This window comes from Corynebacterium doosanense CAU 212 = DSM 45436, from assembly GCF_000767055.1.
GTDB lineage: Bacteria > Actinomycetota > Actinomycetes > Mycobacteriales > Mycobacteriaceae > Corynebacterium > Corynebacterium doosanense.
The window spans coordinates 1292949-1348763 of the sequence record NZ_CP006764.1 but is presented as its reverse complement, the minus strand read 5'-3'; the positions used below and the strand labels follow the sequence as shown (position 1 = coordinate 1348763).

The 55815-nt window shown below is 67.4% G+C and carries 55 protein-coding genes, 1 tRNA gene and 1 riboswitch; of the genes, 26 read left to right on the top strand and 30 right to left on the bottom strand.

Translation table 11 applies throughout. The annotated features are described in order from the left end of the window. Positions 1–114: 114 nt before the first annotated feature. On the top strand, positions 115–2079 hold the full coding sequence (locus CDOO_RS06640) for a DUF2339 domain-containing protein (protein ID WP_038573353.1): 1965 nt from the start codon (positions 115–117) through the stop codon (positions 2077–2079). Here the strand turns inward: CDOO_RS06640 and uvrA are convergent. Further along, positions 2027–4879, bottom strand: a complete 2853-nt coding sequence (gene uvrA / locus CDOO_RS06635) for an excinuclease ABC subunit UvrA (RefSeq protein ID WP_018022479.1) — start codon at positions 4877–4879, stop codon at positions 2027–2029. The genes CDOO_RS06640 and uvrA overlap by 53 nt on opposite strands. Positions 4880–5000: 121 nt before the next feature. Between uvrA and CDOO_RS06630 the strand changes: the two genes are divergently transcribed. The 3 genes from CDOO_RS06630 (at position 5001) to CDOO_RS06620 (ending at position 8993) form a co-directional block, all read left to right on the top strand. Continuing rightward, positions 5001–5609 carry an MBL fold metallo-hydrolase gene (locus CDOO_RS06630; RefSeq protein ID WP_018022480.1) on the top strand — a complete coding sequence of 203 codons (609 nt, stop codon included), beginning with the start codon at positions 5001–5003 and terminating at the stop codon, positions 5607–5609. A 122-nt stretch (positions 5610–5731) separates the two neighbouring features. Continuing rightward, positions 5732–6688, top strand: coding sequence for a DoxX family protein (locus tag CDOO_RS06625; protein WP_020384654.1), 957 nt, complete (start codon positions 5732–5734; stop codon positions 6686–6688). A gap of 130 nt (positions 6689–6818) precedes the next feature. Then, a complete protein-coding gene (locus tag CDOO_RS06620; protein ID WP_018022482.1) occupies positions 6819–8993 on the top strand; it encodes a HelD family protein in 2175 nt (724 codons plus the stop codon). On the opposite strand, the gene CDOO_RS06615 is transcribed toward CDOO_RS06620, so the two are convergent. Genes CDOO_RS06615 through uvrB form a run of 3 tightly spaced genes read right to left on the bottom strand, consistent with a single transcriptional unit; the run spans position 8986 to position 12035 of the window. Then, a complete protein-coding gene (locus tag CDOO_RS06615; protein WP_018022483.1) occupies positions 8986–9429 on the bottom strand; it encodes a universal stress protein in 444 nt (147 codons plus the stop codon). The genes CDOO_RS06620 and CDOO_RS06615 overlap by 8 nt on opposite strands. Positions 9430–9457: 28 nt before the next feature. Next, positions 9458–9913, bottom strand: coding sequence for a universal stress protein (locus tag CDOO_RS06610; RefSeq protein WP_018022484.1), 456 nt, complete (start codon positions 9911–9913; stop codon positions 9458–9460). 28 nt (positions 9914–9941) lie between these two features. Further along, positions 9942–12035: an excinuclease ABC subunit UvrB gene (uvrB, locus tag CDOO_RS06605; protein WP_018022485.1), complete on the bottom strand. Its 2094-nt coding sequence runs from the start codon at positions 12033–12035 to the stop codon at positions 9942–9944. Positions 12036–12160: 125 nt separating this feature from the next. Between uvrB and CDOO_RS06600 the strand changes: the two genes are divergently transcribed. Both CDOO_RS06600 and CDOO_RS13605 read left to right on the top strand, forming a co-directional pair. Next, positions 12161–12490 carry a hypothetical protein gene (locus CDOO_RS06600; protein ID WP_018022486.1) on the top strand — a complete coding sequence of 110 codons (330 nt, stop codon included), beginning with the start codon at positions 12161–12163 and terminating at the stop codon, positions 12488–12490. Positions 12491–12505: 15 nt separating this feature from the next. Continuing rightward, entirely contained in the window at positions 12506–13093 is a 588-nt protein-coding gene (locus CDOO_RS13605) for an LppP/LprE family lipoprotein (protein ID WP_018022487.1), read from the top strand. Here CDOO_RS13605 and coaE read toward each other — a convergent pair. From coaE to rpsA, 3 genes are all read right to left on the bottom strand, one after another. Then, positions 13065–13676, bottom strand: coding sequence for a dephospho-CoA kinase (gene coaE / locus CDOO_RS06590; protein WP_018022488.1), 612 nt, complete (start codon positions 13674–13676; stop codon positions 13065–13067). The genes CDOO_RS13605 and coaE overlap by 29 nt on opposite strands. A 10-nt stretch (positions 13677–13686) precedes the next feature. Beyond that, complete coding sequence (locus tag CDOO_RS06585; protein ID WP_018022489.1) at positions 13687–15720, bottom strand: glucose PTS transporter subunit IIA; 2034 nt, start codon at positions 15718–15720, stop codon at positions 13687–13689. Between the two features lie 628 nt (positions 15721–16348). Beyond that, the gene (gene rpsA / locus CDOO_RS06575) at positions 16349–17821 is read right to left on the bottom strand and encodes a 30S ribosomal protein S1 (protein ID WP_018022491.1); all 1473 of its coding nucleotides are present in this window, start codon (positions 17819–17821) and stop codon (positions 16349–16351) included. Between the two features lie 235 nt (positions 17822–18056). Here rpsA and CDOO_RS06570 point away from each other — a divergent pair, with 235 nt between their 5' ends. After that, positions 18057–18803: a class I SAM-dependent methyltransferase gene (locus tag CDOO_RS06570; protein WP_018022492.1), complete on the top strand. Its 747-nt coding sequence runs from the start codon at positions 18057–18059 to the stop codon at positions 18801–18803. Here the strand turns inward: CDOO_RS06570 and CDOO_RS06565 are convergent. Further along, a complete protein-coding gene (locus CDOO_RS06565) occupies positions 18800–19495 on the bottom strand; it encodes a DUF2786 domain-containing protein (protein WP_018022493.1) in 696 nt (231 codons plus the stop codon). The two genes, CDOO_RS06570 and CDOO_RS06565, sit on opposite strands and share 4 nt — an antisense overlap. A gap of 181 nt (positions 19496–19676) precedes the next feature. Between CDOO_RS06565 and CDOO_RS06560 the strand changes: the two genes are divergently transcribed. After that, on the top strand, positions 19677–20027 hold the full coding sequence (locus CDOO_RS06560) for a hypothetical protein (RefSeq protein ID WP_020384657.1): 351 nt from the start codon (positions 19677–19679) through the stop codon (positions 20025–20027). On the opposite strand, the gene polA is transcribed toward CDOO_RS06560, so the two are convergent. Beyond that, on the bottom strand, positions 20024–22672 hold the full coding sequence (gene polA, locus CDOO_RS06555; RefSeq protein WP_018022495.1) for a DNA polymerase I: 2649 nt from the start codon (positions 22670–22672) through the stop codon (positions 20024–20026). The genes CDOO_RS06560 and polA overlap by 4 nt on opposite strands. Positions 22673–22745: 73 nt before the next feature. Between polA and CDOO_RS06550 the strand changes: the two genes are divergently transcribed. The 5 genes from CDOO_RS06550 (at position 22746) to CDOO_RS06530 (ending at position 25871) form a co-directional block, all read left to right on the top strand. Continuing rightward, positions 22746–22822, top strand: a tRNA-Leu gene (locus CDOO_RS06550). A gap of 23 nt (positions 22823–22845) precedes the next feature. Next, positions 22846–23202 carry a hypothetical protein gene (locus tag CDOO_RS06545; protein WP_018022496.1) on the top strand — a complete coding sequence of 119 codons (357 nt, stop codon included), beginning with the start codon at positions 22846–22848 and terminating at the stop codon, positions 23200–23202. Positions 23203–23237: 35 nt separating this feature from the next. Further along, on the top strand, positions 23238–24134 hold the full coding sequence (locus CDOO_RS06540; protein ID WP_026159439.1) for an ABC transporter substrate-binding protein: 897 nt from the start codon (positions 23238–23240) through the stop codon (positions 24132–24134). Continuing rightward, complete coding sequence (locus CDOO_RS06535; RefSeq protein WP_018022498.1) at positions 24135–25097, top strand: amino acid ABC transporter permease; 963 nt, start codon at positions 24135–24137, stop codon at positions 25095–25097. Between the two features lie 3 nt (positions 25098–25100). Further along, entirely contained in the window at positions 25101–25871 is a 771-nt protein-coding gene (locus CDOO_RS06530; protein ID WP_018022499.1) for an amino acid ABC transporter ATP-binding protein, read from the top strand. Positions 25872–25901: 30 nt separating this feature from the next. On the opposite strand, the gene CDOO_RS06525 is transcribed toward CDOO_RS06530, so the two are convergent. The 9 genes from CDOO_RS06525 to CDOO_RS06485 all read right to left on the bottom strand — a co-directional run bounded on the left by CDOO_RS06525 (position 25902) and on the right by CDOO_RS06485 (position 34580). Beyond that, complete coding sequence (locus CDOO_RS06525; RefSeq protein ID WP_018022500.1) at positions 25902–27170, bottom strand: HNH endonuclease signature motif containing protein; 1269 nt, start codon at positions 27168–27170, stop codon at positions 25902–25904. Between the two features lie 83 nt (positions 27171–27253). Then, positions 27254–27997, bottom strand: a complete 744-nt coding sequence (locus CDOO_RS06520; protein ID WP_018022501.1) for a sulfite exporter TauE/SafE family protein — start codon at positions 27995–27997, stop codon at positions 27254–27256. Next, positions 27994–28485, bottom strand: a complete 492-nt coding sequence (gene coaD / locus CDOO_RS06515; protein WP_038573348.1) for a pantetheine-phosphate adenylyltransferase — start codon at positions 28483–28485, stop codon at positions 27994–27996. Before coaD ends, CDOO_RS06520 begins: the two co-directional genes overlap by 4 nt. Next, entirely contained in the window at positions 28478–29056 is a 579-nt protein-coding gene (gene rsmD, locus CDOO_RS06510; protein WP_018022503.1) for a 16S rRNA (guanine(966)-N(2))-methyltransferase RsmD, read from the bottom strand. Before rsmD ends, coaD begins: the two co-directional genes overlap by 8 nt. Continuing rightward, a complete protein-coding gene (locus tag CDOO_RS06505; RefSeq protein WP_018022504.1) occupies positions 29053–29262 on the bottom strand; it encodes a biotin/lipoyl-containing protein in 210 nt (69 codons plus the stop codon). The genes rsmD and CDOO_RS06505 overlap by 4 nt, the downstream gene beginning before the upstream one ends. Positions 29263–29283: 21 nt before the next feature. Beyond that, a complete protein-coding gene (locus tag CDOO_RS06500) occupies positions 29284–31395 on the bottom strand; it encodes an ATP-dependent DNA helicase RecG (RefSeq protein WP_018022505.1) in 2112 nt (703 codons plus the stop codon). A gap of 3 nt (positions 31396–31398) precedes the next feature. Further along, entirely contained in the window at positions 31399–32955 is a 1557-nt protein-coding gene (locus CDOO_RS06495) for a DAK2 domain-containing protein (RefSeq protein ID WP_018022506.1), read from the bottom strand. Positions 32956–32961: 6 nt separating this feature from the next. Then, entirely contained in the window at positions 32962–33612 is a 651-nt protein-coding gene (locus CDOO_RS06490; RefSeq protein ID WP_018022507.1) for a uracil-DNA glycosylase, read from the bottom strand. After that, complete coding sequence (locus CDOO_RS06485; RefSeq protein ID WP_018022508.1) at positions 33612–34580, bottom strand: thiamine-phosphate kinase; 969 nt, start codon at positions 34578–34580, stop codon at positions 33612–33614. The genes CDOO_RS06490 and CDOO_RS06485 overlap by 1 nt, the downstream gene beginning before the upstream one ends. A 32-nt stretch (positions 34581–34612) precedes the next feature. On the opposite strand from CDOO_RS06485, the gene CDOO_RS06480 reads away from it, so the two are divergent. Continuing rightward, a complete protein-coding gene (locus CDOO_RS06480; RefSeq protein WP_051064087.1) occupies positions 34613–35560 on the top strand; it encodes a DUF3515 domain-containing protein in 948 nt (315 codons plus the stop codon). Here CDOO_RS06480 and CDOO_RS06475 read toward each other — a convergent pair. Further along, on the bottom strand, positions 35517–36611 hold the full coding sequence (locus CDOO_RS06475; protein WP_018022510.1) for a D-alanine--D-alanine ligase family protein: 1095 nt from the start codon (positions 36609–36611) through the stop codon (positions 35517–35519). The two genes, CDOO_RS06480 and CDOO_RS06475, sit on opposite strands and share 44 nt — an antisense overlap. 21 nt (positions 36612–36632) lie before the next feature. Then, on the bottom strand, positions 36633–37631 hold the full coding sequence (locus CDOO_RS06470) for an NAD(P)H-dependent glycerol-3-phosphate dehydrogenase (protein WP_018022511.1): 999 nt from the start codon (positions 37629–37631) through the stop codon (positions 36633–36635). Positions 37632–37755: 124 nt separating this feature from the next. On the opposite strand from CDOO_RS06470, the gene CDOO_RS06465 reads away from it, so the two are divergent. Next, the gene (locus CDOO_RS06465) at positions 37756–38769 is read left to right on the top strand and encodes an NUDIX hydrolase (protein WP_018022512.1); all 1014 of its coding nucleotides are present in this window, start codon (positions 37756–37758) and stop codon (positions 38767–38769) included. Positions 38770–38771: 2 nt separating this feature from the next. Here the strand turns inward: CDOO_RS06465 and leuD are convergent, their stop codons facing one another. Together leuD and leuC are read right to left on the bottom strand one after the other, a co-directional pair. Continuing rightward, positions 38772–39362, bottom strand: coding sequence for a 3-isopropylmalate dehydratase small subunit (gene leuD / locus CDOO_RS06460; RefSeq protein ID WP_018022513.1), 591 nt, complete (start codon positions 39360–39362; stop codon positions 38772–38774). 17 nt (positions 39363–39379) lie between these two features. Beyond that, positions 39380–40807, bottom strand: a complete 1428-nt coding sequence (leuC, locus tag CDOO_RS06455; RefSeq protein ID WP_018022514.1) for a 3-isopropylmalate dehydratase large subunit — start codon at positions 40805–40807, stop codon at positions 39380–39382. A 58-nt stretch (positions 40808–40865) separates the two neighbouring features. Here leuC and CDOO_RS06450 point away from each other — a divergent pair, with 58 nt between their 5' ends. The 4 genes from CDOO_RS06450 (at position 40866) to phnE (ending at position 45297) form a co-directional block, all read left to right on the top strand. Continuing rightward, a complete protein-coding gene (locus CDOO_RS06450; RefSeq protein ID WP_018022515.1) occupies positions 40866–41564 on the top strand; it encodes an IclR family transcriptional regulator in 699 nt (232 codons plus the stop codon). Between the two features lie 216 nt (positions 41565–41780). Next, positions 41781–42743 (top strand): phosphate/phosphite/phosphonate ABC transporter substrate-binding protein, encoded by a 963-nt coding sequence (locus CDOO_RS06445; protein WP_018022516.1) that lies wholly within the window; start codon positions 41781–41783, stop codon positions 42741–42743. 26 nt (positions 42744–42769) lie between these two features. Then, a complete protein-coding gene (gene phnC, locus CDOO_RS06440; protein ID WP_018022517.1) occupies positions 42770–43597 on the top strand; it encodes a phosphonate ABC transporter ATP-binding protein in 828 nt (275 codons plus the stop codon). Next, entirely contained in the window at positions 43597–45297 is a 1701-nt protein-coding gene (phnE, locus tag CDOO_RS06435) for a phosphonate ABC transporter, permease protein PhnE (RefSeq protein ID WP_018022518.1), read from the top strand. The genes phnC and phnE overlap by 1 nt, the downstream gene beginning before the upstream one ends. A 61-nt stretch (positions 45298–45358) precedes the next feature. Here the strand turns inward: phnE and CDOO_RS14305 are convergent, their stop codons facing one another. The 6 genes from CDOO_RS14305 to CDOO_RS06415 are packed head-to-tail and all read right to left on the bottom strand — an operon-like array spanning position 45359 to position 48393. Next, on the bottom strand, positions 45359–45898 hold the full coding sequence (locus tag CDOO_RS14305) for an inositol monophosphatase family protein (RefSeq protein ID WP_245616266.1): 540 nt from the start codon (positions 45896–45898) through the stop codon (positions 45359–45361). Next, a complete protein-coding gene (locus tag CDOO_RS14300; protein ID WP_245616252.1) occupies positions 45850–46194 on the bottom strand; it encodes a hypothetical protein in 345 nt (114 codons plus the stop codon). The genes CDOO_RS14305 and CDOO_RS14300 overlap by 49 nt, the downstream gene beginning before the upstream one ends. After that, on the bottom strand, positions 46191–47018 hold the full coding sequence (locus tag CDOO_RS06425; RefSeq protein WP_155861364.1) for an amidohydrolase family protein: 828 nt from the start codon (positions 47016–47018) through the stop codon (positions 46191–46193). The genes CDOO_RS14300 and CDOO_RS06425 overlap by 4 nt, the downstream gene beginning before the upstream one ends. A 47-nt stretch (positions 47019–47065) precedes the next feature. After that, positions 47066–47371 (bottom strand): amidohydrolase family protein, encoded by a 306-nt coding sequence (locus CDOO_RS13265; protein WP_018022520.1) that lies wholly within the window; start codon positions 47369–47371, stop codon positions 47066–47068. Continuing rightward, complete coding sequence (locus tag CDOO_RS06420; RefSeq protein ID WP_018022521.1) at positions 47368–48123, bottom strand: ATP-binding cassette domain-containing protein; 756 nt, start codon at positions 48121–48123, stop codon at positions 47368–47370. The genes CDOO_RS13265 and CDOO_RS06420 overlap by 4 nt, the downstream gene beginning before the upstream one ends. Before the next feature lie 9 nt (positions 48124–48132). Then, a complete protein-coding gene (locus CDOO_RS06415) occupies positions 48133–48393 on the bottom strand; it encodes a hypothetical protein (protein WP_245616251.1) in 261 nt (86 codons plus the stop codon). A 33-nt stretch (positions 48394–48426) separates the two neighbouring features. Here CDOO_RS06415 and CDOO_RS06410 point away from each other — a divergent pair, with 33 nt between their 5' ends. Continuing rightward, positions 48427–49998, top strand: a complete 1572-nt coding sequence (locus CDOO_RS06410) for a recombinase family protein (protein WP_211209010.1) — start codon at positions 48427–48429, stop codon at positions 49996–49998. 44 nt (positions 49999–50042) lie between these two features. Here the strand turns inward: CDOO_RS06410 and CDOO_RS06405 are convergent, their stop codons facing one another. Together CDOO_RS06405 and CDOO_RS06400 are read right to left on the bottom strand one after the other, a co-directional pair. Further along, positions 50043–50243: a hypothetical protein gene (locus CDOO_RS06405; RefSeq protein ID WP_018022524.1), complete on the bottom strand. Its 201-nt coding sequence runs from the start codon at positions 50241–50243 to the stop codon at positions 50043–50045. Between the two features lie 959 nt (positions 50244–51202). Then, the gene (locus CDOO_RS06400; RefSeq protein WP_018022526.1) at positions 51203–51406 is read right to left on the bottom strand and encodes a hypothetical protein; all 204 of its coding nucleotides are present in this window, start codon (positions 51404–51406) and stop codon (positions 51203–51205) included. A 205-nt stretch (positions 51407–51611) separates the two neighbouring features. Further along, positions 51612–51728, top strand: a riboswitch (TPP riboswitch). 34 nt (positions 51729–51762) lie between these two features. Between CDOO_RS06400 and CDOO_RS06395 the strand changes: the two genes are divergently transcribed. The 6 genes from CDOO_RS06395 to CDOO_RS06370 all read left to right on the top strand — a co-directional run bounded on the left by CDOO_RS06395 (position 51763) and on the right by CDOO_RS06370 (position 55760). Then, entirely contained in the window at positions 51763–52236 is a 474-nt protein-coding gene (locus tag CDOO_RS06395; protein WP_018022527.1) for an NUDIX hydrolase, read from the top strand. Next, positions 52233–53042 (top strand): bifunctional hydroxymethylpyrimidine kinase/phosphomethylpyrimidine kinase, encoded by an 810-nt coding sequence (gene thiD / locus CDOO_RS06390; protein ID WP_018022528.1) that lies wholly within the window; start codon positions 52233–52235, stop codon positions 53040–53042. The genes CDOO_RS06395 and thiD overlap by 4 nt, the downstream gene beginning before the upstream one ends. A gap of 72 nt (positions 53043–53114) precedes the next feature. Next, positions 53115–53585, top strand: a complete 471-nt coding sequence (locus tag CDOO_RS06385) for a nucleoside 2-deoxyribosyltransferase (protein ID WP_018022529.1) — start codon at positions 53115–53117, stop codon at positions 53583–53585. After that, positions 53575–54582: a thymidylate synthase gene (locus CDOO_RS06380; RefSeq protein WP_018022530.1), complete on the top strand. Its 1008-nt coding sequence runs from the start codon at positions 53575–53577 to the stop codon at positions 54580–54582. The genes CDOO_RS06385 and CDOO_RS06380 overlap by 11 nt, the downstream gene beginning before the upstream one ends. Continuing rightward, the gene (locus CDOO_RS06375) at positions 54537–55334 is read left to right on the top strand and encodes a class I SAM-dependent methyltransferase (RefSeq protein WP_096157498.1); all 798 of its coding nucleotides are present in this window, start codon (positions 54537–54539) and stop codon (positions 55332–55334) included. Before CDOO_RS06380 ends, CDOO_RS06375 begins: the two co-directional genes overlap by 46 nt. Then, positions 55335–55760, top strand: coding sequence for an NUDIX hydrolase (locus tag CDOO_RS06370; RefSeq protein ID WP_026159443.1), 426 nt, complete (start codon positions 55335–55337; stop codon positions 55758–55760). Positions 55761–55815 lie beyond the last annotated feature (55 nt).

Below are 55815 nucleotides of genomic sequence, written 5' to 3'. Positions count from 1 at the left end.
CGGCCCCGATGGCCGGCCCGACTCCTGCGCGGAGATCCTACCCACGTGCCGGAGATGGGCTGAATAGGGCTGTTCACTCCGTGCCGACGCCGCCGAGCTGGCAGACTGTGACCTATGCAGCCTCATAGTGGTGGCCAGCAGGAGTTCGACGACGACCCGCGGTGGGACGCCGCGCTGGCCAGGCTGTCGGATGCGGAGGTGGCCCTTCGCGATGCCCGCTCCACGCTTTGGGCTCTGCGCAGGCGTCAGCAACCCGTCGCCCGGGAAGCTGCGGCGAACCCCTACTCCGCGATCTCCTATCCCGCGCCGCCGCAGGCTGCGCCACCGCAGGTTGCACAGCCCCAGCAGCCGCAGCCGGTGGGTGCGCCCATCCCCGCCCCGGCCTTTGCCGCGCACCCCTCCCCCATTCCCCCGGCCTCACCCCCGCCTGCGCCCAAGCCCGCCCGGGTCCGGACGCTGACCGGCGAGCAGCTCATGATCCGCGCCATCGCCGGGTCCGGCGTGGTCATCACCGTGCTGGGTGTCGGGTTTGCGGTGGCGGTCGCGATCCAGAACGGCTGGCTCGGTCCGCTCTGGCGGGTGCTGCTCACTGCGCTACTCGCCGCGGCGCTCGTGGGTGCTGCGACTGTGCTGCAGAAGCGCGGCGGCCCGCCCGCTGGTGTCAACGCGCTTGCGGTGACCTCCGTACTCACCGCCTTCCTCCTGGTGCTCTCCCTCGTTGGTGTGCTGGCGTGGTGGTCGCCCGGAGTTGGCGCGGTCGCGTTCGTGCTCCTGTGGTCCTTCTATCTCCTCCTGTACCGGATGTTCGGGTGGCGCCCGGTGGCGCTGACTCTCTTTGTCCTGGGTGCCGGGTTGTCAGGCCTCTACCTGTGGACCGAGACCTACACGTTCGACGTGCTCATCTGGCTTGTGGTCCTGCTGCCCTTCCTCGGACTCGGGGCGACCTGGGGTGAGAAGGACCGGCTGACCAGGCGGTGGGCCCTGGCGGCCGTGGCGGGAGCGACGGTCCTCCACGCTGTGTCCAGCGTCTTCCAGGTGAGCAGCTACCTCGTCGCCGTGGCCAGCGTGGTGGCCATCATGGTGGTGTGCCTGCGCGACCCGGTGGATTCCGTCACCGGTAAGGTTTTCGGACCCGGTTGCGCGCTCGTCGCCACCATCGCCGCGGCGGTGCTCACGCCCCTCGGCATCCTCGGTTATCTGCTCCCGGTCGTCCTGCTCCTTGTTCACCTCGGTGTCCGCCGGCTTGCCCAGCCCAGTGCCGGGGAACCGGCGGGGTCCGCCGAAGCAGCCGACGCGTTCCACGTGCATTCCGCATGGATGCTGCCCCTCTCGCTTCTGCTCCCGAGCATGAAATGGGTGGATGCCTACCCCGAACCCGAGGGATTCCTGGGCACCCCGGAGTTCACCCGGCTGCTGGTCCTCGGCGGGTTCTGCGTCTTCCTTCTCGCCTCTCCCGCCTCGCAGCGGGTGCTCAACGCGGGGCTGGCCGGTTGGCTGATCGCGGCAGCCGTTGCGGTGCTCCCGCTGTTCGACGCCGTTCTGGGGGACGATCCGATGACGCTGACCACGCTGCCCGCTCTCGGGGCGGCGCTGCTCTGCGCCATCATCATCGGCTGCCTCTTCGCGCGCCGGAAGTCACTGACCTCGCTGAATCCGGCGTTTGTGTGGCCGTTGGCCGTGGCCGGCCTGGTGCTCTCGATGTTCGCGGTGGTCATCACAGTCGTGTGGCTGGCGCACTTCATCGGCGGGCCCGGGGCGATGCAGACGGGCTACCTCGTCGGCCATTCCCTGGTGTCCCTGGGCTGGATGCTCATCGCCGCCTGGGCGCTGCTCGGCCGCGCGCCCATCCCGCCGTCCTGGAGCCTCTGGGTCGGCGGGGTCCTCGCCGCCGCCGCCGTGGTCAAGCTGGTCTTCTTCGACCTGCAGGCGCTCACCGGCATCGCCCGCGCGCTCGCGTTCCTCGCATGCGGGCTTGTCCTGCTGACCATCGTCTCGCTGCGCTCGCGCCTCAACACCGAGCAGGAGGTCAGGCCAGGACCTCCCGGAGGAACTGACCCGTATACGAGCCCTCGACCTTAGCCACGTCCTCGGGCGTGCCCTCGGCGACAACGGTGCCGCCGCCGGAGCCGCCCTCGGGGCCCATATCGACGACCCAGTCGGCCGCCTTGATCACGTCGAGGTTGTGCTCGATGATGAGCATGGAGTTGCCCTTGTCCACCAGCGACTGGATGACCAGCATGAGCTTGCGGATGTCCTCGAAGTGCAGACCGGTGGTCGGCTCATCGAGGATGTAGATGGTGCGTCCGTTGGAGCGCTTCTGCAGCTCCGCCGCGAGCTTCACACGCTGCGCCTCGCCTCCCGAAAGGGTGGTGGCCGCCTGGCCGAGGCGCACGTAACCCAGGCCGACGTCCACGAGCGTGTTGAGGTAGCGGTGGATCGACGTGATCGGCTCAAAGAACTCCGCCGCCTCCGAGATGGGCATGCGCAGCACCTCGGCGATGTTCTTGCCCTTGTACCTCACCTCGAGGGTCTCGCGGTTGTAGCGCGCCCCGTCGCAGACCTCGCAGGGCACGTAGACGTCGGGCAGGAAGTTCATCTCGATCTTCAGGGTGCCGTCGCCCTGGCAAGCCTCGCACCGTCCGCCCTTGACATTGAAGGAGAACCGACCGGGTTTGTAACCGCGCACCTTGGCCTCCTGGGTCTCGGCGAAGATGGTGCGGATCTTGTCGAACACGCCGGTGTAGGTCGCCGGGTTGGACCGGGGCGTCCGGCCGATGGGCGACTGGTCGATCTGAATGAGTTTGTCCAGGTTGTCCATGCCCTCGACACGCTTCGCGCGCCCCGGCACCTGGCGAGCACGGTTGAGCTGGTTCGCCAGCGTCTTGGCCAGGATCTGGTTGACCAGCGTGGACTTGCCGGAGCCGGACACGCCGGTGACACAGCACAGCACTCCGAGCGGCAGGGAGACGTCGACGCCCTTGAGGTTGTTCTCCCGAGCGCCCACCACCTTGAGCATGCGGTCCTTGTCGATCTCCCGGCGTTTGTCCGGCACCGCGAGCACGCGGCGGCCGGCGAGGTAGTCGCCGGTGATGGAGTTCTCCGCCTCGAGAATGCCCTCGGGCTCGCCCTGGTAGATGACCTCTCCGCCGAGCTCGCCGGCGCGCGGTCCGATGTCGATGAGCCAGTCGGACGCGCGGATGGTGTCCTCGTCGTGCTCGACGACGATGAGGGTGTTGCCCAGGTCGCGCAGCTTCTTCAGCGTGGAGATCAGCCGCTGGTTGTCCCGCTGGTGCAGCCCGATCGACGGCTCGTCGAGCACGTACAGCACGCCCGCGAGGCCGGAGCCTATCTGCGTGGCCAGCCGGATGCGCTGCGCCTCGCCGCCGGACAGCGTGCCGGCCGCGCGGTTGAGGGTGAGGTAGGTCAGTCCGACGTCGACGAGGAACTGCAGGCGAGCCTGGATCTCCTTGAGCACGGCCTCCGCGATCATCGCTTCTCGACGGCCGAGTTCCAGCCCTCCGAGAAACTCCGACGCCTCCTGAATGGACAGCGCCGACAGTCCCGCGATGGAGAGCTCCCGGTCCTCGGACCCGGCGATGCGCACGGCGAGGATCTCGGGCTTTAGTCGCGTGCCGTCACAGGTCGGACAGGCCACCTCGCGCGTGTAGGCGAGGAAACGCTCCTTGGCGCCCTCGGAGTCGGCGTTCTCCAGCTTCCGGCTCATCCAGCCGCGCACGCCCTCGAAGGGCGCGGACCAGTTGCGCATCCGCCCGAAGCGGTTCTTGTACTTGACCTCCACCTCGACGTCGGTGCCGTCGATAATGGCCCGCTGCTCCTTCTTCGTGAGCTCGCCAAAGGGAGTGGCCGGGTCGAAGCCCATTTGCTTGGCCAGGCCGTCGATAAGCTTTTCGAAGTATTTTTTGTTCGGCGACGACGTCCACGGCTGGACCGCGGCATTCGCGGGGGCGTCGGGATCCGGGATGAGCAGGTCGATGTCGACCTCATGGCGGGTGCCGATGCCCTCGCACGCCGGGCAGGCGCCGTAGGGCGAGTTGAAGGAGAACGCGCGGGGCTCGTACTCGTCGATGTCGAGCTCGTGACCGTTGGGGCACGCCATCTTCTCGGAGAACATGCGGTAGCGGTTGTCGTCGTCCTCCGGCAGGTCGACCCAGTCGATGACGACCAGGCCGTTGGCCAGGCGCAGGGCCGTCTCCACGGAGTCCGTGAGCCGCTGCTTCTGCGAGGCCTTGACCTGCAGGCGGTCGACGATGACGTCGATATCGTGTTTGACCTGCTTCTTCAGCGTGGGCGGCTCGGAGAGCTGGTACATCTCCCCGTCCACGCGCACGCGGGAGTAACCCTGGGCGGCGAGGTCCTCGAAGAGGTCGACGAACTCCCCCTTGCGGGTGCGCACGACGGGGGCGAGCACCTGGAACTTGGTCTTCTCCTCCGCCTCCAGCACCTGGTCGACGATCTTCTGCGGCGTCTGCCGGTCGATCTTCGCGTCACACACCGGGCAGTGGGCGGTGCCCGCGCGGGCATAGAGCAGGCGCAGGTAGTCGTAGATCTCGGTGATGGTGCCCACCGTGGAACGGGGGTTGCGGTTGGTCGACTTCTGGTCGATGGACACCGCGGGCGAGAGCCCGTCGATGTAGTCCACGTCCGGCTTGTCCATCTGGCCCAGGAACATACGCGCGTAGGAGCTCAGCGACTCGACGTACCGGCGCTGGCCCTCGGCGAAGATGGTGTCGAAGGCCAACGAGGACTTGCCGGATCCCGACAATCCGGTGAACGCCACCATTTTCTCGCGGGGCAGCTCGATGTCCACGCCCTTGAGGTTGTGCTCCCGGGCACCGTGAACGGTAATGCGATCGACCACGGTCGCCGCCTTTCCAAGATAGAGAGGGTGACGCGGCCATGCGCGGCCTGTCACGAACACATCCGAACATAGCAACGAACCCGGACACCCCGCCATTGGGAGTGTCGCTACTCTGGCCCGCATGACTGCCGACATTGAACTGAAGATGGATCAGATCCAGGTCTCCGAGATGGACAACAACGTCTACCTTCTGCACGACGACACCGAAGGCCTGCTCATCGACGCCGCCGCCGACCCCGACGCCATCACGGCCATGGCCGAGCGCGCGGGCGTGAGCATCAACTATGTGCTCACCACGCACCGCCACGCCGACCACGTCGGGGCCCTCGTCGCCGTGCTCGAGCGCACGGGAGCCACCCACCTGGCGTCCTTCCTGGACGCCCCCGCGCTGCCCGCGAAGGTCGACGTCGAACTCGACCACGGCGACATCATCGACTTCGCCGGCCACGAGCTGCCCGTGTTTGTCCTGCGCGGCCACACGCCGGGCGGTGCCGGGGTGGCGGTGCGTATCGACGGCGTCCCTCACCTCTTCGTCGGTGACAGCCTCTTCCCCGGCGGGCTGGGAAAGACCCACTCGGAGGGGGACTTCGCCCGCCTGTTCAAGGACGTCAAGGACCGCATCTTCGACGTCTACCGCGACGACTCCGTCGTGCACCCCGGCCACGGTGACTCCACCATGCTCGGTGAGGAACGCCCCAAGCTCGACGAGTGGTGGGAACGTCGCTGGTGATCAATCGGCGCCGAGCTTTTCCTGCCACTCCTCCGGCGCTCGCGCTAGAGTGGATGACGCGTTAAATAACACAGTCGGCGGCGCATATGTCCCCGACGATCACGTACAAGGAGCTGTTACCCATGATCCGCAAGATTGCCCGCCCGATGCTCGCCTCGGTCTACATCGCCGACGGTGTGGACACCCTGAGGAACGTCCAGGACTACGTCGAGTCCACCGACTCGGTCCTGAAGAAGGTTCACTCCCTCGTGCCGCGCCAGTACGCAGCCTTCATCCCCACCGACCCGGCCGTCGCGGCTCGCGCTCTCGGCGGCACCAAGGTCGGCGCCGGCTCCCTCCTCGCGCTGGGCAAGGCTCCCCGCCTGTCCGCCGGCGTTCTCGCGCTGACCGCGATCCCTACCATCGCCGGCCGCCACGCATTCTGGGAGACCAACGACTCCAAGGAGAAGGCCGCCCGCCGCAACGCCTTCCTCACCAACGTCGCGCTGCTCGGTGGCCTGGGCATCACCGCCATGGACACCGCCGGCCAGCCGGGCCTGCGCTGGCGTGCATCCCACGCCGCACAGGACGCCGCCAAGACCGTCCAGGGTGTGCTGCCGGGCAAGGGCGAGACCGAGTCCGCTCTCGACTCCGCCAGCGAGTGGATCTCCGAGCGCGCCAACCAGGCCCAGGAGGCCGCCAAGGCCGCGTCCGAGAACGTCGGCTCCTACGTCGACGACAACAAGGATGACTGGAAGAAGCAGGCCGAGTCCCTCCTCGAGCAGGGCAAGTCCGTCGCCGAGGACGTGCAGAAGAAGGCCCCGAAGTGGGCTGAGCAGGCTGCGGGGCAGACCAGCGGTTTCCTCGGCCAGGCCGAGAAGGAAGGCCGCGGCTGGCTCAAGGACGCGCAGAAGGACACCAAGAAGGCCCACAAGCGTGTGGTGAAGGCCGCCGACAAGGCCCAGGCCCGCGCCGAGGACGCCCTCCAGGATGCCGACAGCAAGTCCGGTCGCGCACTGAAGAAGGCCTCCAAGAAGGCCGACAAGCTGCAGGACCGGGCTGACAAGAAGATCCAGAAGGCCATCAAGAAGGTCGGCTAGTCACCCCGCTTCTCCCCTGCTCCGCCCCCGCGCCCGCTCGAACCGGCGCGGGGGCGGATCTTTTCCGGAATACCCGACCCCACCTGGCTATTGATAGACTGAACGCCTTATTTGCGAGGGAGGGCCCACCATGACAGATATCGCCGCCGAACAGGCGTACGTGGACATTCTTTTCGCCCGCCTGGACGACGAGGTGGCGAAGGCACACCAGCGGCTGGAACAGGTGCAGCGTGAGGTCGATCCCGCCAATCCCGACAACGTCGACGCCCTCATGCGCAGGGAGACCGAGTACCACGGACTCAACGCCAAGCTCGACCGGCTGAACATCGCCCAGCTCGGGCTGGTCTTCGGCCGCATCGACATCGAGTCCGCGCAGCCCGAGAACCCGGTCGCCGGCCACCCCGGCCTGGACCGTCGCTACATCGGGCGCATGGGCCTGGACGACCGGGCCGACGCCTACCGGACGATGCTGCTCGACTGGCGCGCTCCCATGGCGCGGCCGTTCTACCTCGCCACCACCGCGCAGCCCGAGGGTGTGCACGTCAGGCGGCACATCCGCACCCGCGGGCGGACCGTGACGGGTATCGACGATGAAGTGCTCGCCGGCGAACTTACCCAGGCCGCGGACGGCGGCGTCGGCAGCGAGACCGCGCTGAACCGGGCCATGCGCGAGGCCCGCACCGGACACATGCGTTCCATCGTGGAGACGATCCAGCGCGAGCAGGACCAGATCATCCGCCACCCCGGCCGCGGCGTGATGGTCGTCCAGGGTGGACCGGGCACGGGAAAGACCGCGGTGGCGCTGCACCGCGTGGCCTACCTGCTCTACACCTATCGGGAGCAGCTGGAGAAGACCGGCGTGCTCATCCTCGGGCCCAATCCGACGTTCCTCGACTACATTTCGCGGGTCCTGCCGGAGCTCGGGGAGACCGGAGTGGTGCTCTCCACCGTCGGCACGCTCTTTCCCGGGATCGAACCCACCGGGCAGGAGTCCTTGCTGACCAGGGAGGTCAAGGGATCGGAGGAGATGGTCACCATCCTCACCGAGGCCGTGCGGGCCCACCAGCTCGTCCCCGAGCGGCCGGCGCGTCTGCGTGTCGGCTCCATCGAGGTGACCGTCACCGGCGAGATGGTCAAGGCCGCCCGCACCCGGGCGCGCCGCTCCCGCCGGCCACACAACGAGGCCCGCGGCGTCTTCGCCGACCACCTCCTCGATCAGATGGCCACGCAGCTCGCCGAGACCATCGGCGCCGACCCGCTGGGCGGGCGCAACCTGCTGTCGGAGGCGGACGTGGATCAGCTCCACGACGACCTGGCGGACGAACCGGACGTCGCCACGCTCATAGACGAGCTGTGGCCGAGCCTCACCCCCACCGCCGTGCTGCACCACCTGCTCAGCGATCCCGCTGCCATCGCCGAGGCGGCCGCCGCCTACGACGACGAGACCCAGGCCGCGCTCCTGCGCTCCCCCGACGCCGGCTGGGCGTCGAGTGACGCGGCGCTTCTCGACGAACTTTCCGTCCTCATCGGTGAGACCAGCGAGTCGGAGGAGACGGACACCGACTGGCTCCAGGACGTCGAGGACGCGGAGAACGCCATCGACATCCTCTCCAGCTCGGACTCCACCGACAACGACGACGACATGTTCGAGTCCGAGATTCTCTCGGCCGCGGACGTCATCGACGCCAAGACGCTGGCCAGGCGCCAGGAGGTGCGGGACATCCGCTCCACGGCCGAGCGCGCTCGGGGCGACCTCACCTGGGCCTTCGGCCATGTCATCATCGACGAGGCGCAGGAGCTCACCCCGATGGAATGGCGCATGGTCTTCCGCCGCTCGCCGTCGCGGTGGATGACACTCGTCGGCGACACGGCCCAGACCGGCTCGCCCGCGGGGGTGGATTCCTGGTCCGACACGCTGGCCGACTTCATCGGCGACCGCTTCCAGCTGCACGAGCTGACGGTGAACTACCGCACCCCCACAGAGATCACCGAGCTGGCCAACCGCATCCTCTCGGTCATCGACCCGTCGGCGACGCCCGGGGAGGCGATCCGCTCGACCGGGATCCCCGTGGACTACCTGCCCGCGGGCACCGATGCGTCGACCCTCAGCTTCGGCGAGGGGCTGGTGAAGGTCATCAATGCGGACAACGTTGCGGATATCAAGGGGCTGGAGTTCGACCACGTCGTGGTGGTCGAACCGCAGGTGATCGCGGATGCCTCTCCCCTGGGCCTGCAGGATCTCTACGTCGCCGTCACCAGGGCCACCCAGACACTCGCAGTGATCGGCGAGCTGCCTGTTATTTGACGGTGTGCACGATCATGACGTCGCAGTCGGACTGGCGCGCGACGTCCGCCGGCACCGAGCCGAGGAGGCGACCGGTGAGCGAGTTGATGCCCCGGTTGCCCACCACCAGCAGGTCCGCGTCGTTGTCGTTGACGATGGACATCAGCGCCTGCACCGGGGTGCCGGGGCGGATGGCCGTCTCGATCTGCGCGACGCCGAAACCGCGGGCGTGCTGGGCCGCCGTCTCCAGGTTCTCCCGCGCGGACTCGTCCCCGAGGATGGTCACGGAGTCCCGGCGCAACGAGTCCGAGGCCTCCTCCTTGCTGGGGTAGTAGGCGCAGCCGATGATCAGCGTCGCGTCAAAGGCTGCCGCGATGCGTGCCGCCCGCTCCACCGCCAGGAGGGAGGACTTGGATCCGTCGGTGCCGACGACGATCTTCTCGTAGTTGTCGCTCATCATGGCCTCTCGGAAGGGTGTGGGGGTGTTAGCGGTGGGCGGATTCCGTGTTGACCAGCACCACGTCCACCTTGGAGCGGCGGGCGACCTCCGTGGGGATGTTGCCGAAGACTCGCCCGGTCAGCGAGTTCAGGCCCTTGTTGCCGATCACCAGGACATCCGCGGACGTCTCATCGACGGCGTCGACAAGCGCATTGACCGGGGTGGCCGAGCGGCGCTGCAGCTGGATGTCCTGCGCCCCCTCCTCCGTGGCGATGCTCTCCGCCTCGGCGAGGTACTCGTTGGCCCGTGCCTCGCTGACGACGGGCAGCGTGGAGACGTCGCGGTTCGGGGAGTTGAGCAGCGAGCCGGTGTTGCCGTAGTACGCGCAGACGATCACCAGCGTGGCCTCGTAGGCGCGGGCCAGGGAGGCGGCGTGGCGCACGGCGACGTGGGAGGTGTCGGAGCCGTCGGTGCCGACGACGATGGTCTCGTAGCTAAACATAGTCATATCCCTTTAATAACACAGTCACCTAAATGCCGGCCTCCTTCACCCCGCGCAGCTCCTTGCGCAGGTCGGCGATCTCGTCGCGCAGGCGCCCGGCCAGCTCAAACTTCAGTTCCCGCGCCGCGGAGGCCATCTGCGCGCTGAGATCGTCGATGTACTTCTGCAGCTCCCCGACCGCCATGGTGGAGGTGTCCTTCTTCTCCGCGACGGCCGCATCCGCCGCCACTCCGGGTTCTGCCCCGGCGTTCTCGTAGACCTGGTCGAGAATGTCGGCGATCTTCTTGCGCAGCGGCTGCGGGTCGATGCCGTGTTCCTTGTTGTAGGCGATCTGCTTCTCCCGCCTGCGGTCCGTCTCGTCGAGCGCGTTGCGCATGGAGTCGGTGATCTTGTCGGCGTACATGATCACCTCGCCGGAGACGTTTCGGGCGGCACGGCCGATGGTCTGGATCAGCGCCGTGGTCGAGCGCAGGAACCCCTCCTTGTCGGCGTCGAGGATGGCCACGAGCGAGACCTCCGGGAGGTCGAGGCCCTCGCGCAGCAGGTTGATGCCCACGAGCACGTCGTACTCACCGAGGCGCAGCTGACGCAGCAGCTCCACACGCTGGAGCGTGTCCACGTCGGAATGCAGGTACCGCACGCGGATCCCGTTCTCCAGGAGGTAGTCAGTGAGATCCTCCGACATTCTCTTGGTGAGGGTAGTGACCAGAACTCGCTCGTCCCTGGCGGTGCGGGTGCGGATCTCGTCGATAAGATCGTCGATCTGGCCCTTGGTGGGTTTGACGGTCACCTTGGGGTCGACGAGCCCCGTGGGGCGGATGACCTGCTCGACGAATTCGCCGCCGGAGGCCGCGAGCTCGTAGTTGCCCGGGGTCGCGGAGAGGTAGACGGTCTGTCCGACGCGCTCCTCGAACTCGGAGAAGGTCAGCGGGCGGTTGTCCATTGCCGAGGGCAGGCGGAAGCCGTGCTCGACGAGGTTTCGCTTACGGGACATGTCGCCCTCGTACATGCCGCCGATCTGCGGGACGGTGACGTGCGACTCGTCGATGATGGTGAGGAAGTCCTCGGGGAAGTAGTCGATGAGTGTCGCGGGGGACGATCCCGCCTCGCGGCCGTCCATATGGCGGGAGTAGTTCTCGATGCCCGAGCAGAAGCCGACCTGCTCGATCATCTCCAGGTCGTACTCGGTGCGCATGCGCAGGCGCTGGGCCTCGAGAAGTTTGCCGCGGTTCTCCAGATCGGCCAGCCGCATGGCCAGCTCCTCCTTGATGGACTCCACCGCGCTGGCCATGCGCCCCTCGCCGGCGACGTAGTGCGTGGCCGGGAAGATGCGGATCTCGTCGCACCGGCGGATGACGTCGCCGGTCAGCGGGTGGATGTAGTAGAGCGCCTCGATGTCGTCGCCGAAGAACTCGATGCGCACGGCGACCTCCTCGTACGCGGGGATGATGTCCACCGTGTCGCCCTTGACGCGGAAGGCTCCGCGTTTGAACTCGTAGTCGTTGCGCTCGTACTGGATGTCCACGAGCAGGCGCAGGAAACGATCCCGGTCGATCTCCTCGTCGACACGCAGCACCAGTGAGCGGTCGAGGTAGGACTGCGGGGTGCCCAGGCCGTAGATGCAGGACACCGAGGAGACGACCACGACGTCGCGGCGAGACAGCAGCGCCGAGGTGGCGGAGTGGCGCAGGCGCTCGACGTCCTCGTTGATGGAGGAGTCCTTCTCGATGTAGGTGTCCGACTGCGCGATGTACGCCTCGGGTTGGTAGTAGTCGTAGTAGCTGACGAAGTACTCGACCGCGTTGTTGGGCAGCAGCTCGCGCAGCTCGTTCGCCAGCTGTGCGGCGAGGGTCTTGTTCGGCGCCATGACTAGCGTCGGGCGCTGCTGCTTCTCGATCAGCCACGCCGACGTCGCCGACTTACCGGTACCCGTGGCGCCGAGCAGGACGACGTCCTCCTCTCCCCTGTTGAGCCGCTCGTTGAGCTCCTTGATGGCCGCGGGCTGGTCGCCGGAGGGCTCATATTCACTGATGACCTCGAAGCGGTCACCCGTGCGCTCCACCTCGCCGACGGGCCGGAAATCGGAGTGCGGGATGACGGGTTGCTCAGCGGGAAATGCCATGCGTCAGAGTTTACAACGGCGGGGATCAGGCCCCATGTCGCCGCTTGTCGACGGCTGTCTGCACACCTCAGTGTTAACCTCCGCAGAAAGCTAACTTCACAGCCGCTCTCAAGAATGGAGAATCCATGTCGACCACGAACCCCTGGGAGGACAGCCCCGAGGCGCCCGGCCCGAAGACCGGCCTCATTGTCGCTGCGGTCGTCGCCGTCATCGCGGTGATCGCCGTGGTGGCGGGCGCGTTCTGGTTCTGGGGCAGCCTGGAGCCGTCCACCGACGTGGCTGCAGTGACCACCACCGCCATTCCCCCGACGGCGACGCCGGCCGAGGACACCGCCGAGCCGACGACAGCGACAGCCACGGCACTCGCGGACACTTCCGAACGCTGCGCACCGGACGTTGTCACCGCCGCCAGCCCGGCGTCTCCCGTGAGCGTGGCATACTGCGACGGCGAGTAGGCCAGGGCCGGCCGGGTGCAGACCGACCACTCCTGGATGCTGCACTGGCAGAACCGGGGGTGGACTCAGGTGCAGCCGTCTGGCCAGAGCTTCACGGGTTTCCCGTGCTTTGACAAGGCAGCGCTGCAGCAGCAGGGCATTCCGGAGGAACTCCTGGCCAAGACCATCACGTGCGAACAATCCGGTGCCTCGACGGGGGGCGACTGCTCCGCCGTCTCTGCTCAGGACGCGGTGAACGAGGCCGCCGCATCACTGCCCCCTGCCGAAATCGGCACCTGGGCGTTCTCCCGCGCCGGCACCGGAGACTTCGACCCCTGCGCGGATCTCTCCTACACCGTCCTGGGTATCGAAAGCGCCACCGCCAGCTCGCCGTATCACATCCTGCTCTACCACAACGGCGAGTACCTGGGGACTGCCACCGCCAAGACTTACGGCTTCGCGCCGACGGTGACCCAGACCTCGGATTCCTCCATCGCCGTCGTGTACCACTGGCCCAAGCCAGGCGAGGGTAACGCCAATCGCTCCGGTGAATCCCACGCTCAGTTCACGTGGGACAGCTCGCAGGACAAAGTGATTATGACGGGCGAGGTTCCCAACTACTGATCTTCTCGATCAACAGGTCCACCTGGGGCCCGAGTTCGTCCAGCCCACCGTTGTTGTCGATGACCACGTCGGCGGCCGCGTTGCGGGTGGCCTCGTCGATCTGCGCGGCCATGCGGCGGCGCGCGTCCGCCTCGTCGACTCCCCTGCTGGCGGCGAGGCGCTGGATCCGGACATCTTCCGACGCACTGACCACGACAACGAAGTCCATCCCCTTGTCCAGCCCGAGATCGACGAGCAGAGGCATGTCGTAGATGACCGCCTCAACTCCGGCTTCCTCGGCCTCGGCGAAGCGCTGGTCCGTCAGCGCGCGGATGGCCGGGTGGGTGATGGAGTTGAGTGTGTCCGTGCCCTCCTGGCTCGAGAACGCGCGCTCGGCCAGCGCCGCCCGGTTGAGTGAGCCGTCGGCGGCGAGGATCTCGTCGCCGAAGGCCTCGACCAGCCGGGCCAGCGCGGGCTGACCCTGCTCGACGATCTCGCGGGCCAGTTGGTCAGCGTCCACGACAGGAAAACCCGCCGCCGCCAGCTGCTTGGCGACGGTCGATTTCCCGCTTCCGATTCCTCCGGTGAGTCCGATCTTTTTCATGCCGCCCAGACTAGGCGTCGGCGGGTGCTGCCGCCTCCTGCTTGGCGGTGACGCTGATGACCGGGGTGCCCAGGTTGACGTGCTCGGCCGGGACCGGCAGGACGTCGGCGAACTTCTTGGTGTTGGAGACCAGGACAAGCGTGACGGCCGGATAGCCGGCTGCCTTGATGGCCTCGCGGTCGAAGGTGATGAGGGGATCGCCGGACTTGACCTGCTGTTTCTTCTCCACGTGGGTGGTGAATCCTTCGCCGGCCATCTTCACGGTGTCGATGCCCACGTGAATGAGCAGGTCGATGCCGTTGTCCAGGCGCAGGCCCACGGCGTGGCCCGTCTTCTGGATGGTGAGCACCTTGCCGTCCGCGGGGGCGACGACCGTGTCGCCGGTGGGCTCGATGGCGATGCCCTTGCCCAGGGCCCCGGAAGCGAAGGCCTCGTCGGGGACCTCGGAGATGTCGATGGCCCGGCCTTCCAGGGGGGCGGTGAGTTCGGTGACGACTCCGGTGGCCATGGCGGGGGCGGGAGCGGCGGCGTCGATACGCTCGTCCTCCGCCTCATTGGCGGCCTCACGCTCGGCGGCGATCCGGGCGCGCACCTCCTCCTTCTCCGCGGCGCTGCGGTAGTCGAAGACAAGCACGAGGATCATCGAGGTGAAGAACGCCGCGGCGATGCCGATGGTGTAGCCCAGCGCCGGGGACATGGCCGGGATGGTGAGCAGCGAGGTGAAGACGAAGGCGTAGGCCTCGACGTTGAAGAAGCCCATGATGATGCCGCCGACGAGACAGCCCGGCAGCAGGCGGGCGTAGGAGTTCCGGAACCGCAGCAGGATGCCGTAGAGCGAGGGCTCGGAGATGCCGCCCAGTAGTCCGGCGAGCAGACCACCCGTGGCGACCTGCTGCATTGGGCGATTCTTCTCCCGCGCGGAGAGGATGAGCACGCCGGCGACGACGCCGAAGCAGGCGAAGTTCCATGCGCCCATGGGGCCCTGGATGAAGTCGTAGCCGAGGTTGGTGATGTTGACCAGCATGATCGCGTTGAGCGGCCAGTGCAGGCCGAGCGGCACGAGGAAGGGGTAGAGCAGCGGAATGACCACGGCCAGGATGAACGGCGAGAAGTCGTTGATGGCGGAGAGCATGTGGGCGATGCCGTTACCGATGCCGAGGCCGAACGGCCCGACGACGAAGGCGGTGAGCGGGATCATGATGAGCAGCGAGATGAAGGGCACGAACACCATGTGCACGGCGGCCGGGAAAATCTTCTTCAGCAGCTTCTCCAGGAAGAACAGCAGGATCGCCGCAAAGATCGGGGGGAAGACCTGCCCGCCATAATCCTGAATGACCATGGGCAGGCCGAAGACGTCGGTGACGTAGGTGTACTGACCCTCGATGGCCGTGGGGATCTCGCGGGCGGTCTCCTTCATGCCGGCGAACTCCGGCGTGAACAGCGCGGCCGGGATGGCGGCGCCGACCCACTCGTTGGCGCCGAGCTTCTTGGCGGCGGTGGCGCCAACGAAGATGGGCAGGAAGTAGAAGACGCTGCGCCACATGGCGTGCAGGAACTGATACGTCGGCGGCTGCTCCTCCAGCGGGGCACGGAACTCCTGGAAACCGAGCGTGTCGGCGAGCACCAGGCCGGTGATGATGAGCGAGGCACCGAGCAGCGCCCAGAGAACGGGGCGGAAGGTGTCGGAGAGGAACTCGAAGGCGTAGTCCACCCAGCCGAAGCGGCTGCGGACCCCGCCGTACTCTTTCTTCCCGCTCGCGGGCCGGGACTCCCCGTCCGCCAGGCCCTGCATGGAGTCGAGGCCGTTGATGGCCTGGTAGTAGTCGGCCACCCCGCCTCCCATGATCACCTGCATGCCGGTGCTGCCCTGCGGGACGACGCCGAGGACGGCCGGATCGCTGTCCAGCGCAGCCTGGTCCACTGCCGACTGGTCCCGCACCTGGAAACGCAGGCGGGTGGCGCAGTGGGTGAGGCTGGCGATGTTGTCTGCTCCGCCGAGGTTGTCGACGATGTGCTGGGCTGTGCCCTGGATCTTTGATGCCATGAACGAATCTCTCTTGCCGGTGTCCACATTCCCCGGCTCGCGCGTGACTGCGGCTCCGGTAGTGGAACGTCTAGTGCTTGCCCGCATTCGGGCTGCGTTCTGTGACATCGTCCACGGCTGCAGCCCTAATGAGGAAAACGGCATAATCGTAGCGTTTCTTTGGCCTGACGAACAAGAGGACCCCGGCCAACTGCGTTAACCACCGGAACCGGCAAGATCGTGCCGGTTCAGGCTGCACTAGGTCGTCCCGGTCCCGGCTGAGCACCCGGAATTGGCTCTCCCAGCCGGCCCGCGCGTGGCCCACCGGGAACGGGCATCTCCATCCCAAGAACATGTCGGTCCTCAGCAAAGGCAGCAGGTCTGTCGGCATTTCACCGCTTGACGACGTCCCCTCAACGCCTCCGTGCGGCGACAACACCCTCGCCCTCCCTGCCCACGGGGATTGCCCTCGCCCTGAATTCCCCCAAGCTCACGCCACAGACGAACATCGCAGCCACGGACGTGCAGCGTGCTCCGGGTAAACACCGCGAGGTCTGAACCGACGCATTCTGATCGGGCACAGAAAAATTCCCCGCCCCCACCCTGTAGAAGCAGTGGTGGCGGGGAACTGCCCGACTAGACGCTAAGCCTAGTTGCCGGCGAGCTTCTCGCGGAGCTTGGCGAGCTGCTCGTCGGAGGCGAGGGATCCACCCTGCGGCTCCTCGGCGGGCTGGGTGGTACCAGTGGACTCACCCTCGGCGTCCTCGGCCGAATCAGAGGAGTAGTTGGCCGTCTGCTCGGCGGCTTCCTCTGCGGCGACACGGTGACGCTCGATCTGGGCAGCGTGTGCCTGGTGGCGACGCTCTGCCTCGGCGTAGCGGCCTTCCCAGGCAGCGCGCTGCTCGTCGAAGCCTTCCATCCACTCGTTGGTCTCCGCGTCGAAGCCCTCCGGGAAGATGTAGTTGCCCTGCTCGTCGTAGGAGTCGGCCATGCCGTAGCGGGACGGGTCGAACTCCTCGGTGAAGTCCTCGTCGGCCTGCTTGAGCGACAGGGAGATGCGACGACGGTCGAGGTCGATGTCGATGACCTTGACCATGACCTCTTCGTTGACGCCGACAACCTGGTCCGGGACATCCACGTGGCGCTGGGCCAGCTCGGAGATGTGGACGAGGCCCTCGATGCCCTCTTCGACGCGAACGAACGCACCGAAGGGAACGAGCTTGGTGACCTTGCCCGGGACGATCTGGCCCACGGCGTGGGTGCGGGCGAAGACACGCCACGGATCCTCCTGGGTCGCCTTCAGCGACAGGGAGACACGCTCGCGGTCGAGATCGACGTCGAGAACCTCGACGGTGACCTCGTCACCGACGGTGACGACCTCGGACGGGTGGTCGATGTGCTTCCAGGACAGCTCGGAAACGTGAACCAGGCCGTCGACACCGCCGAGATCGACGAAGGCGCCGAAGTTGACGATGGAGGACACAACGCCCTTGCGGACCTGGCCCTTCTGGAGCTGGTGCAGGAACTCGGAGCGGACCTCGGACTGCGTCTGCTCGAGGTAGGCGCGGCGGGACAGCACGACGTTGTTGCGGTGCTTGTCCAGCTCGATGATCTTCGCCTCGATCTCCTGGCCGATGTACGGCTCGAGATCGCGGACGCGGCGCATCTCCACGAGGGAGGCGGGCAGGAAGCCACGCAGGCCGATGTCCAGGATGAGGCCGCCCTTGACAACCTCGATGACGGTGCCGGTGACGGGCTCGTCCTTCTCCTGGAGCTCTTCGATCCGGCCCCACGCGCGCTCGTACTGAGCCCGCTTCTTGGACAGGATGAGGCGGCCTTCTTTGTCTTCCTTCGTCATGACGAGGGCATCAACCTCGTCGCCGACCTGGACGACCTCGTCCGGGTTGACGTCGTGCTTGATGGAGAGCTCGCGCGACGGGATGACACCTTCGGTCTTGTAACCGATGTCGAGCAGAACCTCGTCGTGATCGACCTTGACGACAGAGCCGGTGACGATGTCGCCGTCGTTGAAGTACTTGATGGTCGCGTCGATCGCGGCGAGGAAGTCCTCAGCGGTACCAATATCGTTGATGGCAACCTGAGGTGCGTTAGAAGTGGGCATATTTATTAGTGCTCCGGAATGCTAGGAGATAGTGAGTGGACAGTAACGTGTCTATCGAACCTGGGAACCTGCCGGTTTCCGGCTTGATTTCATCGCGGCCATGTCCGCGGTCCTCCTATTATGACCGCGGGCACGCCGACGAAACGACACGCCCGATAAACAGTACGCTATTTTACCTGCTCGAGCAAATAAAACGAGTGCTCGGAAGCCTAATCCCCTCAGTCACAGGAGCCCCATGAACGAGCACTCCGTCGGCGACGTTCACCGCCGCCACTGGGACGCGGACGCGAGCCGATACCACGAGGAACACGCCAGCTATCTCGACGGATTCCACTGGTGCCCGGAGATGCTGTCGGAGTCCGAGGCGAGGTTGCTCGGGGACACAAGCGGAGCGAGCGTTCTCGAGCTGGGCTGCGGATCCGCCTCATGTGCGACGTGGCTCGCCGCGGACGGCGCCGGGTTTGTCACCGGGTTCGACATCTCACGGGAGATGCTCTCCCGGTCCGCCACCTCCGGGGCCGCCCTGGTGCAGGCGGACGTGCAGGCGATGCCCTACCGCGACAGCGCCTTCGACGTGGTCTTCTCCGCCTTCGGCGCCCTGCCCTTCGTGCCCGATGTGGCGGCGGTGCTCGCGGATGTCGCCCGCGTCCTGCGACCGGGTGGCCGGCTGGTCTTCTCCGTCAACCACCCCATGCGCTGGGTCTTCCCCGACGATCCCGGGCCGGCGGGACTGCTGGCGCAGCTCTCCTACTTCGAACGTGAATACCTCGAATATTCAGACGACGGCACCCTGACCTACGCCGAGTACCACCGGACCTTCGGCGACTGGGTACAGGCGCTGACCGGAGCCGGTTTCCTTCTCGACCGGGTGATCGAGCCGGAATGGCCGGAGCACCTCACGCAGTCCTGGGGCCAGTGGTCCCCGCTGCGCGGCCGGATCTTCCCGGGCAGCGTGATCTTCTCGGCCACGCTGAGCGACTAACCCGCCTGCGGCAGACCACGGGAGCCGGCGAGCCGGGTCTGGCCCAGGTCGGCGCGTCGGGCGGCAGAGGCTCCGCGGGTGTAGGCGTCGGCGTCCAACCTCGCCCGCCGCCGGTGGTTGGCCACCCCGTCCACGGACTCCTCCATGAAGGAGCGGGCTTGCTCACGGTCGTCGATAAGCGCCAGACCGTAACCCTGGTGTTCCCGGCCGACCTCGGCCTCGGCCTCCGTGAGACGCCGTCCCGTCTCGGCGGCGAAACCTGCCATGAATGACCGGCGCTGGGCCACCGTGTTTCCGGCGCCGGTGGAGAGCCCCGCCATCATCGGGTTGAGCAGCGTGAAGAGCAGCTCGACGCGCTCGACATGCGGGCGCAGGCCGAAGACCGACCCGGACACCACGCCGACCGCCCGGGGTCGGCGAGAGGCCACGGCCACGCAGTGCAGAGCGTGGGCGAGGGTGTTGAGCAGGTTCATCTGCATGTCCGAGTAGCTGCCCGAGAAGTCCGTGTCCAGCCGCTGCATCCCGCGCTGTGCGCCGTCTCTCCCGAGGTCACGTTCGTCGAAGCCGTGGCGGGCCATGAGGCTGAAGGCCTTGCCGTAGAAGAGGGCTGCCTCGGGTGTCCCTTCCTGGTCAGCCGCCTGGTTCAGCAGCTTGCGCACCTTGTCCTTGATTGATTCCTGCCCGCGGGCCATCGGATTTCCCCCCTGAAGTTGAGACTGTGTTCGGTTCGGTGTTCAGTCTGGCGCGTGCCCGCCGACCACGCAGTCACCGTGCCCCGTGCCTGTGGACAAGTGCTCCGCGAGCGGGGTTATCCCCAGCCTGCGGTAGCCGGGAGTGATACCTATTACAGAATCCTCCTACTATGATTGGTTCATGCCTACGATCCCAGCCTCCTGGATCCCCCATCGCCGCGATGACGGCGAGGTCATCGGATGGATCGACATGGAGTCTCACGCCCCCAGATGTGTGCCCATCGACCGGCTCGGCAGGCACCTGGAGCCGGTGGACGAATGGCTCGAGGCGGAGGCGGTCCTGGAGGAACGGGGCCTGAGTTTTCTCACCGGGTCTTTCCTGCACGCGGACAACGTGGTCCGGATCAGGCACCTCGATGATCGCCAGGTGGTGGTGACCACGGCACTCACCGATGCGGTGGGCGATGTCGGCACGGAGTACCGGCTCCCCTTTCCGCCCGGTGAGCAGCTGAGCCAGCTCAACCAGGGTTAGTGGGCGGCCTCGTCCCAGTTCTGCCCGGTGCCCGCCGACACCTCGAGCGGCACGCGCAGGGTGATCGCGCCGTCCATCTCCTTCTCCACGATGGCGGTGACCTTCTCCAGCTCGCCCGGAGCCACCTCGACGACTAGTTCGTCGTGCACCTGCAGCAGCACGCGTGACTTCACGTCCTGCGCGCGGAACTCCCGCTCCACCCGGATCATCGCCACCTTGATGATGTCCGCGGCCGTGCCCTGGATCGGCGCGTTGAGCGCGGCGCGCTCCGCGTTCTCCCGGGCGATGCGGTTGTCGGAGTTTAGCTCGGGCAGATAGCGACGACGGCCGAAGACGGTGGAGGTGTAGCCGTCCTTGCGCGCCTGCTCGACGACCGCGGTGAGGTAGTCGCGCACCCCGCCGAAGCGTTCAAAGTAGTTCTCCATGATGGCCTTGGCGTCGCCGGCCGGGATGTCCAGCTGCTGGGACAGTCCGAAGGCGCTGAGCCCGTACGCCAAGCCGTAGCTCATGGCCTTGACGCGGCGGCGCAGTTCCGGGGTGACCTGGTCGATGGGCACGTCGAACACCCGGGAGCCGACGAAGTTGTGCAGGTCCTCGCCCTCCTTGTACGCCTCGATGAGCCCGGGGTCCTGCGACACGTGCGCCATGACCCGCATCTCAATCTGCGAGTAGTCGGCGGTGAGCAGGCATTCGTACCCTTCGCCGACGGTGAATGCCGAGCGGATGCGGCGGCCGGCTTCGGTGCGCACGGGGATGTTCTGCAGGTTCGGCTCGGTGGAGGACAGGCGCCCGGTGGAGGCGACGGTCTGATTGAACGTGGTGTGGATACGGCCGTCGTCAAGCACGGTCTTGATCAGGCCCTCGAGCGTGGACTTCATCTTCTGGTACTCGCGGTGCGCGAGCAGGTCGTCGAGGAACGGATGCGGATGTTTGACCGCGAGCTGCTCGACCTCCTTTGCCGCGGTGGAGTAGCCCGTCTTGGTCTTCTTCGTCTTGGGCAGGCCGAGCTGCTCGAAGAGCACCTCCTGCAGCTGCTTCGGGCTGGACAGGTTGAGGTCGGGCTTCTCGACGAGCCCCCGAGCATGCTCCTCCACGTCAGCGACCTGCTGGGTGAAGGTCTTGAGCTGGTCCTCGAGCACGGTGACGTCGGCCGCGATGCCCGCGGCCTCCATCCGGGCGAGGATGTCCACCAGGGGCAGCTCCAGGTCGCGGTAGAGCTCGAAGCTGTCGATGTCCTGCAGCTGCCGGGTCAGCTCCTCAGCGAGCTCGAGGATCGCCGCGGCGGAATCGGTGAGCGAGGTGTCGCCCATGAGCGACATCTGGCCGTCGGGCTCGGAGCGCTGGCGCTGCAGATGACGCTGGTAGACGTCGCCGAGCTCGTAGGTGCGCTGGCCCGGGCGCAGCAGGTACGCCGCGATGGCCGTGTCGTGGGCGATCCCGGCGAGCTCGAAACCACGTCCCGCCAGCATGTGGAACACGGCCTTGGCACCGTGCAGGTACTTGGGGTCTGCGGAGGACAGCCACGCGGCCAACGCCTTCTCCTCGTCCGGGGATAGCTCCGCCAGTTCCACGGCCACGGCGTGGCGCTGCTTATCGACGATCCCCATCGCCGTGGTATCGCCGCGGGCGGGCTGCGCATTGCCGGTAACGTAAAGGGCGAGGCCTTGACCGGAGCGTGGCTCCAGCCATTCGTCGAGCGGGCCTTCGTCGATGACGACGTCGCCGAGCTCGACCACTGCCTCGGCGGGCGAGGAGTTGTCGGTGGGCACGGCGGAGAGGATGCGCTCGCGGAGGTTGGTGCCGAACTCGAGCTCGTCGAAACGCTCGGCGATCTCCGAAACCTTCGCGGGTTTGAGGTCGAGGTCGTCGGGGCCCACCGCAAGCTCCATGTCGGTGACCATCGCGGTGAGCGTGCGGTTCATCTTCACCTGGTCGATGCGCTCGCGGAACGAGTCGCCAGCTTTGCCCTTGATGTCGTCGGCGTGGGCGATGAGCTCGTCCAGGGTGCCGTACTCCTGGATCCACTTGGTGGCCGTCTTCTCGCCCACCCCGGGGATGTTGGGCAGGTTGTCGGAGGGATCGCCACGCAGCGCCGCGAACTCCGGGTACTGCTGCGGCGTGAGCCCGTACTTCTCCTCCACGGCCGCGGGAGTGAAGCGGTGCAGGGTGGACACCCCGCGCATCGGGTAGAGCACGGTGGTGGAGTCGTCCACGAGCTGCAGGTAGTCGCGGTCGCCGGTGACGATGAGGATCTCGTAGTCGGACTGCTTCGCCGCGGTGACCAGCGTGGCGATGATGTCGTCGGCCTCGTAGTTCTCTACACTCATCGTGGTGATGCCCAGGGTCTGCAGCACCTCGTCGATGATGGTCACCTGACCCTTGAACTCGGGCGGGGCGGCCTCGCGCTGGGCCTTGTACTCCGGGAACATCTCGGTGCGGAAGGTCTTGCGCCCGACGTCGAAGGCCACGCCGACGTGGTCCGGCTGCTCCTCGGCAATGATGTTGGCCAGCATCGACAGGAAACCGTAGACCGCGTTGGTGTGCTGGCCCCCGGTGGTGGAGAAGTTCTCCGCGGGTAGGGCGTAGAAGGCCCGGAACGCCATGGAGTGGCCGTCGATCAGCAGAAGTCTCTTGGTGTCGCTCACGTCTGCCGAGTGTACTGAGGCGCCCGAGCGATTACTTCGGTGGTGCGGCGCTCGGCTAAAGTATGGCCCGCACGCCCCAGTAGCCCAATTGGCAGAGGCAACGGACTCAAAATCCGTGTGTTGTGGGTTCGAGTCCCACCTGGGGTACCACTCTTTGCGTTAGCCTGTGCTCCATGAGCTCCCTGAGCAACGTCCTGTCCACGTTCACTTCCCGCCGCGAGGAACTCCTGCGCGGCGACGCCTCCGAACTGTGGGCGATCGAACGCCACGCCAAGCGTGTGTACCTGCGCAATGTCTCGCGCGACATCGAGGTCCAGGAGGCCTGGCTCACCGACGACGACGGCACCCGCCAGGCCTTCGGGCGCGTGCGCCCCGGCGAGCGGGTGGAGGTGAGGTCCTACCGCCACCGCCCGGATGAGACGGTCTCCGGAGTGGTGGAATGGCGGGTGCGTTCGATGGTCTTCCCGCCGCGCAGTATCAAACGGGTGGAAAAGATCGTCGATAAGCGGTCTTTAGCAGACCACAACTAACGTGCGACGTCGGCGGGATTATAGGATTACCGCCCATGACCCGAAGAATGTTGTGCGCCGCCGTGGTGGCGAGCGCCACCGTGATGAGCGGGTGCGTGACCAACACCGAGGACGGACACCCCGAAGGTTGGGAACCCATCCTGCCGGACACGGTGCTCGAGATCGCGGCGATGGTCCCCGCGGAGGCGGCAGCTGACGGCGTGCTCACCGCCGGCACCAACCCGCCCTTCGCCCCGTTCGAGTTCAAGGACTCCAGCGGCGCGGTCATCGGCGTGGAGATGGACCTCGGCGCCGCGATCGCCTCGGTCATGGGCCTGAAGTACCAGCCGGTCGAGCAGGACTTCGCGCTCATCCTGCCGTCCGTGCAGGCCGGGACGGTGGACATGGGCATCTCCGGCTTCACCGACACCGAGGAACGCCGGCAGACCTTCGACTTTGTCAACTACATGTACGCCGGCGTGCAGTGGGCGCAGCAGACGGGTGACGACATCGACCCGGAGCAGCCCTGCGGCCTCACCGTCGCGGTCCAGCGCACCACCGTCTCCGACACCGACGACGTCCGGCCGAAGTCCGCGGCCTGCGAGGAGTCGGGACAGGACCCCATCACGGTCCTGTCCTACGACACCAGCGACAACGCGGCACTCGCCGTGCTCACCGGCCGGGCCGACGCGCTCAGCGCGGACTCCCCCGTCACTGCGTGGGCCGTCAACCGTTCCGACGACAAGATGGAGCTCACCGGGGGCCTGAGCATGGCCGCGCCCTACGGGTTCGCGGTGAACAAGGACTCCGCTCTCGGCCCGGCTGCTGCCGCGGCCCTGCAGTACCTCATCGACACCGGTGCGTACCGGGACATTCTGGCGCAGTGGGGCATCGAGGACGGCCTCATCGACGAAGCGATGATCAACGAACAGCCCGTGGAAGGACTTTCCTAAATGACTACTCCCGCAACCCGGCTCGAGCAGCATGGGCGCCCTGAGCGTCCCGAGCGCATTGAGGCCAAGCCCCTGCGCCACCCCGGCCGCTGGATCTTCGCGTTTGTCCTGCTCGCGCTGGCCGTGCTGTTCGCCGTCGACGCCCTCGGCCGCGAGGCCTACGGCTGGGACACCTACCGGCAGTACCTGCTGGACACCCGCGTCGCGACGGCCGCCCTGCACACCATCGCGCTGACCATCCTGGCCATGATCATCGGCGTGGTCGGTGGTGTCCTGCTCGCGGTCATGCGCATGTCCCCCAATCCGGTGTTCCGGGGCATCGCGTGGGTCTACCTGTGGATCTTCCGCGGCACCCCGATCTACGTGCAGCTGGTGTTCTGGGGCCTGCTCGGGGCAATTTATCAAAGTATCAACCTCGGATTCACCGAGGTGTCGCTGGAGAACGTCCTCTCCAGCGCCTTCGTCCTCGCCTTCCTCGGCCTGGGCTTCAACGAGGCCGGCTACATGGCCGAGATCGTGCGCTCCGGCGTCTCCTCGGTCCCCGCGGGCCAGCTCGAGGCCTCCAAGGCGCTGGGCATGGGCTGGGGCATGACCATGCGTCGCACGGTCCTGCCGCAGGCGATGCGCATCATCATCCCGCCCACGGGCAACGAACTCATCTCCATGCTCAAGACCACCTCCCTGGTCGTGGCCATCCCCTACTCGCACGAGCTCTACGGCCGCTCCACGGACATCGCGGCCTCGCTCTTCGAGCCGGTCCCGCTGCTGCTCGTCGCCGCCACCTGGTATCTGGCCATCACCTCGGTGCTCATGATCGGCCAGCACTACCTGGAGAAGTACTTCGAGCGCGGCTCCACCCGCGAGCTCACCGGCCGGCAGCTCGCCACGCTGGCCGACGCGGAGGGCAGCGTCCCCCGCAACGTCACCGTCATCCCGGAGAACAACTACCAGAGGGGCAACTAAGCCATGACCGAGAACCTCATGATCGACGCCCAGCAGGTGTGGAAGTCCTTCGGCCGCCTCGACGTGCTCAAGGGCATCGACCTCCAGGTGCCCAAAGGCACCGTCACCTGTCTCATCGGCCCTTCCGGATCGGGCAAGTCCACCATGCTGCGCTGCGTCAACCACCTGGAGAAGGTCAACGCCGGCCGGCTCTACGTCGACGGCGACCTCGTGGGTTACCGCGAGAAGGAGGGCGTGCTCCACGAGATCTCTGAGAAGGACGCGGCCCGCCAGCGCGCGGACATCGGCATGGTGTTCCAGCAGTTCAACCTCTTCCCCCACCGCACCGCGCTGGAGAACATCATGGAGGCTCCCGTCCAGGTCAAGGGAGTGAAGCCCGATGAGGCAAGGAAGCAGGGCATGGATCTGCTCGAGCAGGTCGGCCTCGCCCACAAGGCGGACGCCTTCCCCATGCAGCTCTCCGGCGGCCAGCAGCAGCGCATCGCCATCGCGCGCGCCCTGGCCATGGAACCCAAGCTCATGCTTTTCGACGAGCCCACCTCCGCGCTGGACCCCGAGCTGGTCGGCGACGTACTCCAGGTGATGAAGGACCTCGCCGCTCGCGGCATGACCATGCTCGTGGTCACCCACGAGATGGGTTTCGCCCGCGAGGTCGCCGACGACGTCGTGTTCATGGACGCCGGCGTCGTCGTCGAGCGCGGAACCCCGGACGAGCTGCTGGGCAACCCCCGCGAGCCCCGCACGCAGTCCTTCCTGTCGACCCTGCTGAAGTAGGTCCTCCGGTTCAGCGGGACGCTGCCCCACTCATGCCGGAGAGTCCACACTTGTGGACTCGTCGAAGCCTTCTCCCCACTCGCGGTACTCCGGCTCCTCGATAGCCGGTAGCTTCGCCCGGTCGTCCCGTTGCGGAAGGCCACGGTTGCGAGAGACGAATGTCGATCCGTCCGGGAATCCGAACACCAGGCGGTGCGCGTCCGTGGGGTGATGCGCCAGCCGTAGCTCCCCCGTAGCGAACATGGAATGACACCTGGAGCACAGCGGGATGAGGTTCTCACAATCCGTCAGTCCACCCCGGGCCCAGTCCCGGATGTGGTGGAACTGGAGGAACCGGGTGTGACTGCACCCCGGGGTCGCGCACTGGAACAGCCAGGACACCAGCAGGGCCAATTCCTGGCCTCCGTTGACCACCCTTCGCCTGCGGCCCATCTTGAGGTGCACTCCCCTGGCATCAAGCAGGTGGCCCCGGAAGTCGGCGTTGCCCATGAGACCGCTGAGCGCAGCCGCTGGCGCGGCAGGATTGCCAGGAAGGAAGGCGTGGCCGTCCTCGGTCATCACCACCTGTACCTGGGCACCGGGCGCGCGTTGGGCGCTGGAGGTCGAGGACCGCGCCAGGTTCATCATCCCGATGAAGCCCGAGAGTGCATCGGAGGCCTGGCCGAAGCGGGTGGCGGCGGGGGTCTCGTCCAATAGGCCGCTGAGCTGCTCATCGTCGGCCAGGCGCTCCCGGTCGATCTCGGCGATATCGCGCCGGCTGGCCAGCTCACCGAGTTTCAGGGCCGCCGCCAGCTGCGCCCCGAGGGCCGGGGAAAGGTTGGCCTCGAGCAGGTAGCGCCCATGCTCGTCGATCCGGATGGTCAAGCGATCCTTTGCCGGGCCCTCGGGAGCGCTTCCTCGCCCGGCCAGAGCCAAACGAAGTTCGTGGTAGGTCAGGCGTAGCGCCAGCGCGACGAGATCGGCCTCGTTGTCCTCAGTGAGATGGCGCTCCAGCAGGCGCACCTTGGAGTAGGACAGTTCCCCGGCGAGGAACCTGTCGGTGAGCAGCGGGAAGTCGGCGAGCACCCGCGAGGTGTGCAGGTAGCCGTAGCTGGTGGACCGCGCGATACCGAGGGTCCGGTCCAGCCAGGCGGCGGTCGATGACGCGCCGGCGCGCAGCCCGAACCCGCGGCGGTCAAACTCCGCGAGCGAGACCAGGAAGGCCGCAAAGTGGCGGTTCGAGTCCACATGTGTGGACTGCAGGAGTGTGATGAGGTCGGTATCGGCGAGTCGGCTGGTGTCCGTGAGTACGTCGAGCATGGTGGTTTTCCCCCGAGGAATGGAACAGATGTTCGCTAACACCGTGCAGCATAAAACACCCCCTGGACACTACCTCTGACCTGCTAGTTCATCATTCCCAGCACGCCCCGGACCACGGCGGTCAGACCACCCAGGCCCGCGAGCGAGAGCGCGATGGCCCGGCCCGTAGGTTTGGGCACCCGCGGCGCGACCCGCACCCCCGTGAACAGGCCCAGCGCCAGGGCGACGATCCCCACCGGCCAGACCAGCAGGTCCACGGAACCGAAGCTCGCCGCACCCAGCAGCAGCTTGATGGAGAACGATCCCAGTCCGGCGATGAAGAAGACCGGCTGCAGGGTCGCGGCGTAACGTCGCTGATCCCACCGCGCCGCCTGCGCATAAACGGTGATCGCCGGCCCGGCGGCACCGGCGAGGGTGTTCATGAACCCGCCGATGACACCGGCGACTGCGGCGGGCAGACGGCCGTCGATAGGCGGGACAAACCTCTTGCCCACCGTGACCACGCCCAGGGCGAGGAGCAGCAGGAGCCCGACGAGGATGAGCAGCGGGTCCGTGGGCAGCTCGCGGACAAGGAATGAGCCGGGGATGATGCCCGCGATGAGGGCGGGGCCGATGACGGCGAGAATCTTGAAGTCGACGTCGCGCCACAGCGTCAGCGTCGAGGCGCCCGCGTTGATCATCGCCAGCAGATTAACGATGAGGATGCCCTCGATCGGCCCGAACAGCAGCATTAGAACCGGCGAGGCGATGAGCCCGAGGCCCATGCCCGAGACACGCTGCAGCAGCGCGCCGACGAGGACGGTGACGAAGAGAATCGCCATCGTCATTGGGCACGGAACTTCTGTTTCATGGCCGCCAGCACCACGTCCGGCACCAGCCCGGTGATGTCGCCGCCGTACTTCACCACCTCCTTGCACAGCGAGGAGGAGACATAACCGAACTTCTCGTCGGTCATGACAAAAAACGTGTCGACGCCCGACAGGCGCCTGTTCATCTGCGCCATCGGCTGCTCGTAGTCATAGTCGAGCGACGAACGCAGACCCTTGACCAGGGCGGTCACCCGGTGGGCCGTGGTGTAGTCCACCAGCAGGCCCGCCCAGTGGTCGACGGTGACATTGGGAAGATGCGAGGTGACGTCCGCGATGAGCTCCTTACGCTCGTCCACGCTGAACAGGCCGGACTTCTTCGCGGGGTTGCCGGTGACCAGGATGATGACGCGGTCGAACTGTTCTGCGGCGCGGGTGAAGATGTCCAGGTGGCCGTTGGTCACCGGGTCGAAGGAACCCGGGCAGACCACCGTTCGTGACTCATTCATTCTCCGACGTCCTTTCGTAGGTGGCCATGTCCATGCGGGCGATGCCGAACGTGCGTTTCTTCAGCTTCTGGCCGGTGGGGGTGAATCCTGCCGGCCAGTCCGTCTCCGGCGACTGTACGTGGCGCTCGACGACGACCGCCGCGCCGTCGCGAAGCGTGCGCACGAGCGCGTGCAGCATGTCGGTCACGGCGTCGTCCGCCAGCTCATAGGGCGGGTCCGCCAGCACCATGTCGAAGTGGTCGTCGGGGGCGGTGGCGAGGTAGGTCGAGGCCTTCATCTCGTGCAGGCGCACGTCGTCGTGGCCGACCACGCCGATGTTGTGGCGGATCACCTCGCAGGCCCGGGCGTTGTCCTCCACCAGGTGCACGGTCTGCGCTCCCCTGCTGGCGGCCTCGAGACCCAGGGCGCCGGAGCCGGCGAAGAGATCCAGCACGACTGCGTCGAGGAAACCGAAGCGCACCTGCAGCGATGAGAACAGTCCCTCCCGGGCGCGGTCGGAGGTTGGCCGGGTCCCCTGCGCGGGCACCTTGATGGTGCGGCCGCGGGCCTCACCGGAAATGATGCGGGTCATTCGCCCACCTCGCAGAGGAGGTCGCCGCCCTGGACGTCGGAGAAGTCGGCGCGGCTGAGCGTGCCGACGGTCCCCGGGCCCGGGGCCGCCACGGGGGCCTCCAGCTTGACGGCCTCGACGGTGGCGAGCACGTCGCCCGTGGCCACCTGCTGCCCTGCGGATACGTGATAGCGGACGATGCCGGCGAAAGGGGCGTGAATCTGCATGGGGTCAAGACTAGCGCCCGGTCAGTTCTTCTCCAGGTACTGCCTCGCCTGCTCCTCGATGTCGGCCACCAACCGCTCGGCCCGGGCCCGGTCGCGCCCGACCATGAGGGCGGCGTCCTCGTTGGCCCGTTCGATCACCGGGTAGTCCTCCAGCAGGTTGAGCAGCTTGACCGTGCGTGCCGTTCCCGACTGGGACGTGCCCAGGACGTCACCCTCCTGGCGCTGGGCGAGGTCGAGGTTGGCCAGCTCGAAGCCGTCGGAGGTCGCGGCCACGGCGCTGACCCTGTCGAAGGAGGTCGAGCCGGGCAGGGCGAGAGTGTGGAAGAGGCAGAGGGACTCGTGCCCGCCGCGGCCCACCCGCCCGCGGAGCTGGTGGAGCTGGCTGACCCCGAATAGCTCGGACTCGCGCACCAGCATGACCGTGGCGTTGGGGACGTCGACGCCGACCTCGATGACCGTGGTGGCCACGAGCACGTCGATGCCACCACGGGAGAAGTCGGCCATGACAGCGTCCTTCTCCTCGCCGCGCAGCCGACCGTGCAGGAGGCCCACGCTGAGATCGGGGAACAGCTCGTTCTGCAGGTGCTCGTGCATCTCCAGCACCCCTCCCTCGCCTTCGATGCGCGGGCAGACCACGTAGGCCTGACGGCCGGCGAGGATCTCCTCGCGGATGCGGCTCCACGCCCGGGCCACCCACGCCGGCCGGGCCTCCGGGACAAGGGCGGACTGGATGGGTTTGCGGCCACCGGGCAGCTCCCGCAGCGTAGAGATGGCCAGGTCACCGAACACCGTCATGGCGATGGTGCGCGGAATCGGGGTGGCCGTCATGACCAGCAGGTGCGGGGTGAAATCGCCCCGGCCCTTGGAGCGCAGCTGGTCGCGCTGCTCCACGCCGAAACGGTGCTGCTCATCGACGACGACGAACCCCAGGTCGAAAAACTCCACCGTGTCCTGGATCAGCGCGTGTGTGCCCACGACGATGTCCACCTGCCCGGAGACAATGTTCAGCAGCGCCTCCCGTTTGGCCGCGGTGGGCATCGACCCCGTCAGCGCCACCACAGTGGCCGAGGACCCCGCCGCCGCGAGGGTCCTGGTCAGCGAGCGTGCGTGCTGGGCCGCCAGGACCTCCGTGGGCACGAGCATGGCGCACTGGCGGCCGTTGTCCACCGCCTGCAGCATGGCCAGCAGCGCGACGATCGTCTTGCCCGAGCCGACCTCCCCCTGCAGCAGTCGGCTCATGGGCCGGGCGCGGGAGAGGTCGCCGCTGACCTGGCCCAGCATCTGCTGCTGCCCCTCCGTCAGCGGGAACGGGAGTGATTCCAGCAGGGCGGTGTGCAGGCCGGCGTCGATACGCGGAAGTTCCGGGGCGCGGTGCTCGAGGTTGTCCGCGCGGCGCAGGGCCATCGCCAGCGCGAGGCCGAGGGCCTCGTTGTACTTCAGCCGCAGCAGCGGGCCGTCCGGGCCGCGCTCGTCGGGGGCGTGGATGAGCCGGATCGCCTGGTCGAAGCTGGGCATGCCGAAGGGGTGGTAGTCGAGCGGCTCGGGAATCTTGGGCAGGGTCTCCAGGATCTCCCACACCGCGCCCATGATGCGCCAGGACGAGATCTTCGCCGAGGCCGGGTAGACAGGGATCCATTCGCGATCGCCCAGCAGCTCGTGCAGGGAGCCGTACTCGTTGAGCGCCTTGAGTGAACCCGTCGCGGGCTGCTTCTCCTTCCCCGGCCCGGTGAGCACGAGGTAGTCCGGGTGCTGCATCTGCGCCTGGCCGCGGAAGTGGGTGACCTTGCCGGAGAAGATTGCCCGCGCACCCTGGGTGAGCACCCGGGCGACGTACCCGGCGTTGAAGTAGGTGGCCACGAACCGGCCACCCGACTGATCCGCCACGTGGAAGCGGAAAATTTTGTGTTTGCCCTTGTCGATGAACTCGACCCGCTCCACCACGCCGATGGTGGTGACCACGTCGCCCTCCTCGACCGCGGCGAGATCCGTCCCCTCCCCGTGGCGGGCGTAGCGGCGCGGGTAGTGCTCGAGCACCTGCCAGCAGCGGGTGTAACCGAAGGCCGACTTGAGGGCCTTGGCCTCCTTGGCGGGCAGGACCTCGGCGAGCTGCCGGTCGTCGCGCCACCCGAGCACGGACTACTCCACCCCGATCTCGGCGATGATTCCGGTGCTGGCCATGCCCGCGCCGTCGAAGACCACCACCTCCGCGCCGAGCTTCTCCCCCAGCCGCTCACCGTCGATGATCTCGGTGGTGAGGATGGTGACCTGCTCGCCACCGGCGTCGAGAAGCCGGGCCGCCGTCGCCTCGATCGCCGTGGCGGCGTCGTCCGAGACCAGGAGCACGTCGCCGTGGGACTCGGAGAGGATGTCGCCCTTAGCGCAGGGGCCGGCGGCGGTCAGGGCCGCCTTGGCCGCGCGGCGGAGCACGGCGGTGCGCATGGAACTGGCGGCCTCGCCCATCTCGTAGGTGGCGGTGGCGAGCGGCTGAGCGGGATCGTGCATGGTCACCGCGGCGATTCCCGACACCAGCCGCGAGGTGGGCAGCAGCGTGATGGACTGCTCCACGGCGCGGGTGGCGTTGTCCACGGCCACGAGTTCGCGGCGGGTGAGCTGGCCGTTGGGTAGCAGCACCACCTCGCCGGCCCGGGTGCGGCGGATCACCGACAGGACCTCGTCCAGGATGTCCCCGTCGCCGGTGACCTCGACGACCTCGGCACCGGCGCCGCGGTAGAGGTCGGCGATGGCACCCGGCGGGGTCAGGGCCAGCAGGATCCGCGAGGGCTTCTCGACGACCGCCTGCCCGGGCAGCACCTCCAGGCGCAGCCCGCTGACCTCACCGAGGCCGAAGGCCTCCTCGATGACCTGACCGGCCGAGCGGGAGTGGATGTGGAACTGTGCCTCCCCCTCGCCCCGGGCCACGAGCAGCGAGTCGCCGAGCTCCGCCAACCGCGACTCGAGCCGGTCGACGACTTCCTCCGTGGCGGTGGACAGGAACATGACCTCGAGATAGCCGGGCGTGCCGTGCGTCCCGGTCGTCTCACCCGGGGTGAAGTCGACGTCCGCGGTTGCACCGGAGAGCTCGGCCATCATCGTCTCCAGCAGGACCACCAGACCGGTACCGCCGGCGTCGACCACCCCGGCCTCCCGGAGGACGGCGAGCTGGGACGGGGTGCGTGCCAGGGCGACCCGGGCGGCCTCGGTGGCGGCGCTGGCCACCTCGAGGACGTCCCTGTCCCCGGCGACGGCGTCCGTCGCGGCCCCGGCGGCGGCGCGCAGCACGGTCACCACGGTGCCCTCGACCGGGTCGGAGATGGCGTTGTTGACGAGCTTCACCGCGATGTTCAGCGCATCGGAGATGGTGCGGCCGTCGAAGGGCTCGGTCTGCACAGCCTCGGCCATTCCCCGCAACACCTGCGACAGCACGACTCCGGAGTTGCCACGCGCGCCGCGCACGCTGCCGTTGGCCATCGCGCGGGCGACGGAGACGACGTCGGAACGCTGCTCCACCTCGACATCACGCACCGCAGCGAGGGCCGCCTCCATGGTGAACGCCATGTTCGATCCCGTGTCCGAGTCGGGCACGGGGAACACGTTGAGCGCGTTGATCTCGGACCTGCGCTCGGTGAGCACCTGCACGGCGTTGACCGCCCAGCGGTAGAGACCTCGGCCGTCGAGCGATTTCAGGTGCGACATAGGCAGTTACCTTACTGAAGACCAGTCGATGGGTGGCGCGCCCTGTGCCCGCAGCGCGTCATTCGCCCGGGAGAACGGACGGGAGCCGAAGAACCCGCGCGACGCCGACAGCGGCGAGGGATGGGCGGATTCGATGCGCGGGGTGTCCCCGAGGAACCGGGCGGCGGACTGGGCGTCGCGGCCCCAGAGGATGGCCACCAGCGGCTGGCCCCGGGAAGCCAGGGCCCGGATGGCGTGTTCGGTGACCTCCTCCCAGCCCTTACCCCGGTGGGAGGCCGCGGCCCCGGGGCGCACAGTGAGCACGCGATTGAGCAGGAGGACGCCCTGGCCGGTCCAGCCGGTGAGGTCACCGTCGTCACGCGGAGGTATCCCAAGGTCATCGCGCAGTTCGCGGTAGATGTTCACCAGGGAGCGCGGGGGCGCCACGCCGGGCTGGGTGGAGAAACTCAGGCCCATGGCGTGGCCGGGCGTGGGATAGGGGTCCTGGCCGATGATGAGCACACGCACGTCGTCGAAGGGGTCGTGGAACGCGCGCAGGACGTCGTCGCCGGCGGGGAGGTAGGCGGGCTCCGCGCGCAGGAAGTCTCCCATCGCGTGGATGCGGTCCTCCACCGGGGCGAGGACCGGCTGCCAGGATTCGTGCACGCTCAGGCTCATCAGAAGCTCACCCACCCGGTGTCGTAGGCCGGTGCCTCGCCGTCGACGGTGACGGTGACGGTGTCACTACGGGTCACCTGCCCGATCGTCCGGAAACCCGAGGGAGTGTCGCCGGCGGTGGTGGCCAGGAGGGTGTGGTCCTCCCCGCCCGTGAGCACCCAGGTCCACGGGTCCACGCTGAGCAGCTCGGCGGCCTCGCACAGCAGCGCCGCGGGGGCGATAGCGGCGGAGTCGATGTCCACCCCGACCCCCGAGCGGTGCGCGAGGGTCCGCAGATCCACGACGAGTCCGTCGGAGTTGTCGGTCATGCTCGTCGCGCCCGTCGCCCGGGCCACCACCCCACGCCCGGGAGTGAGGGTCGGCGCGCAGTGTGCGGTGACCAGATCGGCGAAACGCTCGGGCACGTCGGCGCGGCCGAAGTGGTTCAGCAGCGCAAAACCCGCCGCGGACCAGCCGATGTTCCCGTGGGCGACGACCTGCTGGCCGTGCCTCGCCGCGTCCAATGTCAGCGCGGGCCGGTTACCACCCAGCGAGCCGATCGCCGTCACGGACAGGATGAGGGTGTCCCCGCCGGTGACGTCGCCGCCCACCAGCTCCGCGGAGTACTCCCCCGTCCTCGCGGCGATCCCGGCCGCCACGCCGCGCAGGAAAGACACCGGAGTCGATTCCGGAGCGGAGAGCGCCAGCAGCGCCGCAATGGGCCGTGCGCCCATCGCCTCGATGTCGGCGAAGTTCGCCGTGATGGCCTTCGCGCCGACCTCCTCGGCCGTGGACCAGGTAGTGGAAAAGTGGCGGCCCTCGATGAGCATGTCCGTGGCCACGACCGCGCGCGAGTTCGGGGCGGCGTTGAGCAGTACCGCGGCGTCGTCGCCGTTACGGGTGCTCGGGGCGGCGGCGACAATCGCCTCGATGACGCCCCGCTCACCGACCTCACCCACGGTGGGGTCGGTCTCCGGCGGTGGATTCACGCTGACTGGGCCTTTCGATAGACTTACACGCCATGAGTTCTAGCGCCGAGCACCCACAGCTTAATCGCACTGCAATCTACCTGAGTCTCGGATTGGCCATCCTACTGATCCTCGGCGCGTTGATCGGCGCCCGCATCGTCTCCGACCGGGCCAACAACCAATCCGTTGCGCTCAGCCCGGTGCCCGCCCCGCTGGCGGAGTCCACGGAGTGCTCGACGCTTATCGACGCCCTCCCCGACGAGTTGCTGGGCCACGACCGCGCCCCGATCGCCGACCCGGTCCCCGCGGGCACGGCAGCCTGGCAGTCGGGGCCAGCCGAGCGCATCACGCTGCGCTGCGGCGTCGAGTTGCCCTATCAGTTCACCGAGGTGGCCAGCACCACGGAGGATGCCGGGGTGCAGTGGCTCCGGGTGGACGACATGACCCCCGGCTCCGACCTGTCCACCTGGTACGCGGTGGACCGAGAGCCCGTGGTGGCGGTCACGGCCTCGCTCACGGAGTCCGAGAACCCCGTGGCCGAGCTCGGCGCGCCCGTCTCCGCGCTGCCGCAGAAGCAGCACGAGCCTTTCCCCGCCCCCCTTTCCGAGCTGGAAAAAGCTGCGCAGGACCCCTGCCCGGCCCTGCTCGACGCGCTGCCCGGCACGCTCGCCGGGGACTGGTCGCTCGAGTCCGCCGACGGGGACACCGCGGTGTGGGTCAAGGAGGGAAGCGAGCCCGTGGTGCTGCGCTGCGGTGTCGCACCGCCGCCGAACTACGTCGCGGGCGAGCGCCTGACCCAGATCGACGACATCCCCTGGTTCGAGGACACGCAGCTGGTCAACGGGTCCACCGCGTCGACGTGGTACGCCCTCGGGCGCGAGACGGACATCGCCGTCAGCGTGCCGCAGGCGATCAGCGCGCAGGTCCTGCCCGAGCTCGGCGGGACGATTTCGGGGGCTACCGGCGTTCAGTCAGCTCCGTTAGCTCCGTCAGGGCAGTAGCGATGAGCGTGTCCAGCAGCTCCTGATACCCGATGCCGTCCGCGGCCAAGACCTGCGGGAACATCGAGATCGGGGTGAAGCCGGGCATGGTGTTGATCTCGTTGAGCACCGGGCCGCGGTCGGTGACAAAGAAGTCCACGCGGGCCAGGCCCTTGGCGTCGACCGCGCGGAAGGCGGCGACGGCCATCTCCTTGAGCGCCATGATGGTGGCGTCGTCGAGCCGGGCGGGGATGGTGGCGGAGACAACGTCGTCGAGGTACTTGGTCTCGAATCCGTAGAACCCCTCCTCCGAGTCCTCGATGCCATTGAGCTGCGCCGGCGGTGAGGCGACGAGCGATCCGTCGGGTCGCTGCAGCACGCCGACCTCGACCTCGACGCCGTGGATCATCGCTTCCACGATGACCTTGTCGTCGAACTTGCGCGCCTCGGCGATGGCGGCGTCGATGCCCTCGTCCTCGTCGACCTTGGAGATGCCGATCGACGACCCTCCGCGGGCCGGTTTAACGAACACCGGCAGCCCCAGCATGTCCCGCTGGGCGGGCGAGAGGGTGTCGTCGCCACGCAACACCACCTCGGGTGTGACAGGCAGGCCGTCGGCGACCATGAGTTTCTTGGTGAATTCCTTGTCCATGCCGGCGGCCGAGGCGAGCACGCCGGGGCCGACGTAGGGCACACCCGCGAGTTCGAAGAGGCCCTGAATGGTGCCGTCCTCGCCGTAGGGTCCGTGCAGGATTGGCAGGACGACGTCGACGGTGTGCCGCACCTCGCCGGTGGCGGCGGAGACGATCTCGCCGCGGCGCAGCGGGTTGACGCTGAGCGCGATCTCCTCGCGCAGCTGCACCGTGGGCAGGTCGTCGCCGTGCGCCGCGAGCTCGGAGAGGTCCGGCGCCCCGGTGGTCCACACGCCGTCGGTGGTGATGCCCACGGGGACGATGTCGTAACGCTGCGGGTCGAGGTGCGCCATCACGGCGCCCGCGGAGATGCAGGAGATGGAGTGTTCGGTGCTGCGTCCGCCGTAGATGACGGCGACGCGGATCTTCTTCTCAGCCATGGCGGAGAGCGTACCTGTGGGTCACTCCGCTTTCTTGGAGCGACCCATGAGCGCGGCGACGATCTCCGCCACCACGGCGTCCTCGTGGCACACGGCGAACACCGCGCGGGTGATGGGCATGTCCACGTCGAGGGACTCTGCGAGCTGGGAAATCGACCGCGAGGAGATCACGCCCTCGGCGACCTGGCCGTTGGTCTTCTCCTTCGCCTCCGCAAGCGTCTCCCCCTGGCCCAGGCGCTCGCCGAAGGTGCGGTTGCGCGACAGCGGGGACATGCACGTGGCGGCGAGGTCCCCGAGTCCGGCCAGCCCGGCGAAGGTACGGGGGTCGGCGCCCAGTGCCTGGCCCAGGCGGGAAATCTCAGCCAGTCCGCGGGTGATCACGCTTGCCGACGTGTTGTCGCCCAGTCCGCGGCCCGCAGCCATGCCGCACGCCAGGGCGATGACGTTCTTGCAGGCGCCGCCCAGCTCCACGCCCACGACGTCGGAGTTGGTGTAGGGGCGCAGGTAGGGCGTGGCCACGGCGGCCTGCACGAGCTTCGCCCGGTTCTGGTCCACGCCGGCGATGACGGTGGCAGCCGGCTGCTCCTGCGCCACCTCGCGGGCGAGGTTGGGGCCGCTGAGCACGGTGATGCGCTCGGGCTCCACGCCCGTGACCTCGGCGATGACCTGGCTCATGCGCAGATGGGTGCCGGCCTCGATGCCCTTGGAGATGGACACCAGGGTGGCGTCGGCCGGGACAAGATCACGCCAGTGGGAGAGGTTGTCCCGCATGGTCTGGCTGGGCACGGCGAAGACGACGATGTCCGCGCCGGCGAGTGCCTCGGCTGCGTCGGAGGTGGGCAGGATCGCGTCGGGAAGCGTCACCCCCGGAAGGTAGTCCGCGTTCACCCTGGTCTCGGCTATGGTCCAGGTCAGCTCCGGGCGCCTCGCCCAGAGGAACACGGAGTTGCCCGCGTCTGCAAAAACCTTGGCCAGGGTGCTGCCCCAGGATCCCGCTCCCATGACTGCGACATTGACCATAAGTGTGCGGGTTCCTTTGTGTGCGAAGTTGGCGTGCGGGTCTGCTCAACCTTAGAGGATGAAGGTATCGTTCACACAGGAAAGCTTGACCCGGATCGCCACAACCAGCCTGCCAAGGAGTGCCATGTCGCAGAAGGACAACCGCCGCTCGTCCCACGAGGTGGACAAGGACGCCCGCTCGCAACTCGAGGTGACCGGGCGCCACCAGGTCATCCCCCGGGATCCGGCCGGCGAGGTGGAGAAGGCGACCCTGGCGGCGGGCGCGGTGCTCTGGCGCGGCGACCTCTCCGACCCCGCCTCCATCGAGGTAGCGCTCATCCACCGCCCGCACTACGACGACTGGTCGCTGGCCAAGGGCAAGGTCGACCCGGGCGAGTCGCTGCCCGCCACCGCCGTACGTGAGATCGCGGAGGAGACCGGCTACGAGGTCCGGCTGGGCAAGCTGCTGGGCAAGGTAAAGTACCCCGTCTCCGGCCGCACGAAGGTGGTCTACTACTGGACCGCCGAGGTGCTCTGGGGTGAGTTCGAGCCCAACGACGAGGTCGACGAGATCCGCTGGACCAGCATCGACGAGGCGCTGGCGCTGCTGAGCTACGACGTGGACTGCGAGGTGCTCACCAAGGCGAAGAAACGTTTCGAGCTCCCGGCCACCTCGCGTGTCCTCTACGTGCGCCACGGCCGGGCGCACGAGCGCGGCAACTGGGCGGGCGACGACAACCTGCGCCCGCTGGACAAGAAGGGCCGCCGGCAGGCGGAGATGCTCGTGCCCATGCTCGCTGGCTGGCGCCCGGACCGCCTGTTCTCCGCGTTCCCCGACCGTTGCCAGACCACGCTCGCCCCGCTCGCCGACGAGCTGGGCATGGATATCACCGTCAGCGAGGACTTCGGCGACGTCGCCTGGGCCGCGGACCCCGAGCGCGTGAAGTCCGCGTTCACCGAGGTCGTGGAGCTCGGCGGGGTGTCGGTCATCTGCAGCCAGGGTGACACGATTCCGCCGGTCATCGAGTGGCTGTCGGAGAACGGACGACTGCCCCTCTCCGACATCGTGTCGAAGAAGGGCAGTGTCTGGGTGCTGTCCTTCCATGACGGACAGCTCACCGGCGCGGACTACCTGGCGTCCGCGCTGCCGGCGAAGTAGACCTAGCGCGCGACGCTCGGTTTGAACGCCGGGCGACTCTCCTCGAACCGGGAGATGGCGCTCTCGTCGCGCAGGGTGAGCCCGATGTCGTCGAGGCCCTCCATGAGGCGCCAGCGGGTGTAGTCGTCGATCTCGAAGGTGTAGACGTTCTCCCCGGCGGTGACCGTGCGGTCCTCCAGCGAGACCGTCAGCTCCATGCCCGGCTGCTGCTCGAGCTGCTTCCACAGCAGCTCGACGTCGCTCTCCTCCATGATGCCGGCGACGAGGCCGGCCTTGCCGGAGTTGCCGCGGAAGATGTCGGCGAAGCGCGGGGACAGCACGACTCGGAAGCCGTAGTCCATGAGCGCCCACACCGCGTGCTCGCGGGAGGAGCCGGTGCCGAAGTCCGGGCCCGTGACCAGCACGGAGCCGTTGCGGAAGGGCTCCTGGTTGAGCACGAAGTCGTCCGAGCGGCGCCAGTTGGCGAAGAGCCCGTCCTCGAAGCCGGTGCGGGAGACCCGCTTGAGGTAGACGGCGGGGATGATCTGGTCAGTGTCCACGTTGGAGGCGCGCAGCGGGACGCCGACGCCGGTGTGGGTGGTGACTTTCTCCATGATCGTTGTTTCTCCTTCTACAGGTCGGCGGGGCTGGCGAGGTGGCCGGTGACGGCGGTGGCGGCGGCGACGAGCGGGCTGACCAGGTGGGTGCGTCCGCCCGGGCCCTGGCGGCCCTCGAAGTTGCGGTTGGACGTGGACGCGGAGCGCTCACCGGGCTGGAGCTGGTCGGGGTTCATGCCCAGGCACATGGAGCAGCCCGCGGTGCGCCACTCGGCGCCGAAGTCGGTGAAGATACGGTCGAGCCCCTCCTCCTCCGCCTGCTGCTTGACCAGGGTGGAGGACGGGACCACGAGCATGCGGGTGCCGTCGGCGATGGTGCGGCCCTCGATGACCTCGGCCGCGGCCCGCAGGTCCTCGATCCGCGCGTTGGTGCAGGAACCCAGGAAGACGGTGTCGATCCGGATGTCGCGCATGGGGGTGCCGGCCTCGAGGTCCATGTAGGCCAGGGCCTTCTCGGCCGCGGCCTTCTTGCCCTCGTCGCCGAAGGACTCGGGATCCGGCACGGCGTCATCCAGGCTGACGCCTTGACCAGGGTTGGTTCCCCAGGTGATGAAGGGGGTGAGCGTGTTGGCGTCGAGATGCACGACGGTGTCGAACTCCGCACCCTCGTCCGTGGGCAGCGTCTTCCAGTACTCGACGGCCGCGTCCCAGTCCGCGCCCTTCGGCGCGAACTCGCGGCCCTGGACGTAGTCGAAGGTCTTCTGGTTCGGCGCGATCATGCCCGCGCGGGCGCCGGCCTCGATGGACATGTTGCAGATGGTCATCCGGGCTTCCATGGAGAGCTTCTCGATCGCCTCACCGCGGTATTCCAGCACGTGCCCCTGCCCGCCGCCGGTGCCGATCTTGGCGATGATCGCCAGGATGATGTCCTTGGAGGTCACCCCCGGCTGCAGCTCCCCGGAGACCTCGATGGCCATGGTCTTGAACGGCTTGAGCGAGAGCGACTGGGTGGCCATGACGTGCTCGACCTCGGAGGTGCCGATGCCGAAGGCCATGGCACCGAACGCGCCGTGGGTGGAGGTGTGTGAGTCGCCGCAGACGATGGTCATGCCGGGCTGGGTGATGCCCAGCTGCGGCCCGACGGTGTGCACGATGCCCTGCTGGATGTCGCCCATGGGGTGCAGGCGCACGCCGAACTCGGCGCAGTTGGTGCGCAGGGTCTCCACCTGCTTGCGCGAGGTCTGCTCGCGGATCTCCAGCAGCGAACCGGTGGCGATGCCCTCGGTGGGCACGTTGTGGTCCTCGGTGGCGAGGTGGAGGTCCGGGCGGCGCATCGTTCGGCCGGCCATCCGCAGTCCGTCGAAGGCCTGGGGGCTGGTGACCTCATGGAGGAGCTGGAAGTCGATGTAGATGAGATCAGGGTCGCCGTTCTGTCCGGCCGTGATGACGTGGTCGCGCCACACCTTCTCCGCCAGCGTGAGCTTCCCGTTTGTGTTCGCCATGGGAGTACTCCTCAATCCGTTCGTGCGTCCCACAGGGTGAGACGGTAGTATCCGTTGTATGGGACAGCATAGCGGAGAATCCGGAATCAAGGTTATTGACAGGTCCGTCGCCATCGTCAAGGCCACCACCGCCGGGCCGCGCAGTTTGGCCCAGCTCTGCGAGCTCACCGGCCTGCCGCGCGCCACGGTCCACCGGCTCGCCACCGCGCTCGAGGTACACGACGTCCTCGCCCGCGACGGCGACGGCCTCTGGCGCCAGGGCGCCGCACTGACCACCGCGGGCAGCACGCTTCTCGACGCCGCCCAGCACATCATGTCCGCCCTCGTGGACACCACGCGCGAATCCGTGCAGCTTTACCAGCGCACCGGAACCACCCGCACGTGCATCGCCGCGGAGGAACTCACCAGCGGCCTGCGCGACACAGTGCCCGTCGGTTCGCAGCTGCCCCTGACCTCGGGCTCCGCCGCCAAGGTCATCCTCGCCCACTCCTCCCCCGAGCTTGTCGACGCCCTGCTCCCCCAGGCCCGCTTCGACCGCGCCGAACTCGACGAGGTGCGTCGCCGCGGCCTGGCCGAGTCACAGTCCGAGCGTGAGGTGGGCCTGGCCAGCCTGTCCGCACCGGTCCTCGACCCCTCGGGCACACTCGTCGCGGTCCTGTCGGTGTCCGGTCCCGTCGAGAGGCTCCGCCCGTCGCCCATCGCGGCCTGGGGAACCGAGCTGAGCGCGGCCGCGGCGGAACTGAGCTCGGTCTTCTAAAGCGGATTCGGGGTGACTTTCAGGAGAACTCCACACGAACAGGACCAATTCGAGGGCAACCCCCAGTGACGTGCAGTTTCCCCGACAAGAACTCGTTGTGACATACCCGGCACTAAAGCGAAAACTCCATGAAGATTCATCGTGTGCAGCCCCGCCCGGGCCTTCCCCGTGCGGAGACACTCCTCGATAGATCTTCTCGAGAAAGGCTCTCCCGCCATGATCCACCGCCCCGTCTCCCGCTCCGCTGCCGTCCTCGGTGTGGCCGCCCTGCTGCCCCTCGGCCTCGTCGCCTGCGACTCCGACAGCTCCTCCTCCGCCAACCCGGACGCCGAGTTCTCGGGCGAGTCGATCACCCTGGCGGCCGTGCCCTCCGAGGAGTCCACCACCCTGGAGAGCGCCTACGGCAACATCGCCGACCTGCTGGAGAAGCAGCTCGGCGTCGAGGTCACCTTCCAGAACGCCAACGACTACGCAGCCGTCATCGAGGGACAGCGCGCCGGCCAGATCGACATGGCCTCCTACGGCCCGTTCTCCTACGTCATCGCCTCCGACTCCGGCGTCAAGGTCGAGCCCATCGCGACCCTCGCCAACGCCGCGGACGAGGAGCCCTCCTACACCTCCCAGCTGCACGTCCCGGCCGGCTCGGACATCAAGGGCCTCGAGGACCTGCGCGGAAAGAACGTCTGCTTCGTCGACGCCGCCTCCACCTCCGGTTACCTGGTCCCCTCCTACGGCCTGCTGGGCCTCGGCATCGACCCCGAGAAGGACCTCACCCCGGTCATGGCCGGCGGCCACGACGCCTCCCTGCTCTCCCTCGACGGCGGAAACTGCGACGCGGCCTTCGCCCAGGACACCCAGCTCGGCGTCCTGGAGGAGACCGGCCAGATCAAACCCGGCTCCGTCGAGGTCGTCTGGCAGTCCGATCCCATCCCCTCCTCCCCGCTGACCGCCAACACCGACACCATGTCCGCCGAGCTCGTCGAGGCCGTGAAGAAGGAACTGCTGGAGAACGGCAACAAGGAGAAGCTCACCGAGCTGGGCATCTGCGACTCCGTGGAGGACTGCGTGCTCCCGGATGACTCCGAGTGGGGTTACCTCCCGGTCACCGACGAGAACTTCGACGTCATCCGCGAGATCTGCGAAGTCACCCAGGCCGACGCCTGCAACCAGGTCGGCTAACCTTTCCACACCAAGGAGATTTCAGCATGGGCATCGACAAGACCCCCGCTCTGCAAGAGGAACTCGACCGCATCTACGCCGTTCAGTTCGACCACGTGACCAAGGACTTCGGTTCGGTGCTCGGACTCGACGACGTCACCGTCGGGTTCCGGGCGGGAGAGGTGTCCATCCTGCTGGGACTCTCCGGCTCCGGAAAGTCCACCCTCCTGCGCCACATCAACGGCCTGCAGCGCCCGAGCTCCGGCGTCATCCGCGCGCTGGGCCGGGACGTCACCGGTATGCAGGACAAGCAGCTGCGCGGCCTGCGCCAGGACATCGGCATGATCTTCCAGGACTTCAACCTGGCGGGCCCCATGTCCGTGCTGGAGAACGTCTGCACCGGCGCACTGGGCAAGCTCCGTGGCCCCCGCATGACCCTGATGATGTACCCCAAGGCCATCCGCCGCGAGGCCCTGGAGCAGCTCGACCGCGTCGGACTCGTCGACCGCGCCTACCAGCGTGCCGACACCCTCTCCGGCGGTCAGCAGCAGCGTGTCGCCATCGCCCGCTGCCTCATGCAGCACCCCAAGGTCCTGCTCGCCGACGAGCCCGTCGCCTCCCTCGACCCCATCTCCTCCCAATCCGTCATGGAACTGCTGCGGGAGATCACCGGCGAGGAGAACCTCACCGTGATCACCTCGCTGCACCAGGTGCCCATCGCCCTGGCCGTGGGCGACCGGATCATCGGCCTGCGCGGCGGCAAGATGATCTTCGACCGCGACACCGATGACCTAGACGAGCCGACCATCAACCAGATCTACGGCCCCATGGCGGTCGCGTCCACCGAGCCTGAATCCGCAGAAGCGACCCGCTAATGACGACCACACTGGAACGCCCGCGCCGGGAGATTCCCGATGTGCCCAGGCCCGCACCGTCGATAAGCAATTTCGGCGTCGGCCTCGTGCTTCTCCTGCTGGTCGTCGGGGGTATCTGGTCGATTATTTCGCTGGGCATCAACCCCGGGGCGATCATCGACTCCGTGGACAACGCGGCACGTTTCGTGCAGCGCATGTTCCCGCTCGACTTCCCGCCGCTGGGTGAGACGTTCCGGCTGGTCGCGGAGACCCTGGCGATCGTCTTCCTCGCCACCGTGCTCGCCGTGATCCTGTCCATCCCGGCGGCGATCTTCGCGGCGAAACCCACGACCTCCGGCCCGGCCATGCGGTGGATCTCCCGAGCCCTGATCGTCGTGGCCCGCGCGCTGCCCGACCTCATCCTGGCCATCATCTTCCTGCGCATGTTCGGCCTCGGCCCCCTCGCGGGCATCCTGGCCATGGGCATCCACTCCGTGGGCATGTGCGGAAAGCTCTACTCGGATGCCATTGAAGAGCTTGACGACGGCCCGTCCCAGGCCATCCGTGCCTCCGGCGGAACCCGCAACCAGCAGGTCTGGTCCGCGACGGTCATCCAGCTGCTCCCCCAGATCATCGCCACTGCGCTGCACCGCTTCGACATCAACCTGCGCGCCTCCGTGCTGCTCGGTTACGTCGGCGTCGGCGGCATCGGCCTGGCCATCTCGGAGTCGCTGGGCACGCTGAACTACCAGCGCGGCATGGCGCTCTCGCTCATCGTCCTGGTGCTGTGCATCCTCATCGAGTTCCTCTCCGGTGCGATCCGCGCGGCGATCATGCAGGGCAGCGCCTCCAAGCCGGCCGCCCGGGCGCTGTGGTCGGACAAGGCCGTCGCGCGGCTCCGCCGCGGAAGCACCCCGGCCACGCCCGTGTCCGAGCAGCGGCTCACCCCTCCGTGGGACGGTGACCGGGTCAGCCGGCTGCTCTCGGTCGTGGTGATCCTCGATCTCATGGTGCTGTCCTTCATGCAGGTGGAGATCCGCTGGCGTGACTTCTTCCTCGGGCTTCTCGACGTGCCGCAGACCCTGTCGCTCTTCTTCCCGCCGTCGATGAAGGAGAACATTCTCGAATCCGTCTTCGACGCGATGGTGACCACCATCCAGATCGCCCTGGCGGCGACCCTCATCGGCTCCGTGCTGGCGATTCCCATCGGCATCCTCGCCGCCCGGAACGTGGTGGGCAACAAATACGTCTCCGGATTCTTCCGCGGTCTCATCGTAGTCATCCGCGGCATCCCCGAGCTGATCCTGGCCATCATCTTCGTGGTCATCTCCGGGCTCGGCGGGGTGGCCGGAACCCTGGCGCTGTCCGTCGGCGCGGTGGGTCTGCTGTCGAAACTGCTGGCCGACTCCATCGAGGAAACCGACGTCAAGGTCCAGGACGCCATCCGCTCGAACGGCGCGTCAAAGGTCCAGGTGTTCTTCGCCTCCACCGTCTTCCAGAGTCTCCCGCCGCTCATCGCGCACGTGATGTACCTGCTGGACAACAACATCCGCTCGGCCACGCTGATCGGCGTGGTGGGCGCTGGCGGCATCGGCTTCCTGCTGCTCAACGCCTCGCGAGTGAACCAGTTCCCCGTGGTGACCACGATCCTGCTGGCCATGATCGTCGTGGTTCTGGCGGTCGAGGCACTGTCAATCTGGATGCGCAACACCGTGCGGTAGTTTTCGGCCCGCGCGGCGACGGCCCCGAGTCCACACGTGTGGACTCAGGGCGGTTCCCGTTCTAACCCCGGATGGTGTCCGCGAGCTCCTCGGCCAGGTCCCGGGAGGCGGCGACGATGCCGGACCACCGCAGCGTCAGGTCGGGGCCGAACGAGAACGGCTGGCCCTGCACGTCGATGACCGCTCCCCCGGCCGCGGGGATGAACATCAGTGTGGCCGCCAGGTCGACGATGCGGTGCGTCTGCGAACCGGGGTCGCAGAACGCGTCGATCGCCCCCTCGGCGACGAGCATCGCCTCCAGGCAGCTCGACGAAAGAATGCGCACCCGCCCGGCCCGCTGCGCCACCCGCGCCCAGGCCGCGGTGGAGTCTCCCCCGGCGTGGGTCTTCGGTCGGAGCATGTCCACCGCCGCGCCAGCCAGGGCGGTGCGGCCCGAGGTACGGTAAGCCACCGGCTCCCCGGCCCGCGCCCAGACGGCGTGGCCGTTCTGCAGCCAGACGTTGAGTGACTCCCGGATCTCCCCGTCGATCACCAGCGCGGCGGAGAAGCAGGTCAGCGGCACGCCGGCGACAGCGTTGGCGGAACCGTCGACGGGGTCGATGATGACGGTCGCCGCGTGGCCGCCGTCGATGAACCCGATCTCCTCATCAGCACGTTGACGTTGTGCCGGGCGGCGGCGCGGACGATCTCCTCCTCGACGATCTCGTCGATGAGGTAACTCGGGGTGCCGTCCGCACCCATCTGGGTCTCCTCGGCCAGTTCTGCGCGGGAGTGACCGGACCAGGCGACGTTGAAGGCGCGGGCCGCCGCGAAGGCGAGGTCCGCGAGCACGGGAGAGACCCCGGGATTCAGACGCGGGTCCGGGGCGCGCCAGGGAATGCGATGGTCCGCGCTCATGACAGCCACGCCTTGTGTGTGCCCATGACCCGCGGCCAGCGGTGGCCCAGGTCGAGGAAGGCTAGGTCCGCCAGCAGGCCCTCGGCCAGCCGCCCGCGGTCGGTGAGTCCGGCGACCCGGGCCGGGCCGGCGGTTACCAGCGAGATTGCCCCGGGAAGATCCAGGTGACCCTGGTCGATGAGGCTGCGTACGCCGCCGAGCAGCGCCGAAGGCAGGTAGTCGGAGGTCAGGGCGTCGATAAGCCCTTCCGAGGCGAGCTCCGCCGCGGAGACATTGCCGCTGTGGGACTTCCCCCGCAGGGCTTTGGGGCCGCCGCCGACGATGATGAGGCCGATCTCGCGCGCGTGGCGGGCCGCGGCCATCGTTGTGGGGAACTCCGCGACCTCGCCGCCGTAGCCCTGGAACCGGTCGAGCACCTCCGCGCAGTCCGGGTCGTGTGCCAGGAGGCGGACCCGGCCCGCCGCGGCGAGACCGGCAAGCCACTGCTCGGTGTCCTCGCGGACGCCGGCACCGGATTCCGCGGCGGCCTTCATGCGCACGAGCGCGAGGTCGGCCTCCTCCGGGGTGTGGCCCTCGTCGTCGATCATGTAGCTGCACAGGCGTTCCTCGTCGGGGTACTGACCCTGGCCCGGGGTGTGGTCCTCGAAGGAGACCAAGGCCGGGGCGGAGGAGTCATCCAGGGAGTCGAGGCGCTTCTTCAGCGTCGCCGCGCCCTGATCGGAGAGGATGTCCAGGCGGTGCAGCACCCGGTGGTCGACGAGCCCCGGGGCGGCGGCGTCGATGGCCGCGGCCTCCTCGAGCGCGCGGTCGACGCTGCGCAGCACGCCGCGCACGCTCTGGTGGCGAAAACCCGTGCCTTGATAGACCGTGGTCACCCCCCACCGCGCAGGCGGCCTTCGAGCGAGCCCAGCGCAAAGTCCACGGGCACCTCGGTGCCCGCGCGTGGCATGCGTTCCTTCTCCAGGTCGTCGGTGTGGGTGTCGATGAGACCCGGGGTGACGGTCAGCCCCTCCGCATCGACGTTGAGCTCGAGCGAGCGGCCGGTGCCCGGCGCGATCTCCGCGACGCGGTGGTCGCGCACGACGATGACCGCGTCCTCGACGATGCGGTCGGGCAGGATCGCCGTGGCGTGGCCGATGGTGTAGTCGGCCGGTGGGTGGCCGGGGCGGAAGATCACAGGTGCTCCTCGATGAGTGCGGAATGGCCCTGGCCCGGTGCCTCGCCCGGGGTGGCGTCGGAGACGATCCTGCCACCCTCCATGACCAGCACCCGGTTGGACAGGCGGCGGATGATGCTCATGTCGTGGTAGACGCCGACGACCGCGACGTCGCTTCGGCTGAGGTCGTCGATCATGGCCAGGGCATGCTCCCTGTTGGCCGGGTCGAGGGCGGAGACGGGTTCGTCGAGAAGCAGCAGCCGCGGGGGTGAGACGGTCCCGGCGGCGAGGTTGACCCGCTGCCGCTCACCGCCGGAGAGCACGGCGCAGTCGACCTCCCACAGTGATTCCGCGATGTTGAGCCGGCGCAGCGCGTCGGCGGCGAGCTCCCTCGCGTCCCCGCGGGAATGGCCGCGGCGGGTGGCCGAGGCGACGGTGAGGGCGAAGGGCCCGGTCCGCGGCGGAGCGGCGAGGAACTGGGCCACGTAGCCGAACTCCTGCCCCCGCAGCCGGGCCATGGAGCGATCGGCCAGGGAGGTCAGCTCCACGGGGCCGGAGCGGGCGTGCAGGGTGACGGTGCCGGAGTCAGGCAGGTAGGTGCGGTAGATGCAGCGCAGCAGGCTCGACTTGCCGACCCCCGAGGAGCCCGCGACGGCGACGTGCTCGCCGGAGGAGACGTCAAAGCTCACCCCGGCGAGAGAGGTGACCCGGCGGTCGATGGCGTGCAGGTGGAAGGACTTGTGCAGGTCGCGGACCTCTAGAACTGGGCTCATGGGGTGCTCCTAGGACCTGGCCGCGGCGACGAGTCGCTGGGTGGCGGCCTGGTGGGGATCGGCGAAGAGTTGGTCGGTGAGACCGGACTCGATGATCCGGCCGTGGTGCATGACCACGGCGCGGTCGGTGAGGGTGTCAATGACGGAGAAGTCGTGGCTGACCACGACTACGGCCATCTGCCGCTCCGCGATGAGCTGCCTCAGCAGATCCAGCACGCCGGCGGCGACGGAGGCGTCGAGCCCGGTGGTGGGTTCGTCGATCAAGTTCAAGGGGCAGAGGGAAGGCAGACGCACCTGATGTCCATGAACACCACCACAACGAACACCAACACGACCACGACGAACAGGCTCTTGGAGCTACCGCTGCTCACGCCGGAGTTGCGGGCCGCGGTCGAGCGACTCCGGGAGATGGCCGAGGACGACTGGACCGCTTCGATCCTGTATGGGCGGGCCTCACAGGACCGGCACAAGCTGATGCGCTCGATCGATGACCAGCTCACTGACATGGTCGGCTGGTGCCTGCCGATCGAATGGTACCCGGAGGCGATCGTCCGCGATGCTGACCGGTCGGCCTCGCAGTGGCGCAGGCGCGAACGCGAGGGCTTCGACGAGGCCATGGCCTTGATCGAGTCCGGCAGGTATGGCGGCTTTGCCTCTTGGGAGCCGTCTCGTGCCGGGCGCGATATGGAGGTTTACGTGCAGCTGCGCAAGGCCTGCCAGCGCGCCGGGGTCCTCTACCTCACCCACGGCAGGGTGTATGACTTCTCCCGCTCCGATGACACGTTCATGATGGGCTTCGAGTTCCTCCGCGCCGAAGCGGACGCGAACACGATGCGCGAGCGGCAGTTGCGCACAGTCAAGCTCAACGCGGACAAGGGCCGCCCCCACGGTCGCCTCCCGTACGGATACCGGCGGGTCTACGACCAGCACACCGGTGTCCTGCTGCGCCAGGAACCCGACCCCCACACCGGGCAGATCGTCCGCGATGCCGCCCGTGATGTGCTGGCTGGTAAGTCCATGTACTCGATAGCGATGCGGTTGCAGGATGCTGGGGAGCCGACACCGAAGAAGCCGTGGGCCGAGAGTCCCCGCGGCTGGGATACCTACACCGTCCGCCAGGTGCTCCAGAACCCCACCATCGCCGGCAAGCGCGTCTACCGCGGTGAGGTCATCGGCCAGGCGCAGTGGGAGGCGTTGATCGAGTGGGAGGACTTCCAGAAGATCCAGCGCCTGTTCGCCGATCCCGGACGTCTCGTCAAGGGCGGTGGCGGGATGGCCGCGAAGACGCTCATGGTCCACATCGCCCGCTGCCACTACTGCGGCCGCCCTTTGAAGCGGGCCACGATGCGGAAGAAGGAGAGGACTCCGGCGGTGAAGTACCAGTGCCAGTTCCGGGGGTGCTATAAGACGATGATCTCCCAGCCGGGCCTGGACGCCTATGTCGAGCAGGTCGTGCTGGAGTGGTTCCAGAACCCGACCAACCTCGCCTGGCTCACCGGCGACGACGACGGCGACTGGCTCAAGGTTGCCGAGGCTGCCGAGCAGAAGCGGGCGGCGTTGCAGGCCCGCCTGGACGAGGTCATCGCCCAGTACGCGGCCGGGAGTCTGAACCTCGACACGCTCACGAAGCTGGAAGCCGCGTTGCGGCCCCAGATCGCCGAGGCCGAGCAGGCGCTCATCCCCCCGGTGACCGACGAGCGGGTGCGTGCCCTGGTCACCGCCGAGGATGTGCCTGCCGCGTGGGCGGGCCTGCCACTGTTGGAGCGGAGGAAGATCATCAAGGCCACGTTCAACGTCCGCATCCAGCAGACTCAGAACCGGGGCCAGAACGCCTTCGAGCCCGAGCGGGTACTCATCGAGCCCCGCGCACTCTAAAGGACGTGGGGCTCGATGCCGAGACGGTCAGGATGCCGGGTGGGTCAGGTGGCGTCGCCGCGGAGTTGGTGGCGGATCAGCTCGGCCTGCTCGGCACTCATGGGCGGGAACCGGGAGGCTGTGGTCTTCGCGGCCTGCCGGATCGTCTCCCGGTTGGTGTCGGTCAGGGCCTCGTCGTCGATCGCCAGGCGCGGCCTCGTCGTCGTGGTGGGCGTATGGGTCTGGGGTGTCGGGATACTGTTCATACCCGACAGGTACGCCTATACACCCGAGGTTCAAAAACAGCAATCACTGCATCTAGCCATCCGCGCAGGAGCGAGCTACTATATGTGGATGGTCAGTGCTGTCGTGCCCTTGGAGGCCCCGAAAACGGGGTCGGGCACGGGGGTGCCGATTCGGCGCCCCCGGAGCAGTCACCAGCGGAACGTCACGGTGGTGAAAATTGTGCACCACCGTCAGCCCGCTGTCGTCATCTCCGGCAGCACGGTTGTAGCAATTTGCCACCACCGTCGACCTGCCCTCGTTCTTGACGGTGGTGCCACGGTGGCACCACGGTCGGCTCGAGCCCACGGGGGTGAAAATTTTCCACCCCCGTGCCCGCGCCGGGGGCCGGTGAACGGCTCCGGAAATTTTCCGGCCCCGTTGCCCCTGCACGGTTCGCACCTGCGGATGGCATGGTGGTGCCGATTCGGCACCACCATGGCCTGCCCGCGCGAGGCGTACGGCGCCGCCACAGTGGCGGCACCGTGGGCGTCCCCCTGGCACGGTGGGAGGAAATTTCCTCCCACCGTGCCAGGGGTTTCGCCCTGAGAGGTTGGCCTGCGTCGTGATCAACGGGTCCGCCCATTTTGCGGACCCGTTCTCCTCGCCCGGACGTGACCGGGCCGCCCGCACGCTGCTCTCGTTCCGCTCGCCTGTGGCGGTACGTTGAGTGTTCATAGTCCGAGTCCTCGGTCATGTGGCCCCCGCCCCTGGTCTGGTGGACCGAACGGCGGGTCGGGGTCGAGGCGGTGTGCTCGCCGCTGCAACGCCGCTCGCAGCTCGTGATCCAGGGCACCTATCTCGCGCCGTGGGCGGTCTCGGCTTCCTTCCACGCCGCCGGGTCGGTGTAGCCGGGGATGTTGACGAGCACCTCGGTGCCGGGATACGTGTAATGATCCGGCATCACCGTCCACCCCCGCCCGAGACATTGGCCCGCGGCGTGTTACCGGGTGATGCCGTGCTTCGCGTCGATCTGCGCCAGCCGGACGGCGATGGCGTCATCGGCGGACATCTCTCCAGTGAGCACCTTGCGGCCCAGGGCACGGTCGGCGTCAGTCTCCTCTTCGCTAGCCATCCGCTGGCTCGCAGTGACCTGCGCTTCGAGCCGGTCGATCTCGGCCTGTTCCAGGGCCTTCGTCGTCGCCATGACCTGTCCTCCTTCATGCTCGCCCGACACCTTCCATTCTACCGTCCAAGACCGACACCGACCAGTGACTCCACCCGTGAGACGGGCACTTGCTCCATCGGGCACAGTCGCAGCACTGGATAGGTGCGCAGCCGATCCCAACACCAGCATCCCGCAGCGGGCAATCCGCGCAGGGTGTATCTGTGACGGCATTCTGGTAGATTCGGGTTGCACCGAGGGGTGTCCCGTCAAGGGGCTGAGATACCACTGGACGTTGTCAGCGTGGTGACCCTAGAACCTGATCCGGATCATGCCGGCGAAGGGACTGGTCTAGCAGGGCTTCTTTCCTTCGCTGGCCTCCCCATTAGGAGGTTACAGTGTCCCATTCTGTTGTCGGCCCCGCGACGTCCTCAGTCGAGGTGCGCCCGAGGGTCGCGGTCATTTCCGTCCTCATCAAAGATGACCATGTCCTCTTGGTGCGTCGCGCGAACCCTCCTGATGCAGGATTCTGGGGATTCCCGGGCGGGAAGATCGAATTCGGAGAAACGATCACCAAAGCCGCCGAACGCGAACTCGGTGAAGAAACCAGCATCATCGGTCAGGCGACCGGTGTTTTGACTTCCGTTGACGCGTTCAGCCGAGACGAGACTGGACGGTTGGACAGTCACTACGTGCTTATCGCCGTGCTCTGCCAGTGGCGCTCGGGGCAACCCCACGCTGGCGACGACGCCCTCGAAGCACGCTGGTTCCCCCTCGACGAGGTCGACGAGGCCCGCCTGACTCTGAGCAAGGATGTCGCCGAGGTCGCCCGCTACGCCGCCACACAGCAGCAGAAGGAAGTGCACGCATGACGATCAAGAACGTCCTATCCATCGCAGGCACCGACCCCACTGGCGGGGCGGGCATCCACGCCGATCTCAAAGCCTTCTCAGCGAGGGGCACCTACGGTATGGCCGCGATCACCGCGGTCGTGGCACAGAACACGCGCGGTGTGCGCTCGTTCATGCCCCTTGATCCCTCTTTCGTCGGTGAGCAGATCGATGCAGTGTTCGACGATGTGCGCGTCGACGCGGTAAAGATCGGTATGGTCGCCAACGCCGCGATCGCCGAGGTCATCGCCGAGCGCCTGCAATACCACGAAGCCGAGACCGTGGTCCTTGATCCGGTGATGGTCGCCAAGAGCGGCGACAGGCTGTTGGACGACGATGCGGTCGCAGCCATCCGAGACACGCTCGTGCCACTGGCCACGATCATCACCCCGAACCTTCCCGAAGCCGCCGTGCTCCTCGACACCACAGATGTCACCCGCTTGGGGCAGATGGAGGACCAGGCCACCGGGCTGCGTGGCCTTGGCTGTCAGTGGGCGCTACTCAAAGGCGGGCATCTCACGAACGAGACGGTCAGTGTCGACTACCTCGCCGGCCCCGACGGGATCTCCACCTACACCTCTCCCAGGATCGAAACCCTCAACGACCACGGCACCGGCTGCACCTTGTCCTCGGCGATCACCGCACTGCTGCCTGACCACACCGTGCCCGAAAGCGTTGAACGGGCGAAGACCTACCTGCACGGCGCTCTCGTTGCCAGCGACCGCCTCGACGTCGGCCAAGGTCACGGTCCCCTGCATCACTTCCACCAGCTCTGGCCGCGCGGGTAGGGATGCAGAACAGCCCCTCCTCGTTCCGATCGGTAGAGCTAACCACTTCGACTCATGAAAGGAGCCGTGACGATGACGCGAAAGATGTTTCTCGCCGGCCCGTTCAAAGCTCTCGTCGACGCCGACACCCATGTGATGGGCGACGCCGCGATCGACAAGTACACCTCGATCATCGACTTCTTCGAAACCCAGGGGTGGGATGTGCACTGCGCCCACCGCAGAGAGCACTGGGGCCGTGAGTTCATGGAACCCAGCGAATGCACACGCATCGACTACACGGAGATCGCCGCCTGCGACGTCTTCGTCGCGTTCCCCGGCGCACCGGCATCCCCGGGCACGCACATCGAGATCGGGTGGGCCTCCGCCTGGAACAAACCCATCGTCTTACTCCTCGACGAGGGAGCCGAGTACGCGTTCCTCGTCCGAGGCCTCTCAGCGGTCGCCGACGTCCAGATGATCACCATCGATCCCGAGCAGCCCACCGGACCACGCATCCTCACCGCGATCGAGCACGCGCAGGCAGGAGCCGTCAGTGAAGCCTGAGTATCCCGACCTCCACACGCTCTACCTGGATTCCCTGCGACAGGTCTACACCGGGTTCGAATACCAGAACAGTCCCCGCGGTCAGGACGAACGCGAAATCATCGGCTACACCGCACGCCTGACCAACCCGGCCCGGCGGTACTGCTTGGCCAGGTCTCGTCGGCAGAACATCATCTTCAACTACGCCGAAGCACTGTGGTACCTCTCAGGGAAGAACGACCTCGACTTCATCCGCACCTACGCACCCTCGATGAGCCGGTACAGTCCCGACGGCCTCAGCCTGCCGGGCACCGGGTATGGTCCCAAACTGCTCAGACACGTCGGCGACGAGACTGCGATCGAACGAATCGTGAACATCCTCCGCGAGGATGACCCTGCGAGCAAGCGTGCCGTTCTGCAGATCTTCGACGACTCCGAAGACATCTACCGCCGCAACATCGACGTCTCCTGCACGCTGGCTCTCCAGCTGTTGCGCCGTGAGGACCGTCTGCACATGGTCGCGTTCATGCGCGCCAACGACGCGTACATGGGACTGCTCAACGACACGTTCTCCTTCACGTTCATCCAAGAATTTCTCGCCTCGATGCTGGGCCTGACCCCGGGTGTGTACATCCACAACGTCGGCTCGATCCACATCTACGAAAAAGACCTCACCAAGGTGCACACCCTCCTCGGCGGCGATGATCAGACGATCGTGGAGGAACCCAGCACTCTTCCACGGCTGCCCTCGGGGGCGAGCCTGGACCAGGTGCACCAGGTCCTCGCCCTGGAGAAGTCGATCCGTGCAGACGAGCTCCCAGGCCGCGCACTGGCGACCCTTGATCTTCCGGAAGCGTGGGTCGACATTGTCCGCCTGTTCTGGATCCACCGGCAACTCCAATACCAACGACCAGTCGACCCATCGATTATCGGCGACCTCCATCCCCTCCACCGGGAGCTGGTCGTGAGCCGATGGCCCAGCATCGAAAACGCGCGTGTGAGGGCGGTGCAGCAGTGACGACATCATGGACGACTCCGGCAGTCTCAGCAGGGTTCGATGCCTATGACGACTATGTCGAAAACCGACTGGCTTATACCCCGCTCGTCAATGACCTCCAAACTGCTTGCGGCCGAGGGGGGATCGTGCTCGATTATGGGTGCGGCAGCGGAAAAGTCTCACGACGCCTCCTCGACGCCGGAGCCGCAGCACAGGTCGTCGGAGTCGACATCAGCACCGACATGATCACCCTCGCCCGGGCGCAGACCCCGCAACCGGCCGCGCGATTCCACACCATCGACAGCGGCCACGTTCCCTACCCGGATGACACATTCGATGCGATCGTGTGCTGCTTCGTATTCATCAACGTGCCCACACGCGAGGAACTGAGAGCGATCGCCCGCGAGCTCGCCCGAGTGCTTACACCGACCGGCAGACTCTTCATCGTCGATAGCAACCCGGCGGCCACAGGAGTACCGTTCCCGACCTTCCGCAGCGGCGAGCCCGGCAGAGGCTACCGTGACGGAGACGAACGCAAGGTCAGCTTGCAGATCCCCGGCACCGGGATCCTCGAGCTTGTCGACCGGCACTGGTTCATCAGCACCTACGAGGCGGTGCTGACCGAGGCCGGCTTCACAGTCGACAAGGTCACCGACCGCGGAGCACAAACCGTAGAGGACGTCGGCTCCCAGGCACCTATCGACCATCCACCGTTCATGCAGATCACAGCCCACCTCCAAGACCACTCCGAGTCGACGATCGGGGCGGGGTAGATGACGCGCGACGCTTCCTACCCGAAGCCGGCGACGCTGGCGGCAGTGGTCCGAAAAGGACGTGTACTCCTTATCCGGCGTGCCCACATGCCCGACGCCGAGCGCTGGGCATTCCCCGGGGGCAAGATCGAACCCGGCGAGACCCTGACCGCCGCGACCGCGCGCGAACTCGCCGAGGAAACAGGAGTCCTCGCCACACCCGGTGATGTCTTCGATGCTGTCGACGTCATCGATGCCGACCACAATCTGCATTACGTCCTGATCGCAGTGCTCTGCCGATGGGAACGAGGGGAACCGGTCCCGGACGATGACGCACTCGAAGCGGCATGGTTCACCCTCGAGGAAATGGCTGCGATACCGGTCGCGGAAACATTCAACGTCCGCGCTATCGCCCAAACCGCGCTCGAGCTGGAACGCAAGCAATAGGAACACTCAAGAAGCCAGAATGCCCATTTGCCGGATAGCACGTAGTGATATCAGG

Bases quoted from the DNA above. Each gene is read 5' to 3' on its own strand.
- CDOO_RS06370 (WP_026159443.1), top strand. From the start codon at position 55,335: ATGACGCGCGACGCTTCCTACCCGAAGCCGGCGACGCTGGCGGCAGTG.
- rsmD (WP_018022503.1), bottom strand. From the start codon at position 29,056: ATGACCCGCATCATTTCCGGTGAGGCCCGCGGCCGCACCATCAAGGTG.
- CDOO_RS06600 (WP_018022486.1), top strand. From the start codon at position 12,161: ATGTCGACCACGAACCCCTGGGAGGACAGCCCCGAGGCGCCCGGCCCG.
- CDOO_RS06450 (WP_018022515.1), top strand. From the start codon at position 40,866: ATGGGACAGCATAGCGGAGAATCCGGAATCAAGGTTATTGACAGGTCC.
- CDOO_RS06495 (WP_018022506.1), bottom strand. From the start codon at position 32,955: ATGTCGCACCTGAAATCGCTCGACGGCCGAGGTCTCTACCGCTGGGCG.
- CDOO_RS06565 (WP_018022493.1), bottom strand. From the start codon at position 19,495: ATGGCCCGCGGGCAGGAATCAATCAAGGACAAGGTGCGCAAGCTGCTG.
- CDOO_RS06625 (WP_020384654.1), top strand. From the start codon at position 5,732: ATGATCCGCAAGATTGCCCGCCCGATGCTCGCCTCGGTCTACATCGCC.
- uvrB (WP_018022485.1), bottom strand. From the start codon at position 12,035: ATGGCATTTCCCGCTGAGCAACCCGTCATCCCGCACTCCGATTTCCGG.
- CDOO_RS06615 (WP_018022483.1), bottom strand. From the start codon at position 9,429: ATGAGCGACAACTACGAGAAGATCGTCGTCGGCACCGACGGATCCAAG.
- CDOO_RS06375 (WP_096157498.1), top strand. From the start codon at position 54,537: ATGGCCCAGCATCGAAAACGCGCGTGTGAGGGCGGTGCAGCAGTGACG.
- CDOO_RS06585 (WP_018022489.1), bottom strand. From the start codon at position 15,720: ATGGCATCAAAGATCCAGGGCACAGCCCAGCACATCGTCGACAACCTC.
- leuD (WP_018022513.1), bottom strand. From the start codon at position 39,362: ATGGAGAAAGTCACCACCCACACCGGCGTCGGCGTCCCGCTGCGCGCC.
- phnE (WP_018022518.1), top strand. From the start codon at position 43,597: ATGACGACCACACTGGAACGCCCGCGCCGGGAGATTCCCGATGTGCCC.
- leuC (WP_018022514.1), bottom strand. From the start codon at position 40,807: ATGGCGAACACAAACGGGAAGCTCACGCTGGCGGAGAAGGTGTGGCGC.
- CDOO_RS06445 (WP_018022516.1), top strand. From the start codon at position 41,781: ATGATCCACCGCCCCGTCTCCCGCTCCGCTGCCGTCCTCGGTGTGGCC.
- CDOO_RS06480 (WP_051064087.1), top strand. From the start codon at position 34,613: ATGAGTTCTAGCGCCGAGCACCCACAGCTTAATCGCACTGCAATCTAC.
- CDOO_RS06525 (WP_018022500.1), bottom strand. From the start codon at position 27,170: ATGCTCGACGTACTCACGGACACCAGCCGACTCGCCGATACCGACCTC.
- CDOO_RS06400 (WP_018022526.1), bottom strand. From the start codon at position 51,406: ATGGCGACGACGAAGGCCCTGGAACAGGCCGAGATCGACCGGCTCGAA.
- rpsA (WP_018022491.1), bottom strand. From the start codon at position 17,821: ATGCCCACTTCTAACGCACCTCAGGTTGCCATCAACGATATTGGTACC.
- CDOO_RS14300 (WP_245616252.1), bottom strand. From the start codon at position 46,194: ATGAGCGCGGACCATCGCATTCCCTGGCGCGCCCCGGACCCGCGTCTG.
- CDOO_RS06465 (WP_018022512.1), top strand. From the start codon at position 37,756: ATGTCGCAGAAGGACAACCGCCGCTCGTCCCACGAGGTGGACAAGGAC.
- CDOO_RS06385 (WP_018022529.1), top strand. From the start codon at position 53,115: ATGACGCGAAAGATGTTTCTCGCCGGCCCGTTCAAAGCTCTCGTCGAC.
- coaE (WP_018022488.1), bottom strand. From the start codon at position 13,676: ATGAAAAAGATCGGACTCACCGGAGGAATCGGAAGCGGGAAATCGACC.
- thiD (WP_018022528.1), top strand. From the start codon at position 52,233: ATGACGATCAAGAACGTCCTATCCATCGCAGGCACCGACCCCACTGGC.
- CDOO_RS06420 (WP_018022521.1), bottom strand. From the start codon at position 48,123: ATGAGCCCAGTTCTAGAGGTCCGCGACCTGCACAAGTCCTTCCACCTG.
- CDOO_RS06540 (WP_026159439.1), top strand. From the start codon at position 23,238: ATGACCCGAAGAATGTTGTGCGCCGCCGTGGTGGCGAGCGCCACCGTG.
- phnC (WP_018022517.1), top strand. From the start codon at position 42,770: ATGGGCATCGACAAGACCCCCGCTCTGCAAGAGGAACTCGACCGCATC.
- CDOO_RS06630 (WP_018022480.1), top strand. From the start codon at position 5,001: ATGACTGCCGACATTGAACTGAAGATGGATCAGATCCAGGTCTCCGAG.
- CDOO_RS06470 (WP_018022511.1), bottom strand. From the start codon at position 37,631: ATGGTCAATGTCGCAGTCATGGGAGCGGGATCCTGGGGCAGCACCCTG.
- CDOO_RS06560 (WP_020384657.1), top strand. From the start codon at position 19,677: ATGCCTACGATCCCAGCCTCCTGGATCCCCCATCGCCGCGATGACGGC.
- CDOO_RS06490 (WP_018022507.1), bottom strand. From the start codon at position 33,612: ATGAGCCTGAGCGTGCACGAATCCTGGCAGCCGGTCCTCGCCCCGGTG.
- CDOO_RS06570 (WP_018022492.1), top strand. From the start codon at position 18,057: ATGAACGAGCACTCCGTCGGCGACGTTCACCGCCGCCACTGGGACGCG.
- CDOO_RS06520 (WP_018022501.1), bottom strand. From the start codon at position 27,997: ATGACGATGGCGATTCTCTTCGTCACCGTCCTCGTCGGCGCGCTGCTG.
- CDOO_RS06505 (WP_018022504.1), bottom strand. From the start codon at position 29,262: ATGCAGATTCACGCCCCTTTCGCCGGCATCGTCCGCTATCACGTATCC.
- CDOO_RS06535 (WP_018022498.1), top strand. From the start codon at position 24,135: ATGACTACTCCCGCAACCCGGCTCGAGCAGCATGGGCGCCCTGAGCGT.
- coaD (WP_038573348.1), bottom strand. From the start codon at position 28,485: ATGAATGAGTCACGAACGGTGGTCTGCCCGGGTTCCTTCGACCCGGTG.
- CDOO_RS06620 (WP_018022482.1), top strand. From the start codon at position 6,819: ATGACAGATATCGCCGCCGAACAGGCGTACGTGGACATTCTTTTCGCC.
- CDOO_RS06610 (WP_018022484.1), bottom strand. From the start codon at position 9,913: ATGTTTAGCTACGAGACCATCGTCGTCGGCACCGACGGCTCCGACACC.
- CDOO_RS06640 (WP_038573353.1), top strand. From the start codon at position 115: ATGCAGCCTCATAGTGGTGGCCAGCAGGAGTTCGACGACGACCCGCGG.
- CDOO_RS06530 (WP_018022499.1), top strand. From the start codon at position 25,101: ATGACCGAGAACCTCATGATCGACGCCCAGCAGGTGTGGAAGTCCTTC.
- CDOO_RS06545 (WP_018022496.1), top strand. From the start codon at position 22,846: ATGAGCTCCCTGAGCAACGTCCTGTCCACGTTCACTTCCCGCCGCGAG.
- CDOO_RS06405 (WP_018022524.1), bottom strand. From the start codon at position 50,243: ATGAACAGTATCCCGACACCCCAGACCCATACGCCCACCACGACGACG.
- CDOO_RS06410 (WP_211209010.1), top strand. From the start codon at position 48,427: ATGAACACCACCACAACGAACACCAACACGACCACGACGAACAGGCTC.
- CDOO_RS06475 (WP_018022510.1), bottom strand. From the start codon at position 36,611: ATGGCTGAGAAGAAGATCCGCGTCGCCGTCATCTACGGCGGACGCAGC.